The 57,356-nt window shown below is 71.9% G+C and carries 47 protein-coding genes and 2 pseudogenes (1 of these 49 running past the window's edge); 21 read left to right on the plus strand and 28 right to left on the minus strand.

Annotation, left to right across the window (positions count from 1 at the left end; translation table 11 throughout):
* On the minus strand, nt 1-696 hold a 696-nt coding region (locus FAF44_RS25960), incomplete at its 3' end, for a helix-turn-helix transcriptional regulator (protein WP_237105870.1).
* A 6-nt stretch (nt 697-702) separates the two neighbouring features.
* Here FAF44_RS25960 and FAF44_RS25965 point away from each other — a divergent pair.
* Nucleotides 703-1,434 (plus strand): annotated as a pseudogene (locus FAF44_RS25965) (dihydroxy-acid dehydratase); the annotation flags it as partial.
* A 45-nt stretch (nt 1,435-1,479) separates the two neighbouring features.
* On the opposite strand, the gene FAF44_RS25970 reads toward FAF44_RS25965, so the two are convergent.
* Both FAF44_RS25970 and FAF44_RS25975 read right to left on the minus strand, forming a co-directional pair.
* The gene (locus tag FAF44_RS25970) at nt 1,480-1,890 is read right to left on the minus strand and encodes an FCD domain-containing protein (RefSeq protein ID WP_237105871.1); all 411 of its coding nucleotides are present in this window, start codon (nt 1,888-1,890) and stop codon (nt 1,480-1,482) included.
* A gap of 35 nt (nt 1,891-1,925) precedes the next feature.
* The gene (locus FAF44_RS25975) at nt 1,926-3,134 is read right to left on the minus strand and encodes an FAD-dependent monooxygenase (RefSeq protein ID WP_237105872.1); all 1,209 of its coding nucleotides are present in this window, start codon (nt 3,132-3,134) and stop codon (nt 1,926-1,928) included.
* Between the two features lie 59 nt (nt 3,135-3,193).
* Here FAF44_RS25975 and FAF44_RS25980 point away from each other — a divergent pair, with 59 nt between their 5' ends.
* On the plus strand, nt 3,194-3,805 hold the full coding sequence (locus FAF44_RS25980; protein ID WP_237105873.1) for a TetR/AcrR family transcriptional regulator: 612 nt from the start codon (nt 3,194-3,196) through the stop codon (nt 3,803-3,805).
* 13 nt (nt 3,806-3,818) lie between these two features.
* Here the strand turns inward: FAF44_RS25980 and FAF44_RS25985 are convergent, their stop codons facing one another.
* Nucleotides 3,819-4,307, minus strand: coding sequence for a MarR family winged helix-turn-helix transcriptional regulator (locus FAF44_RS25985; RefSeq protein ID WP_237105874.1), 489 nt, complete (start codon nt 4,305-4,307; stop codon nt 3,819-3,821).
* A 143-nt stretch (nt 4,308-4,450) separates the two neighbouring features.
* Between FAF44_RS25985 and FAF44_RS25990 the strand changes: the two genes are divergently transcribed.
* Nucleotides 4,451-5,668 carry a cytochrome P450 gene (locus FAF44_RS25990; RefSeq protein ID WP_237105875.1) on the plus strand — a complete coding sequence of 406 codons (1,218 nt, stop codon included), beginning with the start codon at nt 4,451-4,453 and terminating at the stop codon, nt 5,666-5,668.
* Between the two features lie 125 nt (nt 5,669-5,793).
* Complete coding sequence (locus FAF44_RS25995; RefSeq protein WP_237105876.1) at nt 5,794-5,952, plus strand: EF-hand domain-containing protein; 159 nt, start codon at nt 5,794-5,796, stop codon at nt 5,950-5,952.
* 87 nt (nt 5,953-6,039) lie between these two features.
* On the opposite strand, the gene FAF44_RS26000 is transcribed toward FAF44_RS25995, so the two are convergent.
* Nucleotides 6,040-7,197, minus strand: a complete 1,158-nt coding sequence (locus FAF44_RS26000) for an alpha/beta hydrolase (protein WP_237105877.1) — start codon at nt 7,195-7,197, stop codon at nt 6,040-6,042.
* A gap of 110 nt (nt 7,198-7,307) precedes the next feature.
* Here FAF44_RS26000 and FAF44_RS26005 point away from each other — a divergent pair, with 110 nt between their 5' ends.
* The 3 genes from FAF44_RS26005 (at nt 7,308) to FAF44_RS26015 (ending at nt 9,520) form a co-directional block, all read left to right on the plus strand.
* Complete coding sequence (locus tag FAF44_RS26005; protein ID WP_237105878.1) at nt 7,308-8,450, plus strand: sensor histidine kinase; 1,143 nt, start codon at nt 7,308-7,310, stop codon at nt 8,448-8,450.
* Nucleotides 8,447-9,094: a response regulator transcription factor gene (locus tag FAF44_RS26010; protein WP_237105879.1), complete on the plus strand. Its 648-nt coding sequence runs from the start codon at nt 8,447-8,449 to the stop codon at nt 9,092-9,094. The genes FAF44_RS26005 and FAF44_RS26010 overlap by 4 nt, the downstream gene beginning before the upstream one ends.
* Nucleotides 9,095-9,325: 231 nt before the next feature.
* Entirely contained in the window at nt 9,326-9,520 is a 195-nt protein-coding gene (locus FAF44_RS26015; protein ID WP_237105880.1) for a hypothetical protein, read from the plus strand.
* Nucleotides 9,521-9,732: 212 nt separating this feature from the next.
* Here FAF44_RS26015 and FAF44_RS26020 read toward each other — a convergent pair whose 3' ends face one another.
* Entirely contained in the window at nt 9,733-10,626 is an 894-nt protein-coding gene (locus FAF44_RS26020) for an NmrA family NAD(P)-binding protein (RefSeq protein ID WP_237105881.1), read from the minus strand.
* A gap of 96 nt (nt 10,627-10,722) precedes the next feature.
* Here FAF44_RS26020 and FAF44_RS26025 point away from each other — a divergent pair, with 96 nt between their 5' ends.
* Nucleotides 10,723-11,154 carry a MerR family transcriptional regulator gene (locus FAF44_RS26025; RefSeq protein ID WP_237105882.1) on the plus strand — a complete coding sequence of 144 codons (432 nt, stop codon included), beginning with the start codon at nt 10,723-10,725 and terminating at the stop codon, nt 11,152-11,154.
* Between the two features lie 288 nt (nt 11,155-11,442).
* On the opposite strand, the gene FAF44_RS56430 is transcribed toward FAF44_RS26025, so the two are convergent.
* The 6 genes from FAF44_RS56430 to FAF44_RS26050 form a co-directional block, all read right to left on the minus strand.
* Nucleotides 11,443-11,856: a nucleotidyltransferase domain-containing protein gene (locus FAF44_RS56430; protein ID WP_368857774.1), complete on the minus strand. Its 414-nt coding sequence runs from the start codon at nt 11,854-11,856 to the stop codon at nt 11,443-11,445.
* Nucleotides 11,857-12,062: 206 nt separating this feature from the next.
* The gene (locus tag FAF44_RS26030) at nt 12,063-13,742 is read right to left on the minus strand and encodes an ABC transporter ATP-binding protein (RefSeq protein ID WP_237105883.1); all 1,680 of its coding nucleotides are present in this window, start codon (nt 13,740-13,742) and stop codon (nt 12,063-12,065) included.
* 192 nt (nt 13,743-13,934) lie between these two features.
* Nucleotides 13,935-16,877, minus strand: coding sequence for a WD40 repeat domain-containing protein (locus FAF44_RS26035; protein ID WP_237105884.1), 2,943 nt, complete (start codon nt 16,875-16,877; stop codon nt 13,935-13,937).
* A 136-nt stretch (nt 16,878-17,013) separates the two neighbouring features.
* Complete coding sequence (locus FAF44_RS26040) at nt 17,014-17,928, minus strand: hypothetical protein (RefSeq protein WP_237105885.1); 915 nt, start codon at nt 17,926-17,928, stop codon at nt 17,014-17,016.
* The gene (locus FAF44_RS26045; protein WP_237105886.1) at nt 17,925-18,287 is read right to left on the minus strand and encodes a hypothetical protein; all 363 of its coding nucleotides are present in this window, start codon (nt 18,285-18,287) and stop codon (nt 17,925-17,927) included. The genes FAF44_RS26040 and FAF44_RS26045 overlap by 4 nt, the downstream gene beginning before the upstream one ends.
* 103 nt (nt 18,288-18,390) lie before the next feature.
* The gene (locus tag FAF44_RS26050) at nt 18,391-18,849 is read right to left on the minus strand and encodes a helix-turn-helix domain-containing protein (protein WP_237105887.1); all 459 of its coding nucleotides are present in this window, start codon (nt 18,847-18,849) and stop codon (nt 18,391-18,393) included.
* A gap of 84 nt (nt 18,850-18,933) precedes the next feature.
* Here FAF44_RS26050 and FAF44_RS56435 point away from each other — a divergent pair.
* Nucleotides 18,934-20,091 (plus strand): annotated as a pseudogene (locus tag FAF44_RS56435) (MFS transporter); the annotation flags it as partial.
* On the opposite strand, the gene FAF44_RS56440 reads toward FAF44_RS56435, so the two are convergent.
* Nucleotides 20,089-21,144: a trans-acting enoyl reductase family protein gene (locus FAF44_RS56440; protein WP_368857775.1), complete on the minus strand. Its 1,056-nt coding sequence runs from the start codon at nt 21,142-21,144 to the stop codon at nt 20,089-20,091. The pseudogene FAF44_RS56435 and the gene FAF44_RS56440 overlap by 3 nt on opposite strands.
* A gap of 141 nt (nt 21,145-21,285) precedes the next feature.
* Between FAF44_RS56440 and FAF44_RS56445 the strand changes: the two genes are divergently transcribed.
* Nucleotides 21,286-22,191, plus strand: a complete 906-nt coding sequence (locus tag FAF44_RS56445) for an AraC family transcriptional regulator (protein ID WP_237105943.1) — start codon at nt 21,286-21,288, stop codon at nt 22,189-22,191.
* A gap of 13 nt (nt 22,192-22,204) precedes the next feature.
* Here FAF44_RS56445 and FAF44_RS26065 read toward each other — a convergent pair whose 3' ends face one another.
* Nucleotides 22,205-23,059: an alpha/beta fold hydrolase gene (locus FAF44_RS26065; protein WP_237105888.1), complete on the minus strand. Its 855-nt coding sequence runs from the start codon at nt 23,057-23,059 to the stop codon at nt 22,205-22,207.
* 317 nt (nt 23,060-23,376) lie between these two features.
* Nucleotides 23,377-24,375 (minus strand): DUF5937 family protein, encoded by a 999-nt coding sequence (locus FAF44_RS26070; RefSeq protein WP_237105889.1) that lies wholly within the window; start codon nt 24,373-24,375, stop codon nt 23,377-23,379.
* Nucleotides 24,376-24,444: 69 nt separating this feature from the next.
* On the opposite strand from FAF44_RS26070, the gene FAF44_RS26075 reads away from it, so the two are divergent.
* Nucleotides 24,445-25,707 carry an MFS transporter gene (locus tag FAF44_RS26075; RefSeq protein ID WP_237105890.1) on the plus strand — a complete coding sequence of 421 codons (1,263 nt, stop codon included), beginning with the start codon at nt 24,445-24,447 and terminating at the stop codon, nt 25,705-25,707.
* 45 nt (nt 25,708-25,752) lie between these two features.
* On the opposite strand, the gene FAF44_RS26080 is transcribed toward FAF44_RS26075, so the two are convergent.
* The gene (locus FAF44_RS26080; protein ID WP_237105891.1) at nt 25,753-26,649 is read right to left on the minus strand and encodes a LysR substrate-binding domain-containing protein; all 897 of its coding nucleotides are present in this window, start codon (nt 26,647-26,649) and stop codon (nt 25,753-25,755) included.
* 107 nt (nt 26,650-26,756) lie between these two features.
* On the opposite strand from FAF44_RS26080, the gene FAF44_RS26085 reads away from it, so the two are divergent.
* Nucleotides 26,757-28,163, plus strand: a complete 1,407-nt coding sequence (locus FAF44_RS26085; RefSeq protein WP_237105892.1) for an LVIVD repeat-containing protein — start codon at nt 26,757-26,759, stop codon at nt 28,161-28,163.
* A 236-nt stretch (nt 28,164-28,399) separates the two neighbouring features.
* Nucleotides 28,400-28,759, plus strand: a complete 360-nt coding sequence (locus FAF44_RS26090) for a nuclear transport factor 2 family protein (protein WP_237105893.1) — start codon at nt 28,400-28,402, stop codon at nt 28,757-28,759.
* A 38-nt stretch (nt 28,760-28,797) separates the two neighbouring features.
* Here the strand turns inward: FAF44_RS26090 and FAF44_RS26095 are convergent, their stop codons facing one another.
* Nucleotides 28,798-31,731 (minus strand): DUF11 domain-containing protein, encoded by a 2,934-nt coding sequence (locus FAF44_RS26095; protein WP_237105894.1) that lies wholly within the window; start codon nt 31,729-31,731, stop codon nt 28,798-28,800.
* 629 nt (nt 31,732-32,360) lie between these two features.
* Here FAF44_RS26095 and FAF44_RS26100 point away from each other — a divergent pair.
* Nucleotides 32,361-34,007, plus strand: a complete 1,647-nt coding sequence (locus FAF44_RS26100; protein WP_237105895.1) for a hypothetical protein — start codon at nt 32,361-32,363, stop codon at nt 34,005-34,007.
* Here FAF44_RS26100 and FAF44_RS26105 read toward each other — a convergent pair.
* The 5 genes from FAF44_RS26105 to FAF44_RS26125 are packed head-to-tail and all read right to left on the minus strand — an operon-like array spanning nt 33,977 to nt 40,304.
* On the minus strand, nt 33,977-35,812 hold the full coding sequence (locus FAF44_RS26105) for an ABC transporter ATP-binding protein (protein WP_237105896.1): 1,836 nt from the start codon (nt 35,810-35,812) through the stop codon (nt 33,977-33,979). The two genes, FAF44_RS26100 and FAF44_RS26105, sit on opposite strands and share 31 nt — an antisense overlap.
* Nucleotide 35,813: 1 nt before the next feature.
* Entirely contained in the window at nt 35,814-36,653 is an 840-nt protein-coding gene (locus FAF44_RS26110) for an ABC transporter permease (protein ID WP_237105897.1), read from the minus strand.
* Entirely contained in the window at nt 36,650-37,645 is a 996-nt protein-coding gene (locus FAF44_RS26115) for an ABC transporter permease (protein WP_237105898.1), read from the minus strand. Before FAF44_RS26115 ends, FAF44_RS26110 begins: the two co-directional genes overlap by 4 nt.
* Nucleotides 37,642-39,291, minus strand: a complete 1,650-nt coding sequence (locus FAF44_RS26120) for an ABC transporter substrate-binding protein (RefSeq protein ID WP_237105899.1) — start codon at nt 39,289-39,291, stop codon at nt 37,642-37,644. Before FAF44_RS26120 ends, FAF44_RS26115 begins: the two co-directional genes overlap by 4 nt.
* 14 nt (nt 39,292-39,305) lie before the next feature.
* Nucleotides 39,306-40,304, minus strand: a complete 999-nt coding sequence (locus FAF44_RS26125) for a LacI family DNA-binding transcriptional regulator (protein WP_237105900.1) — start codon at nt 40,302-40,304, stop codon at nt 39,306-39,308.
* Nucleotides 40,305-40,403: 99 nt separating this feature from the next.
* Between FAF44_RS26125 and FAF44_RS26130 the strand changes: the two genes are divergently transcribed.
* The gene (locus tag FAF44_RS26130; protein ID WP_237105901.1) at nt 40,404-42,668 is read left to right on the plus strand and encodes a beta-galactosidase; all 2,265 of its coding nucleotides are present in this window, start codon (nt 40,404-40,406) and stop codon (nt 42,666-42,668) included.
* A 136-nt stretch (nt 42,669-42,804) separates the two neighbouring features.
* Here the strand turns inward: FAF44_RS26130 and FAF44_RS26135 are convergent, their stop codons facing one another.
* On the minus strand, nt 42,805-45,924 hold the full coding sequence (locus FAF44_RS26135; protein ID WP_237105902.1) for a BTAD domain-containing putative transcriptional regulator: 3,120 nt from the start codon (nt 45,922-45,924) through the stop codon (nt 42,805-42,807).
* A gap of 262 nt (nt 45,925-46,186) precedes the next feature.
* On the opposite strand from FAF44_RS26135, the gene FAF44_RS26140 reads away from it, so the two are divergent.
* Entirely contained in the window at nt 46,187-46,726 is a 540-nt protein-coding gene (locus FAF44_RS26140; RefSeq protein ID WP_237105903.1) for a hypothetical protein, read from the plus strand.
* 375 nt (nt 46,727-47,101) lie between these two features.
* On the opposite strand, the gene FAF44_RS26145 is transcribed toward FAF44_RS26140, so the two are convergent.
* Nucleotides 47,102-47,872: an SDR family NAD(P)-dependent oxidoreductase gene (locus tag FAF44_RS26145; protein WP_237105904.1), complete on the minus strand. Its 771-nt coding sequence runs from the start codon at nt 47,870-47,872 to the stop codon at nt 47,102-47,104.
* A gap of 509 nt (nt 47,873-48,381) precedes the next feature.
* Nucleotides 48,382-48,819, minus strand: a complete 438-nt coding sequence (locus FAF44_RS26150; protein WP_237105905.1) for an LLM class flavin-dependent oxidoreductase — start codon at nt 48,817-48,819, stop codon at nt 48,382-48,384.
* Between the two features lie 336 nt (nt 48,820-49,155).
* Between FAF44_RS26150 and FAF44_RS26155 the strand changes: the two genes are divergently transcribed.
* The 4 genes from FAF44_RS26155 to FAF44_RS26170 all read left to right on the plus strand — a co-directional run bounded on the left by FAF44_RS26155 (nt 49,156) and on the right by FAF44_RS26170 (nt 53,282).
* Entirely contained in the window at nt 49,156-49,815 is a 660-nt protein-coding gene (locus FAF44_RS26155) for a TetR/AcrR family transcriptional regulator (RefSeq protein ID WP_237105906.1), read from the plus strand.
* A 71-nt stretch (nt 49,816-49,886) separates the two neighbouring features.
* Nucleotides 49,887-51,488, plus strand: a complete 1,602-nt coding sequence (locus tag FAF44_RS26160; protein ID WP_237105907.1) for a class I adenylate-forming enzyme family protein — start codon at nt 49,887-49,889, stop codon at nt 51,486-51,488.
* 14 nt (nt 51,489-51,502) lie between these two features.
* Nucleotides 51,503-52,273, plus strand: a complete 771-nt coding sequence (locus FAF44_RS26165; RefSeq protein ID WP_237105908.1) for an enoyl-CoA hydratase/isomerase family protein — start codon at nt 51,503-51,505, stop codon at nt 52,271-52,273.
* Nucleotides 52,274-52,340: 67 nt separating this feature from the next.
* Complete coding sequence (locus tag FAF44_RS26170) at nt 52,341-53,282, plus strand: NADP-dependent oxidoreductase (RefSeq protein ID WP_237105909.1); 942 nt, start codon at nt 52,341-52,343, stop codon at nt 53,280-53,282.
* A gap of 112 nt (nt 53,283-53,394) precedes the next feature.
* Here the strand turns inward: FAF44_RS26170 and FAF44_RS26175 are convergent, their stop codons facing one another.
* Genes FAF44_RS26175 through FAF44_RS26185 form a run of 3 tightly spaced genes read right to left on the minus strand, consistent with a single transcriptional unit; the run spans nt 53,395 to nt 56,614 of the window.
* Nucleotides 53,395-54,894 carry a hypothetical protein gene (locus FAF44_RS26175; protein ID WP_237105910.1) on the minus strand — a complete coding sequence of 500 codons (1,500 nt, stop codon included), beginning with the start codon at nt 54,892-54,894 and terminating at the stop codon, nt 53,395-53,397.
* Nucleotides 54,895-54,920: 26 nt separating this feature from the next.
* Nucleotides 54,921-55,736: a carbohydrate ABC transporter permease gene (locus tag FAF44_RS26180; RefSeq protein WP_237105911.1), complete on the minus strand. Its 816-nt coding sequence runs from the start codon at nt 55,734-55,736 to the stop codon at nt 54,921-54,923.
* Nucleotides 55,733-56,614 carry a carbohydrate ABC transporter permease gene (locus tag FAF44_RS26185; protein ID WP_237105912.1) on the minus strand — a complete coding sequence of 294 codons (882 nt, stop codon included), beginning with the start codon at nt 56,612-56,614 and terminating at the stop codon, nt 55,733-55,735. Before FAF44_RS26185 ends, FAF44_RS26180 begins: the two co-directional genes overlap by 4 nt.
* A gap of 233 nt (nt 56,615-56,847) precedes the next feature.
* Between FAF44_RS26185 and FAF44_RS26190 the strand changes: the two genes are divergently transcribed.
* A protein-coding gene (locus FAF44_RS26190) for a sugar ABC transporter substrate-binding protein (protein WP_237105913.1) crosses the window boundary here: on the plus strand, nt 56,848-57,356 show its start. It continues 712 nt past the right edge of the window; 509 of the gene's 1,221 nt are visible here — the first part of the coding sequence; the start codon lies at nt 56,848-56,850; its stop codon lies beyond the right edge, outside the window.

The following is a 57,356-nucleotide window of genomic DNA, read 5'->3' on the forward strand; positions in this document are numbered from 1 at the left end:
GTAGATCACCACGTGCAGGTCGGGGTGGTCGGCGGGGGCCAGGCGGTGGTGTTCGTAGCGCAGGACGCCCTGAACGGGGTGGTGGAAGACGCGCAGGCGGGAGGCGAAGCCTTCGATGCGGTGGTCCTGCCAGGCGTCGTGGAACGGCTCGCTCGTCCGGATGAGGCGCTGGATGACCGGGGAGCGGGCCAGGTCGCCGAGCCGGGGCCCGGCCTCGGCGCGGAACTCGGCGAGGAAGCGGCGGCTGGTGGTCTCCCAGTCGGGGAGCAGGTCGCGGACGTAGGGGTCGGTGAACACCACCCACAGCAGGTTGCGCTCGGCGGTGGTGGCGATGTTCGGGTAGAGCGCCGCGTAGGCGGTGTTCCAGCCGGTGATCGTCCAGTCGGGGGCGATGGCGTAGGCCGGGAAGCCGGTGAGCCCGTCCAGGAGCCGTCGCACGTGGCCGGGCGCCGCCCGGCCGATGGGTTCGGTGGCCGAGGGCAGCGGTGTGTACCCGGCCAGGGAGAGCAGGTAGGCGTGCTCGGTGGCGGTCAGGCGCAGGGTACGGGCGAGCGCGTCGAGGACCTGGCGGGACGGCTGGATGTCGCGGCCCTGCTCCAGCCACGTGTACCAGGTGGCGCTCACCCCGGAGAGGGTGGCGACCTCCTCGCGGCGCAGCCCGCCTCTGCGCCGGGGCCCGGCCGGGGGCAGGCCCACCGCACCCTGGCCGACATCGAGGCGCGTTCCCGCGAGGTGCCGTACCTGTGCAGGGTCGCCCCCAACGGCCCGTACCTGATGGAGGACGTGCACCGCGCCGGCGGCGTCCCCGCGATGCTGGGTGAGCTGCACCGCGCCGGGCTGCTCCATCGCGAGGTGCGCGCCGTGCACGCCGGCTCGCTGGACGAGTGGCTGGCCGCCTGGGACGTGCGTGGCGCGGCCCCCTCCCGCGAGGCGATCGAGCTGTTCCACGCGGCCCCCGGCGGCGTGCGCTCGTCGGCGGCGTTCTCCCAGTCGGCCCGCTGGGAGTCGCTCGACCTGGACGCCGCGACCGGCTGCGTCCGCGACACGGCCCACGCGCACTCGCCGGACGCGGGCCTTGCGGTCCTGCGCGGCAACCTCGCCCCCGATGGAGCCGTGGTGAAGTCCGCCGGGGTCCCGGACGGCCTGCGCGTCTTCACCGGCCCGGCGGTGGTGACCGAGTCGCAGGAGGAGGCGGCCAAGGCGATCCTGTCCGGACGGCTGTCGCCGGGCGACGTGCTCGTCATCCGCTACGAGGGTCCGCGCGGCGGTCCCGGCATGCAGGAGATGTTGTATCCGACGGCCTACCTCAAGGGACGGGGCCTGGCCGCCTCGTGCGCGGTGGTCACCGACGGCCGCTTCTCCGGCGGCAGTTCCGGCCTGTCGATCGGCCACGTCTCGCCGGAGGCTGCCGCCGGTGGCCCGTTGGCCCTCGTCCGGACCCGACAGGTCTCCGCGAAAGGCCCCTGGTGGGAGAGGCAGTCAACGATGCGCCGGGGCAACCACCGGTGCAGGAGGCCAGGAGCCGAGGTGCCGGAGGAAGGCGTCACGTGAGGGGAGCAGGTGGGCGCGGCAGGTCTCGGCGAGCAGGGCGGTGTCCTGCTCGCGCAGGGCGCGGATCATGGTCAGGTGCTCGGTCCTGGCCCGGTGCAGGTACTCGGGCGAGGTCACGGTGACCGAGCGGACGGCGTGGGTCACCTGGGCGTGCGAGCGGATGGCCGCGACCAGCGCCGCGTTGTCGGACAGCGCGAACAGCGCCTGGTGGAAGGCCTCGAAGCGGGCCATCAGGTCGTCCTCGACGAGCCGCTCCCGGGGGTAGCGCAGCCTGAGGACGATCTCCTCCTCGATCAGGTCAGCGACGTCCGGCCGGCCCATGATCACTTCGGTCCTCATCCTGAGCACCTTCGTCTCCTGACGGACGACCCCGGTCAGGCTTGCCCGGCCGTGCTGAGCTTGCGCCGCGCGCCCCAGGTCAGCACGGCCGAGCGGACGCGGGTGAGCAGGCGGGTGGAGGGGACGAAGAACTGGGCCTTGAAGCCCGCCCGCCGGCGGTGTTTCCTGATGAACGGCCGCAGCCCCTGTTCCCACGCGTGCAGCGCCCGCTCGACGTCGTCCTCGTGCCGGTCGAGTGCGTCGCCGAGCAGCGCGGCGCCGCTCATCGCGGCGGTGGCGCCCATGCCGGAGTAGAGGGTCAGGCACCAGGCGGCGTCGCCCACCAGCGCGACCCGGCCGCGGTGCCAGGACGGCATCTCGACGTAGTGCACGGAGTCGAACAGGTGCTGCGGGGCCCCGGCCAGCTCCTCCAGCGCGACCTCCACGGCACCGTCCGCCGACAGCCCGGCGAAGGCGTCTTGAAGCACCTCCACGGGCGGCCTGGAGAACTGGGCGTCCACGTCGCCGGGCCGGTAGGTGAACAGCGCGGTGGGCGGGCAGTCGTCCAGCGGGAAGACCCACAGCGAGCGGCGGGTGTCGGCGATCACGAGGGCGTCGTCGGAGCGGAACTCGGGGAGCTGACGGCTCATCTGGAAGGCGCAGATCACCGCGCCGAGCGGCTTCATGAACCGCTCGTGCACCCCGAAGACCAGCTCACGGACGGTGGAGCGCAGGCCGTCGGCGCCGATGACGAGGTCGAAGTCCTCCACGGTCTCCGCCACGGTCTCCGCCGCGGAGCCGCCCTGGCGCAGGGTGACGGACGCGCCGCCGGCGTGCGTCCGGATGGCGGCCGGGACGGTGTCGAAGCGCACCTCCACGTGCCCGTCGATGGCCGACCAGAGCGCCTGCTCGATGTCGCCGCGCAGCACGGCGTCCGGATCGCCCGGCTGTTCGAGGAAGCCGACCCCGCGGCTGCGTTCGCCGAACCGGCCGACCTCCCAGCTCCGCTTGCGCTCGGGGGTGCGGGTGTGCAGCACGTCGGTGAGGCCCAGCGCCCGCACGGCCTGCCTGCCCTCGGGGAACAGCCCGATGAAGTAGCCGCCGGTACGGCGCTCGGCCGCGCGTTCGACGATCACCGGCGTCCATCCCGACCGGTGCAGCCGCAGCGCGGCGGACATGCCGGCGATGCCCAGCCCCACGACGAGTACCCGCTTGCTCTCCCGCATCCCGCCCACCTCAGCAATCTTCTCGACGGTGCGTCGCAAAAGTTTACGATACAGTGTCGTAAAACCGGCCGAGCACACCCCCTGGAAGAACGAGTCAGATGCCGAAGATCCGCGCCAGCACCGTGGCCGAGCACCGCGCCCAGGCCAGGGCCGCCGTGCTCGACGCCTTCGACGCCCTGCTGGACGAGCGCGGCTACGAGGCGATCACGCTGTCGGACGTGGCAGGGCGCGCCGGCATGGCCAGGAACACCATCTACAACTACGCCCCCGACAAGGCGGCCCTGCTCGCCGCCGCGTTCGCCCGCTCCGGCACCTCACTCGGCCAGGAGATCGGGCACATCGCCGAAGACCGCGCCCGGCCCGCCGCCGAGCGCCTGGCCATGGTCGTCAGGCTGCTGCTGGTCCGCTTCACCCGCGGCACCCAGCGCCTGCTGCTGCTGCACAACGTGGCCCGCACCCTGTCGGACGACGCGCGGGCCGAACTGGCCGCCCCCTTCGACGTGGTGCGGGTCCACGTGCTGCGGATCGTCCGCGACGGCGTGGCGGCGGGCGAGTTCGCGCCGCCGGCCGACCTGGAGCTGACCTTCGAGCTGATGGTCGGCGTCATGCAGGCCGCCACGCTGCGGGTGGCGCACGACCCGGGCACCGCCGGCGTCACAGTGGAGAGCGTGACGACCTTCCTGCTCAACGCGATCCGCCCGGCGGGCTGACGCGAGCGCCGGGCTACTCCTCGCCCGGCCTCGCCGCCGCGGCCAGGCGCGGCCAGGGCCGGCCGATGCGGTGTTCGATGTCCTCGTTGAAGCGCTGGACGTCGGCGACGAAGCGCTCCAGGCGCTCGGCCGGCCAGTCGGCCAGCACCGAGGCCAGCCCGCCGACGATCCGGCCGCGGTCGGCGGCCAGGCGGCGGCGGCCGTGCGCGGTGATGCGGAACTTGCGGGCCACGCTGCCGTTCGGGTCGAGGGTGCGCTCGACCAGGCCGTCCTTCAGCAGGGCGGCGGTCTGCCGGTTGAAGGTGGAGGCGGCCAGGCCGAAGGCTTCGACGAAGTCGGCGATGGACATGGGGCCCTGCACCTCGAGCCGGCTCAGCAGGACGTAGGCGCTGCGCTCCAGGCGTTCGTCACCGGGCCCGCCCGGCGGCGTGGCCAGCTCGCGCAGCCGCATGAGGATCATCAGCTCCCGCTCAAGGTGAGCGCCTGCCTGCTCGGCGTCCATGAGGCGAACCTCCGATCGTTCACGTGTTCACCTGCACGATACGGCAAGGTGCATCATGCTCTAAAAGAGCATGATGCATTCTTTGTGCATAATGCATTGAATATGTATGGTGCATCTGGTGAGTTGATCGAGGGAGACACCGCATGAGCCAGCACGAGGAAGTCCTGTCCTATCCGCTGCCCTACGACACGGCACTGGCCGCCCCCAAGGAGTGGGAGCGGCTGCGCGCCCAGTGCCCGGTGGCCGCCGTCGAACTGCCCAGCGGCGACCACGCCACGCTGCTGACCCGCCACGAGCACGTCAAGGGCCTGCTGTCCGATCCCCGCTTCACCCGTCCCACCGCCGCGGACAACGCCGCCCGGATCGCGCCGGAAGGCTCCGGTGGCGCCGCCGCCAACGGCGACATGTCCAGCTCCGCCCTCTCCGGCGGGGAGGGACACCAGCACTGGCGGCGCCTGGTCGGCAAGTACTTCACCGCCAAGCGCATGACCGCCCTGCGGCCCGGCATGACCGAGATCGCCGAGCGGCTCGTCGACGCCATGGTGGCCGGCGGCGCGCCCGCCGACCTCAGGGCGCACGTCGGCTTCCCGCTGCCGGTGTTCGTGATCTGCGACATGCTCGGCGTGCCCGCCGACGACCGCGACCGGTTCTCCCGCTGGTCCGACATGTTCCTCAGCACCTCCCGGTACACCCGGGAGGAGACCGGCCAGGGCCTGCGCGAGTTCACGGCGTACATGTCGGGGCACGTCGCCGCCAAGCGCGCCACCCCGACCGACGACCTGATCGGCATGCTGATCAGGGAGAGCGAGGGCGAAGGGCACGGGCTGAGCGACGCCGACCTGGTCAGCACCGCGATGGGGCTGCTGGTCGCCGGGCACGAGACCACCGCGAACATGATCGGCAAGATGGTGGCCATGCTCCTGGCCGACCGGACCCGCTGGGAGCGGCTGCTCACCGACCCCTCCCTGATCCGCACCGCCGTGGACGAGTCGCTGCGCTACGACGCCAACTTCAGCTTCGGCGTCCGCCGCTACCTCACCGACGACGTCGAGATCGACGGCCGGAACCTGCCGGCCGGCACCACCGTGTTCTGCAACATGTCCGCCGCCAACCGCGACGAGACCGTCTTCGCCGACGCCGCCGACATGGACCTCGGCCGCAGCCCCAACCCGCACCTGACCTTCGGCGCCGGCCCGCACTCCTGCCTCGGCCAGTCTTTGGCCCGCACCGAGTTGCAGGTCGTGCTGGAGACGCTGCTGCGCCGGCTGCCCACGCTGGAACTGGCCGTACCGGAGGAGGAACTGCGCCGCCTCGAAGGACTGCTCGTCGGCGGTCTGCGCGAGGTGCCCGTCCGCTGGTGACCGGGACGGGAGGCCGTGTGCAACTTATTGTCACTCCATTATGACTTCGGGTGATGAAGTTGCTGTGCTGTGCGGCATGACAACGAGATCGGCAAGGAGGAGTTCCACACCTTCCTCAGCAAGGTGTGGAAGATCTCCCAGCCCGACGCGATCGAGACTTCCACCAGCTCGACCTCGACGGCGACGGTTCGGTCTCGCGGCAGGAGTTCATCCGGGCGGCACACGAGTACTTCTACTCCAACGACCCGAACGCGCCGGGCGGCCTCTTCTTCGGCCACGTCTGATCACCCGGCCCGCGAGAGCTCCCGGCCCCGGCCCGATTCCACCGGGGGCCGGGGGCTCTCCGGGCACCCGCACGGCCCGGGTGCGGTTCACCAGAACCGCACCTCGGGGTAGTCCGCCGACGGCCCGTCCAGCAGCGGCCGGCGCTCGCCCTTGAGGTGCCGGTCGAGGAAGGCGGTGACGTACGCGCGGGTGATCGTGATGGCGCGCTCGCCGCCGATCGCGGCCGCAGGCAGCCCGAGTTGCGGCTGCAGCACCGCGTAGTCGACGAAGCTCATGTGCTCGGCGCCGGTCACGGTCAGCCAGCGCTTCCCGTCGCCGGTGACGTGCGGCCAGAACGCGTCCCACGAGCCGTCCGCGCCGCCGGAGCCCGGCTGGTGGCGGGGATTGCCGATCATCATGAAGGGCTTGTCCAGCGGTTCGGCCGGCGTCCTGGGGTTGTAGGTGCCGTCGAGGTTGACCACGGCCTTGATACGTCCGGAGGCGGGCAGCAACTGGGCGGCGCTCTGACCGCCGACGGAGTGTCCTGCCATCGCGATCCGCCTCTCGTCGATCAGCCGGTTCCAGCGCCTGCTCCCCGCCAGCCGGTCCAGGACGAACTCGGTGTCGGCGGCCCTGACCCGGGCCACCTTCGCCCCCGTCTCGGGAGTTTGCCCGGCCTTCCCGGCCTCGAAGGTGACGGTCCGGCCGTCGGGGAACGTCGTGGCCACCGACTCGTAGGTGTGCTCGATCCCCGCCACCACGTAGCCGCTGCTCGCGAGCTGCTCGGCCAGGGAGGTCATCGTCGCGCGCGGCAGCGTCATGCCGGGTGACAGCACCACCAGGGGCCGGCCGCCCTTCCGCTTGAGCGCGGGAGCGCCGGTGCGGGCGTGCGTCCTGGTCCTGGCGAGGGTGTCCGCCGGTACGTCCGCGAGCTGCGGGACTCCCCTGATGATCAGCTCGGACTCCTGCGGCGTGACGTACGGCGCGGGCCGGCCTGTGCCCTTCCGCGCCGGGTACCAGATCGAGACCATCAGCTCGCGTGCGTCGCGGCCGGTGACCCACGGGTCGGGGCGGCTGGAATCGATCAGGTGCAGGTCGGTTCTGCCGACCGGATGGTCACCGGTCGGCGCGGGCAGGGCGGTCACGGGCACGGACGTCACGGGCACGGACGTCACGGGCACTTCGGCTGCTGCCGGTGCCGTCGTGCCCAGGCCGGTCAGTGAAGTGACGAGCGCGAGAGCGCTCGCGGCCACGGTCTTGTTCATGCGTCCAACCGTGCCGCGCGGCCCCGCCGGACCGTCCCCGGCGAAAGTCACCTGGCACCCGCGACTTTCGTAGGGGATGGCCAGGCCGGCGCGGCTTGTAACCTCTGGCCATGATTGACCGGGCATCGCGGATCGCCGAACGGGTCATGCCGTGGGCGCTCGGCACGACGGTGTTCCTGCTGTCGCTGGCCTCGACGGCCGGTTCGATGGGGGTGCGGTCGGCACTGCCCGTACCGGTGCTCGCGAGCGTGGCGGCCTGCTGCGGGGTGGCCGCGTTCTTCGCCAGGCGCCGGTTGTGGCCGCTCGTCGTGGTGGGCGCCGTAGCCCACACCTGGCTGGTGATGTGGCCGGCCGCCGTCGTGGCCTCGTACTACGCCGGTACGCGGCTTCGCCGCCGCCGGGACCTGTGGCTCTACGTCGGTGGCATGGTCGCGCTGCACGCGCTCGGCGGGCTGGTCTCGTACCGGAGCGAGGGGTACCGCGCGCTGGTCGCGGGCACCCTCGTCAACGTGCTGCTCATGGGCGGCGCGATGCTCGGGCTGCCGCTGGTCGCCGGGCTGTGGGTGCGCGCCAGGCGGCAGGTCCTCGACGCGATGCGCGAGCAGGCCGAACAACTCCTGCGCGAGCAGGTGCTCCGTGCCGACCAGGCGCGCGACCAGGAGCGGGCGCGCATCGCACGGGAGATGCACGACGTGGTCGCGCACCGGGTGTCCCTGATGGTCCTGCACGCCGGCGCGCTGGAGGTCAGCGCTCCCGATGCCCGTACGGCGCAGGCCGCCACGCTGATCGGCTCCGTGGGCCGGGAGGCGCTGACGAACCTCCGGGAGGTGCTCGGCGTGCTGCGCTCACCGGATCCGGCCCGCGGCCCGCAGCCCACGCTGGCCGACCTCGACCGGCTGCTCGAACAGTCGCGTGCCCTCGGCATCGTGGTCAACCGCCACGACGAGGGACCGGCCCGCCCGCTGCCGCCCACCGCCGAGCGCACCGCCTACCGGGTGGTCCAGGAGGCGCTGACCAACGTGCACAAGCACGCGGGCGACGCCGAGACCGACGTGTACGTCCGATACCGGCCCGCCGAACTGGAGGTCGTCATCCGCAACCAGTCCCCCACGGCGGCGGACGGCGACCTGCCCGGCTCCGGCTGGGGCCTGGTCGGGCTGCGCGAACGCGTCGAACTGGTCGGCGGCCGGCTGGAGGCCGGGCCGCGTGACGGGGGCGGCTTCCAGGTGCGGGCCGGGATTCCCGCCGCATGATCCGCGTCCTGATCGTCGATGACGAGGCACTGGTCAGGTCGGGCCTGCGGATGATCCTGGAGGCCGCCGGCGACGTCGTGATCGTGGGCGAGGCGTCCGACGGCGACGCGGCCGTGACCGCCGTGGCCCGGCTCAGGCCGCAGGTCGTCCTGATGGACGTACGCATGCCGGGCACCGACGGCCTGACCGCCGCCGCCCGCATCCTGGCCGCTCCCGGCGCGCCGAAGCTGATCATGCTGACCACGTTCGACCTGGACGAGTACATCCACGAGGCGCTCCGGCTGGGCGCCGTCGGCTTCCTGCTCAAGGACACCCCGCCGCGCGACCTGGCCGCCGCCGTCCGCACGGTCGCGGCCGGCCAGGCCATGCTCTCCCCCACCGTCACCAAACGACTGATCAGCTCATTCGTCGACAAGACGCCCTCCCGCGCCGAGTCCGCCCGCAAACGGCTCGCCGCGCTGACCGCCAGGGAGGAGGACGTGGTCAGGGCGGTGGCCCGCGGCCTGTCGAACGCCGAGATCGGCCGGGAACTCCGTCTGACCGAGGCGACGGTGAAAGCGCACGTCAGCCGGGTCCTGACCAAGCTCGGCCTGGCCAACCGCGTCCAGGCGGCCATCCTCGTCCACGACGCCGACCTCGGCTGACCACCGAAACACGGCCCGTGTCCTTTTCCGGCCACCGCCTCCAGTCGCACCCTCATCCTCTTCGCCGGGCCCACGGAAGCTGAGCGTGCGCGGCCGACCCCACCCGGGATGCCGGCGGTGTGATCTACAGTTTCCAGGTCGGCGGTCTCGGCTGCGTGGTGATCAGCCACGGTCAGCCGAAACCGCCCTGGGAGCCGCCGCTGGCCGAGTTCTTCAACCCCCGAGTCCGGCGTGCCGGGCGAGGAGTTGTGCGCCGCGACCTGCGGCAGGTCGTCGCTCACCCTCGGCTACAACTGCCTGTGCGTACGCACCCCCGACGGCCTGGCCCTGCTCGACACCGGCTCAGGCCGGCGGTTCCGCGGCTACGGGCCGCAGATCGAGCCCCTGGTCGGGCGCGCCAGGCGATCGGCCGCCGCCGGCTGCTGACCTGGGCGGCCGACGAGAACCTCCTCGTCCACGCCTACCACCTGCCGTTTCCCGGCCCGGGCACGGTCAGGCGCGACGGTGCGGCGTTCACCTGGATCCCTCTCCCGAGCTGAGCGGACACGCGTGATCGCGGGCGGGCGAGGATGGGGCGGCTGCGATCTGCGAGTGGTGAGCCCCCGACGGGCGGGCGGATCACCACGCGGGCACGCCCATCAGATCGTGAGCAGGCGGGCGAACTCGGCGACGCGGGTGGGGCGGACGGCCGGGTAGCGGTCGTTGTCGAGCGGGTCGAGTCTGGCCTTTCCGCTGACCATGCCCCAGGTGTACTGGAGGGCGACGTACTCGCCCGGGTGGGTGGCCCCGACCCGGCGGCGGTCGATCTCGGCGGCCAGGTCCTCGACGTCACCGCGCTGCTTCAGGTGGAGCCGGCGGCCGGTGCCGTGCTCCAGCGCGGCGTGGAACTCCTTCATCGTCAGCACGTCGCCGGCCACGCGGACCGGCCGGCCCGCGGAGTCCGGGTCCAGTGCCACGGCCACGGTGTAGGCGGCGGTGTCGGCCACGGTGGTGAAGTCGCAGGGCTGTTCGCCGTCGCCCCAATAGCTGAACGTGCCGGCGTCCCAGTCCACGATCTCCAGGAACGGTGCGGTCATGACGTCGGTGAAGGCGCCGTTGAGCACCGACGTCACGGCGACGCGGCTGCCGGAGAAGGCGTCGTGCGCGGCACGGCGGTGGTCGAGGAAGACGTTGTCGCCCGGGTCCAGCCGGAACAGGTCGATGGCGAAGTCCGAGGGGATCAGCCGCGGTACCCCGGCCTTCTCGGCCGCCCGCAGCAGGTTGGCCTGACCCTGGACGATCACGTTCTCAGCGCCTTGGACGGCCGAGATGACCACCGCCGCGCCTGCCATCGCCCGCGCCAGGCGCTCAGCCGGATCGTCCAGCGTGCCTTCGACGATCTCCACGCCCTGCTCGGCCAGCGCTCGTACCTTCTCGTCCCGGCCGTTGGCGGGGCGGACCAGTGCACGCACCCGCGCCCGTTCGCGTCGCAATCTCATCGCGATCTGGCTGCCCAGGTTGCCGGTCGCGCCCGCAAGGAAGACATCGGTCATGTGTCGTTCTCCGCATTCCATTTCGAATCGGGTTCCTCCACGGCGACCGTAAGGCTTGTAACCTGTTACAAGGTCAAGAGGCTGGAGGCGGCTGGCATGCGGATCGGGGAGTTGGCCGAGCGGACCGGAGTCGACCAGCAGTTGCTGCGCTATTACGAGAAGCAGGGGCTGCTGGAGCCGGAGCGGGCGGCCAACGGCTATCGCGAGTACGCCGACAGGGACATCGTCGTCGTGCGGCGCATCCGCGCGTTGCTGGCGGCGGGGCTGTCCACGGCCGCGATCGCCGAGTTGGGCACGTGCGTCCGCGATGAGCCCCCCACTCCCGCCTGTGCCAAGGCGCTCCAGCAGTTGCGTGACGAGCGTGGCCGGGTCGACCGGCTCATCGGCAGGCTGCTTGCCTCCCGGGCCGCGCTGGACGCGGTCATCGAGCGCGGCGACGACCATCCGCACCCCCGGTCCGCGGCCACCAGGGCAACCGGACGCCCTCCCACCGGGCACGCGCAGGATCAGCTCGGCGCACACCCCTGAACGCCGCCGGTGCGGAGCCGGGTACGAGCAGATGGCAGGGATCAAGGGAAGCTGATCACGACCTTGGCGAAGGGGCCGCGTTCGAGGTGGGCGAGGGCGGCGGGGAGGTCGGGCAGGGCATACTCGGCCGCGATCACCGGGCCCAGGGCGAGATGTGGCCGCCGACCGCTGCCGCCTCGATCGAGCGAGCGAGGTGGTGCGCGCCGATGGTCTCCAGGATGTGGTCGGCCCCTCGGTCGTGGGTGGCTTCGTAGCCGGCCTCGATCCGGTCCCGGGTCGTCCGGTTGATCAGATGGGCGGCGCCCAGGCCCTTGGCTCGGGGCGAGTTTGGCGTCGTCGCCGGAGACCACGATGACCTCGGCGCCGTGGGCTGCGGCGAGTTGCAGGCCGAAGAGGGAGACCCCGCCCGTGCCCAGCACGACCACCGTCTGGCCCCGTGTGCACCCGGCCCTGCTCGACCCTCCGCGGGGCTCGTGGGCGTCGGCTGTTCGTGCTCGCCTGCGCTGAGACGTCGAGGTGTGCGTCGTCCACGAGGACGAGCAGGTCGATGTCGCTCCAGTCGTCGGCTCGGCCCTCGCCGAGAGAGCCGATCAGGCCGGCGCCGACCACCTGCGGGTCGGCGTGGAGGGCGGCGGCCACGGCGCTGAGCCAGCGGGACCGGATGCCGGCCAGGCGCGGGGCGGGCGGTCCACTGGCGCTCATCGGAGCGATGATTGCCCGGCGGAGGCCGGGACGCAACCGGATTACCCGGCGGCGGCCACCTTGGTGACAGGCGTCCGCGGCCGGGCGCGCTGATGCCGCGCCGGTTCAGCACGACGACCCGGCCGGCTCGTCCTCGGGTTCGGCGGGGAAGCGGGGACGAGCCGGGTGCGGGGGTCAGGGTGGCCGGCGGTCCTGGGGCGTCGGTGTCATACGAGGCCGGCCTGGGTGAGGTGGAGTTGGGCGTAGCGGCCGTCGGCCGTCAGCAGGGCGTCGTGGGTGCCCTGCTCGACGATCCGGCCGCGGTCGAGGACGACGATCAGGTCGGCCTGGCGGACCGTGGACAGCCGGTGCGCGACGACGAGGGTCGTCCGGCCGCGCATGAGACGGGCGAGCGCCTCCTTGACGAGTTCCTCGGACTCCGAGTCCAGCGCCGACGTGGCCTCGTCCAGCAGCAGGATCCGCGGGTCGCGGACGAGCGCGCGGGCGATCGCGAGCCGTTGCCGCTGCCCGCCGGACAGGCGGGCGCCGCGCTCGCCCACGACGGTGTCCCAGCCGTGCGGCTGGTCCTGGACGAACGACCACGCGTTCGCGTCGCGCAGCGCCTCGGCGATCCGCTCGTCGGAGACCTCCGGCAGCCCGTACGCGATGTTCTCGCGGATCGTCCCCTCGAACAGCACCGACTCCTGCGGCACGACCGAGACGAAACGGCGGGCGGTGCGCAGGTCGAGTTCCTGGATGTCGGCGCCGTCGAGCAGGATGCGTCCGCCGGTCGGGCGCAGGAAGCCGAGCACCAGGTTGAGCAGGGTCGACTTGCCCGAGCCGGACGAGCCGACGAACGCGACGGTCGCGCCCGTGGGGATGTCGAGGTCGATGGCGTGCAGGGCGTCCTCGTCCGCCCCGGTGTAGCGGTACGACATGCGTTCGAGCCGGATCGCGCCGTCCACGGCGTGCACATCCCGCTTGCCCTCGTTCTGTTCGAGGTCCGGCTCCTGGGTGACCTCGGCGACCGAGCGGATCGACTCCAGGCCGCGCGCGGCGACCGGGATGAGCATGAGCAACTGGGTGAGCCCCTGGGTCAGGAGTGCGAAGTAGCTCGACAGCAGCACCACCTCGCCGGCGGTGATCGGCAGCATGCCGGTGAGGGAGAACACCGCGGCCAGCACCAGGCAGCCGACGCCCAGCAGTTGCATCGTCACCCATGACAGGGAGGCGACGTGCCCGTTGAGCATGTCCAGGTGCAGGCCGGCCCGGCGGACGCCGTCGGCCCCGTAGGCGACGCGGGTGACCGCAGTCTGCTCGAGGCCGTGCGCGCGGGTGACGGGGATCAGGGACGCCATCTCGCCGACGCGGGTGGCGAGCCCCTCCATCTCGCGGCGCAGTTCTTCGTTGCGGCGGCGCGAACGGCGGCCGAGCGCGGTGCGCAGCACGAGCGCGATCGGGACGGTGAGCGCGTACACGGGAAGGAACTGCGGCACGGCGATCGCGGTCATCGAGATCGCGCCGATGAGGACCATGGTGGCCGACAGCAGCGGGTGGGTCACCTGCTGGAGCATCTGCTCCACGTTCTCGACGTCGCGGACGAGCTTGGTCTGGACGATCGACGAGCTGACCCGCGTGTGGTAGCCGATCGACAGGGTCTGCAACCGCGTGGCGAGGGCGTTGCGCAGGTCGGCGCCGATGTCGCGGACGACCGTCATGAAGTTGCGCGTGTAGAGGAGGTGGTTCGGATAGTTCTGCAGCAGCAGGACGCCCGCGAGCGCGAACCACCACAGCACGGTGGTCACGGAGCCGTGATCGGCGACGACGTCGATGATCGCGGCGGTGATGACCGGCAGGAACCAGAGCGGGATCTCCTTCAGCGTGAAGGCCAGGATCGCCGCTGACATGCGGCCGGGCCGGCGCGCGACCAGCCGGAGGACGGATCGGGCCGGGCGGGCGCCGTCGATTAAGGCAGAGACGGGAGACGATGACTTCACCTGCGACGTGTCCTTTCTCGCCGCTGCGAACGGCTGCGGAGTACGACGTAGCGGCGGTGGAACATGCAACCACACGCTCCCCCGCTCACCCCGCGCGGGGGGTCAGCCGTCGCATGCCTGCCGGTACTCGGTGCCGGGGACGTAGTGACGCCATTCGTCGGCGGTCAGCGGCTGTCCGGCGGCGGAGCAGATCTGCTTGACCAGGTCCGCCGGGAAGCCGGCGGCCCGCAGGAACAGCGTGTGGCCGCTCGTCAGGGCGAGCGTGCCGCCGTCCGGGCTGAAGGCCAGGCCCGAGACGGCGTCGGGGGCGGTGTAGGTGGGGCCGAGTTGCCGTCTGGTGGGCAGGTCCCAGGTGGTGACGCGGCGGAGTTCGTCGGCGGTGACGAGCACGGTGCCGTCGGGGCTGAAGGCCGCCGCCGTGAGGGCGTCCGCTCCGGTGAGGGCGCCGCCGTCCTGCCGCCCGGCCGCCGTGTCCCAGATCTGGACGGCCTTCTGGGCGCCGGCCGGCACGCTGACGGCCAGGCGGCCGCCGTCGGCGCTGAGGGCGACGGCGGCGGCCCTGGCGCCGAAGGGGAACGGTTCGGTGCGGAACCCGCCGGTCCCGGTGTCCCACACCCAGGCGGATTCCGCGCCGCTCGCCGCGAGGGCGTCGCCGTCGGCGCTGAACGCCATCGCGAGCGGCCGGCCACCGGCCGGGCTCCGGAGGGACGGCTGGAGGCGCTCGCCCGAGGGCAGCCGCCACACGGTGACCTGCCCGCCGTCGTCCGCTCCCGCCGCCAGCGTGCCGTCCCGGCTCAGGACGACCTGCCGCGTGCCCTCGGAGCCGGGCAGTTCCCGCGAGGTCGCGGCGGCCGGCAGGTCCCAGCGCGACAGCTTCGTGCCGGCCGTCAGGAGGGTCTTCCCGTCCGGGCCGAGGGCCACGGCGGCGGCCGGGGCGGGCAGCGGGGTCAGCCCGCCGTCCGCGCGCCAGAGGTAGGCCGTGGCGTTCGCGGTGCCGATGGCCGCGCTCCCGCCGCCCGTGGCCATGGCGACCGAGGTGATCGGGGGGCCGTAGGCGGGGGGTCCGGCGGGCACGGTCGCCGTGGCGACGGGCAGCGCCGTGGCGACGTCCCACCGTCTGATGGTGGCGTCGGCCGCGCTGGTGAAGAGCGTGCGCCCGTCCGGGCCGAACTCGACCGCCCACGCGCCTTCCCGATGCGCCTGTACGGGCGGGAGCAGGCGCTCACCGGTCCGCGCGTTCCACAGGTGCAGCCGGCCCGCGTCGTCGGCCACGGCGAGCGGGCCGCCGCCGGGGCCGAACGCCAGGTCGTGCACGTGCCCGTCGTGCTCGAGGTCGCCGATCAGCTTGCCCGCCGGCAGGTCCCAGAGGCCGACCAGGGTCGTGACGTCCGCGGCGTCCGAGGCGGCCAGGCGACGGCCGTCGGGGCTGACGGCGAGCCGGCGGATCTCGCGGGTGTTGGGCAGCGGCCTGCCCGTGGGCCGCCAGGTGGACGCCGTGAACGCCTGGATGGCGCTGTCTCCGCCGACGAGGCTGAGGGCGGCGTACAGCGTGCCGTCGGGGCCGAAGGTCACGGCGTTGACCGTGGTGCCCGCCACGACGGGGAGTTCCGCCGCCGCCCAGGTGTCCAGGTCGACCAGGTGGACCTTGCGCGCCTGGTCGATCGTGGCGACCGTCCGCGAGTCGGGGCTGATGGCGAAGGGCAGGACGGGGGCGGCCAGGCCGTCCGCGCACGTGCGCGCGCCGGTGGCGAGCGTCCAGCGGCAGAGGGAGTCGCCGTGGGCGACCGCCACGAGGACGTCGCCGCGGGGCGCGAAGGCCGCCGACTCGGGAAGGCCGCCGTCGAGGGCGAGGAGTTCGCCGGGCCGGCCCGTCCGCAGGTCCCACAGGCGGATGCCGCCTTCGACGGAGAAGCCGAGCAGCCGCCCGTCCGGGTGGAGCGCGAGGCCGGCGCGGTAGCCCGCCGGTGCGATGACCTGCCTGAGGCCGGTGGCCAGCACGGCGCGCATGCCGTACCGGGCTTCCGGGGTCTGGGTGACCGTCCAGGCCGAGGCCGACAGCAGGCCCGCGACCGCCGGATCGAGCGGCCTGACGCGGTCGGCCTGCCTGGTCAGCGCGGCGGACAGCTCCGCCGCGGCCTCGCGGGTCCGCAGCACCTGGATGCCCGCGAAGGCCACGAGGGCGAGGATCGTCGCGACGGCGGCGACGACCCGCGCCAGCGCGCGGCTGTCGTAGCGCCTGGCCCGCCGGGCGGCCGTCCGCCAGGTGTCGGCGGTGACGACGTGCGCGTCGCCGGCCGCGCGCCTGGCCTCGCTCTCGTCGCACGAGGGGACGATGACCCGGCCCTGACCCGCGGCGTCGAGCTTGCTGGGGTAACCGCCGACCGTGGTCAGCTCTCCGTGGCCGCCCAGGCCGCCCGTGATGGCGGTGCCCGGCCGGAGCCTGCGCACGCGCAGCCGGCCCAGCGTCGTGGCGGCGCGGCGGGACTCGTCGAGCAGGACGGCGAAGGCCGCGCCGAGCGAGGCGCCCTGGACGTACGGGATCGGGCCGTCCGCGGCCTCCAGGGACCAGAGCACGGTGCCGCGGATCTCCCCGGCCCGGCTCTGGGCCCAAGCCTGCTCGACGGACTCGGCGAAGGCCGGGCCGGCGGTGAACAGGCTCATTCTCGCCGGGTCCGGAACCAGGCCGGGCGGGCCGCCCGGCAGCACCGCCGTCCGGAGGTCCGCGAGCGTGCCGTCCCCCCGGCGCTGGGCGAGCAGGACGCCGATCCGCTGCTGGAGGTCCGTCTTGCGGTCCGGGTCCGCGAGGCCGGCGAGGACGGTGGCCACGGCGAGCCGGGCCGCCGGGGAGCCGCCGGTCTCGTCGATGAGGTCGAGGCACCGCTGAAGCCGCTCATCCGGGCCGGGCGCGGGGGCGGTGGAACCGGCGGCGATCGGGGCGCTCCCGGCGCGGGCCGCCCGGTCGATGGCCGCCGCGACGGCGCCCGCGGCGTCCGGTTCCGAGACGAGGGCGAGGCCGAGCCCGGCCAGGACGCGCAGCGCCTCCACGGAACGGGTGCCCTGCGCGCGGCGCAGGTCGCCGAGTTCGCGGTGGATCGCGAGTTCGCCCGAGCGCAGCTCGCGTAGCTCGTCCGCCCGCTGCCCGGCGACCAGGTCGGCGACGGTCGTGAAGAGCTGCCGCCCGTCAGTGAGCTTCAGCGTCGATCACCTGCCTGACCGGGTGCCCGGACGGCAGCGACGCGGCGATCTCCTGCCACGGAAGCAGCCCGCTCACGGACCCGATGGCCGCGATCGAGTCGCGGACGAGGTCGAGGTCGAGGGAGCCCGCCTCGGCGACGCCGATCGGGGCGCCGTTCGGCGCCGCCGCCAGGAAGCGGCCGGGCGGGAGCGGCAGGTCGATCAGCGCGCGCAGCCCGTCGCCGCCCGGAGCCAGCGCCAGCAGGTACGGCGTGCTCCCCACATCCGACACGAGCGCCACCGGCAGGACCATGACGCCGTAGGCCCGCTCGACGAAGCCCGCCTCCCCCTGTTCGAGCCGGACCGACAGGCCGAGCCGCAGCCGCCGCTCCTCGACGGTCAGCCGCGCCACGAAGGGAGGCCAGTCGAGTTCCAGGACCAGCGGCTCCAGGTCGGCGTCCGACGCGTAGGCCAGGTCCGTCTCCAGCCGCCGGGAGTCGGGCGGGCCACTGCCCAGGACCCGATCGACGACGAAGGCGAGGAAGCGGTTGCCCGCGCGGATCTCCTCCAGGAGCGGACGCAGTTCCGGCCAGGAGCCGTCCGGTGGCGTGCTCAGCATCGCCGTGCACAGCGCGGCGTCGGCCACCCGGATCGTCTTCGGATCGCCGCCGTCCCGCGCGGCGCGGGCCCGCTGCGCCAGCAGGGCGATGGGCGGCCGGGCGGCCGTCAGCCGGGCGGCGGGAAGCTCCTGCGGCGCGGCCGGGGCCGCAGGCAGGAACAGCGGCGCTCCGATGAGCGCGGCCCAGAAGCGGCTGGGCAGCCCGCCGGACCGGTCCCTGACCAGGGGGACGGCCGGGACTGCGGCCGGACGCGCGCCGATGAGCCGCTGCCAGAACCGGCGGGCCGGCGCCTGCCCGGTCATGGCTGCCCGGTGGGGTCGAGCTTGTCCGCCTGTTGCTGGGCCTGGGCCAGCGAGCGGGCACTGCCGAACTGCCGCAGGAGCGCCGGGGCAGCGCTGCCGATGACGATCGCGGCGATGACGCCCTGGATCTGGGCGGCGAAGACCAGGCCCGCGATGGCCCCCAGCGCCATGCGGGCCAGCGCCACGGGGATGTCCGCCCGGAGGTCGAGATAGGTGCCGAACGGTGGCAGGGAGCGCTTGCGCCCCCGTTTCAGTGCCCGCCGTTCCTCCCTCCAGGCGGACAGCAGGCCGAAGAGGGACACCAGCTCGACCAGCAGCCCGCCGACGGCACCCAGCCCGGCCGCAAGATACAGGTCCATCGAACCTCGCAATCAGCGGCTTCGGTGGGTGATTATCGCCGGAAAACGGGGCGCCTGACAGGAGGTTCGGGATCTTCGCCGGACCGCGGCGGGTCCGGCCCGGTCAGGAGCGCCGTCGCACCGTGGTCGTGTCGCTGGTCAGCGGCGATCCGTCCGCCCCGGCGGGCCGCAGGTCGGGGACGCGAGTTCCGTCGCCGTCCACCAGGACCGAGTGTGTCTCCCCCGCCTCGAAGGCGTGGCGTTCGCCCCACTGCCGCAGCGTGACGATCACGGGGAAGAGGTCCTTGCCCGCCTCGGTGAGCGCGTACCGCCTGCGCCGGCCCGAGGGGGCGTCCACCTGGGTGAGCAGGCCGTGGGCGGTGAGCCGGCGGAGCCGTTCGGTGAGGATGTTGCGGGCGATGCCGGTGCGCTGCTGGAAGTCGGTGAACGAGCGGGCGCCGTCCATCGCGTCGCGGACGATGAGCAGGCTCCACCGGTCGCCGACCAGGTCGGCGGTGCGGGCGACGGGGCAGTCGGGGTCGGTCCACGCGGGGCTCTGCCGGTCGGTGTCGTCGGGTGCCATCGCCTCTCCAATGAGTTGCGTATTGAAACCATTCTGGCCTAGCCTCCGTTCAGTTGCAAAATGAAACCAAATGGGGGTGTTCCGATGACCGGAAGAACACGGCTGCTGCTGGCGGTGGTGTGCGGGGTCGCGGTGGCGAGCGTCTACGCCGGGCAGCCGGTGCTCGGCCCGATGGGGCGCGACCTGGGCGTCCCGGCCGGCTCGTTCGGCCTGCTGGTGGCCGCCGGTCAGCTCGGCTACCTGGCGGGACTGGTCCTGCTGGTGCCGTTGGGCGACCTGCTCGACCGCAGACGCCTGATCGCCGCCCACCTCGCCCTGGTCGCGGCGGGAACGGCGGTCACCGCCGCCGCCCCGGGCGCCTGGGCGGCGTTCGCCGGGCTGGCCGCCGCGGGCGTGTTCGCGGTGGTGGTGCAGATCGCCGTCGCGTACGCGGCGGCGATCTCCGCACCGGCCGAGCGCGGGCGCAACCTCGGCATCGTGACCTCGGGCGTGGTGATCGGCATCCTCGGCGCGCGGATCGTCGCGGGCATGCTCTCCGACCTGTGGGGATGGCGCAGCGTCTACCTGGCCCTGGCGCTCCTCGCCGCCGTGCTCGCCGTACTCGCCCTGACGCTGCTGCCCGCCGACGCCCGCCCGGACCCGGCCCGGTACGGGCAGGTCCTGCGCTCCTTCGCCGGACTGTTCACCCGGCCGGTGTTCCTCAGCCGGGGGCTGCTCGCGTTCTTCCTGTTCGCCTCGTTCGGCACCCTCTGGAGCGGCATGGCGCTGCCGCTGGCCGGTGCGCCGTGGCACCTCGGCGAGGCGCAGATCGGGCTCTTCGGCATCGCCGGGCTCGCCGGGGCCCTCGGCGCCGCCCGGTCCGGACGCTGGGGCGACGCCGGGCACGCGGGCCGGGTCACCGGCGTCGCGCTCGTGCTGCTGCTCGCCTCCTGGGCCGCGATCGGGCAGCTCCCGTGGTCGCTGCCGCTGCTGATCGCCGGCGTGATCCTGCTCGACTTCGCCGTGCAGGCCGTGCACGTCAGCAGCCAGCACACGCTCACCGCCGCCTTCCCCGGCCGCACCAGCACCACCATCGGCGCCTACATGGTCTGCTACTCCCTCGGCTCCGCCCTGGGGGCCGCCGCGACCACGGCCCTGTTCGACGTCGCCGGCTGGGCGGGCCCCACCGTCCTCGGCGCGGCGCTCGCGCTCTGCGCCCTGGCCGCCTGGGCGGCCGGCAACCGTGCCCCCCCCCCGCCCTCACGTCCTGACCGGGACGTCCTCGACGCTCCACCGGATCCCGTGCGGGGCGAGAGCGTCGAGGAAGGCGGCCGGGTCGTACGCCTGCGCGGGTGCGAGCACCCCCGGTCCGGCCGGGTCGGCGACCAGACGGCGGGCGCTCTCGACGGCGATCACCGCGGTCGTCCCGTAGGTGTCGGGGCCGTGGACGACGCCGCGGGCGCGACGGCCACCAGCGGCGACGGCGTCGAGCACGTAGGTGAAGCGCTGCGCGCGGCGGCTGTCCGCATCGGGTCCCTCGGGCAGGCCGTCGATGAGCTCCAGCGTGATCGGGCTGTTCAACTGGTCGCCCAGCGCCGCCTCGGTCAGTCCCTCGACATGCCGGACGCGGACGTGACGGGGAATGGTCACCACCTCCGCCACGGGGAAGGCCATCACCGGGATCGGCTCCGGCTGTCCGGGCAGCCTGATCTCGGTGCGGCGGGCGGGCTCGCCCAGCCGCCAGACGCCGTCGTCGTAGGCCAGCCCGCCCGCCTTGACGGCGTCGAACGTCTCGACCAGCGAGCGCAGCGAGCCGCGCGACATGCCGCCTCCTCCGACGATCACGTGCGTGCTGACGATCTCTTCCACCGGTCCGAGACGCTCGGCCAGGAGGTGGGCGATCAGGTCCCCCGGGACGCAGCCGTCGGTGGCCGCGGGCATGACGGTGACCCCGGCCTCGCGCGCAAGCGTGGCGAAGGTGTCGAAGATCCCCTTGACCTGGAGCTGCTCGCCCGAGGTGTCGGTGTAGTGACAACCGGCGGCGATCGCGGCGCGGACCACGGCCTCGCCCGACGAGGTGAACGGCCCGGCGCAGTTGACGACGGCGTCGCAGCCGCGCAACGCGTGCACCAGCGCCTCGTGGTCATCGGTACCGGCCACGCGTCGCTCGGCGCCGGGGATGCCCACAGCCGAGGCGGCCTGCTCCAGGCGGGCCGCGCTGCGCCCGGCCAGGACCATCTCGATGTCGCGCCGTGCCAGTTCGGCGAGCACAAGCTTGCCCTGATATCCACTCGCGCCATAAACGGCGATCTTCATGACGTCTCCTCATGTCGGAAGCTGCGCGGTCGCTCAGCCACCAGCACAGTAAGACGCGGGCAGGAGACGATTGAATGGACGATCCGCTCCCGAGTTTGCGCCATCGTCTTCGTCGAAGCCATCGGTGGTTATGCTGGCCGGGTGGATGTCCTGTCTGACGTGGTGAGCGCCGCACGCGCCGGCCGGCCCCATTCGGGCCGGGTATCCAAGTTCGCGCCCTTCGCCGAGCAGTTCCCCGCAGTGCCCGCAGCCGGTTTCCATGTCGTGCTGCAGGGCACGTGCTGGCTGCTTCCGTCCGAGGGTGCGCCGATCGCGCTCGGGCCGGGTGACGTGGCGTTCCTGCCGCGCGGGTCGGCGCACGGCCTGGCCGACGACCCGGCCACCCCGGTGGGCGAGCCGCCGGCGACGCCCGCCGACCGGCCGCCGACGGTGGTCATGCTCTGCGGCGCCTACCTGCTCGACGACTCCGGGCCGCACCCGCTCCTGCACGACCTGCCCGAGGTCATCCACCTGCCGACGCGGGTGGGGCGGCACCGGGAGCTGCGCGCCGCGGTCGAGCTGCTCGGCGCGGAACTGGACGACGACGCCCGCCCCGGCTCCGACACCGTCCTGCTCACCCTGCTCGATCTGCTCCTGCTCTACATCCTGCGCGCGTGGTTCGAGGAGCAGCACGTCTCCGGGCACGCCGCCACCGGCTGGGCGGCGGCCCTGCACGATCCCGCCGTCGCCGCCGCCCTGCGCGCCATCCACGGGGACCCCGCCCGGCCGTGGACCGTCGAGGACCTGGGCGCGCGGGCCCGCCTGTCACGGGCCGCCTTCGCCCGGCGCTTCACCCAGTTGCTCGGCCAGCCGCCGCTCACCTACCTGACCTGGTGGCGGATGACCACCGCCGCCCGACTCCTGCGCACCTCCGACGCGCCCGTCGACACGATCGCCCGGCAGGTCGGCTACAGCTCGCAGTACACCTTCACCCACGCCTTCAAGCGCCGGTACGGCTCGCCGCCCGGCCGCTACCGGCAGCACGGGGGCGGCGCTCCCCCGGCCTGAGCCGATCGGCCCGTCAGACGTCGCCTCGGGTCTGCCTCGCCACCGCGGCACGGAACGCCGCGGCGAACCGGTCCGGGGCTTCCAGCCAGGGAGAGTGCCCCGCGTCCTGGATGATGACCACCTCGCAGCCGAGGCTCGCCGCGAGCCGCCGCAGGGCGTCGGCGGGACGGCTGTCGCCCGACCCGCCGATGATCACCGCGCCGGGCGGCAGGCGCGCGCGCAGCTCGTCCACGTGCGATTCGAGCGGGTCGGCCTTTCCGGCCGCGTTGAGCTGGGCGTTCATCGAGTAGTTGACGGGCCGCAGGGTACGCGCCGAGGCCAGCGCCCACTCCCACGCCCGGTCACGGTCGGCGTGGTCGGTGCACCACGACAGCGTGAGGTACTCGATCTCCTCGGCCTCCGTGCGCGCCCCGGTCGCGTCGAGCTCGTCGAGCCTGGCCTGCTGCTCGCCGGTGCGCCGGGCCCGCTGGGCCGCCCGGTCGGCCGCCCGCCACGGCTCCAGGAAGGGCCCGGCGAGCTGGATCAGCCCGGCCACGCGCTCGGGGTGGGCCAGCAGGAAGTAGCTCGCCAGGTTGCACCCGAACGAGTGCCCCGCCAGCACCACCCGGTCGTGTCCCCACGCGTCGAGCAGCGCCGCCAGGTCGCGGACGTGGCGGGCGATGGTGTGCTCGCCCTGCCAGCGCGATCCGCCGGTGCCGCGCTGGTCGTAGCGGTGGACCAGGCACAGGTCGTCGATGACGGCCGCCACCGGGGCGAGGTAGTCGGGCAGCCCCGGCCCGCCGTGCACCATGACGACGGGGAACCTCCCCGGGTCCGCCGAACCCGTGGTCCAGGTACGCAGCCGTGCGCCGTCGTCCAGCTCGATCATGGAGGTGAGTGTAGAGCGATCACTATGTGGCCATCGCCTGCTCGCATGCTGCCGGGGGACGGCGCCGAGCTGCTTGGAGGCATCAGGCTCCGGGAGGGTCAGGCACACCACAGGTCGGGCCGTCGGGTGCATCATGACGCGGTACATGCGCCGGCGGGCGAAAGCCCCACAGTGACCCTCCGGCACACGGCTTCAGCCAACCGGACGGGGCTGATCGGGTAGGCGGTTGGCCCGACTCGCCGTCTCCGGGGGCGGACGAGGGCACGCCGCCGTCGTCCGGCCAGGACAGGCCGTCCGTGGACGGTGTGGCGGGCGGCTCAGGTGCCGCCCGCCAGTGCCTCGCCCAGCGGCGTACGCGTGTAGAGCACCTGGTGTCCCCGGCGGTGCGAGGTCAGCAGCCCGGAGTCGCGCAGGACCGACAGATGCGCCGAGACGGACGACGGCGCGAGGCCGTACCGGTGCGCGAGGGCCGTGGTGCTCGCCGGCTCGCGGAGTCCGCGCAGGATCGCCGCCCGGTTGGCGCCCAGCAGCCGCACCAGCGCGTCCGGTGCCGGGGTGGGCGCATCGTCGGGCCACAGGCCGGCCATGCCCCGCGCCGGATAGATCACCGTGGGCTGCCAGGGCGGGGCGAAGCCGCTCACCACGTCCGGCCAGACGAAGACGCTCGGCATCAGCAGGATGCCGCGCCCGCCGAGGTCACGCACGTTCAGGGCCGAGGGGGCGGTGCGCAGCGTCAGCGCGCCTTCAGCCCACCGCACGCTCGCGTGCAGGTCGGAGAAGAGGCTCTCCAGACCGCCCTCGACGAGCTTCCTGGTCCGGTAGGCGACGTCGGCCTCCATCAGCTCCCGCAGCCGGGGCCAGTCGTCGGCGATCAGGACCGTCCAGACCTTCTCGGTCAGGTCGGCGAGCCGCTGCACGGCCCGCGCGGGGTCGTCGAGCATCCTGCGGCCCAGCGGGGACCGCGCCGCTCCCGGCACGCAGGCCAGCGAGCGGGCCATCTCGTCGCGGGCCATGGCCGGGTCGGTGCCGCGCACCCGCGCGAGCTCCGCCTCGAACGAGGCCGGCGTGGCGAACGGAGCGTCCGGCGGCGGCCCGAGGAAGTCCGGGATGTAGCCGCCGTGCGGCATGAACAACCACAGTTCGGACAGGTCGAGCCCGGCCACGGCCGCCCGCATGCGCCGCAGCCAGGACCGGTGGTAGCCGTGCCGGCCCGTGCGCCGCAACGTCCGTACGGCCTCGTGGGTCTCGCACAGCGGCGAGATCGCGAACCGGCAGCGCAACAGGTCCTCGGGGCCGAACCTCAACTGCACCGGCACTGCCCCTCCTCGATTCGGCTGCAACCGAAAGATTAGAAGGCGGCGCGGCGTTGCCTGCAGGCTGCCGCCATGTCATCCCCACCGCGACGGGCGGCCGGGCACGGCGAGGGCAGCGCGGGATACCGGGCCGTGTTCGCGGTGCGCGAGTTCCGCGCCGTCTTCGCCGCACACGCGATGTCGACGCTGGGCGTCGTCGTCTGCGAGATCGCCCTGTCCGTCCTCGTCTACCGGCTCACCGGCTCGCCACTGCTGAGCGCGCTGACCTTCGCCTTCGGCCTGCTCCCCTACGTCCTCGGCGGCACTCTGCTGTCGTCGGTGGCCGACCGGTTCCCGGCCCGCCGGGTGCTGGTCGTGTGCGACCTGGTGTGCGCGGCCTGCGCGACGGCCATGGTGGTGCCGGGCCTGCCGGTCGCCGTGCTGCTCGTCCTGCGCTGCGTGACCGCCGCCGTCGCGCCCATCTTCCAGGGCACGCGCGCCTCGACGCTCAGCGACATCCTCGGCGAGGGGGACCTGTTCGTCCTGGGCAGGTCGGTCATCCGGATCGTCGGCCAGAGCGGGCAACTCGTGGGCTTCGGGGCGGGCGGCCTGCTGCTGACCGTCGCGTCGCCGCACGTCGTGCTCGGGGCGACGGTGGCGACGTTCCTCGGCTCGGCGCTGGTGCTCCGCTTCGGGACCCGCCGCCGTCCGGCACGGATCGGGACCGGCGGCGGCGCGCTGGTCGGCGCCTCGCTCGCGGGGATGCGACTGCTCCTCGGCGACCGGCGGATCCGGTCGCTGCTTCTGCTGGGCTGGGTTCCGCCGATGTTCGTGGTCGTGCCGGAGGCGCTGCTGACGCCGTACGCCGCCGCCGTCGCCCTCTCCCCGGCCGGGCTCGGGCTGCTCATGTGCGGGATGCCGATCGGCGCGATCCTGAGCGAAACCCTGGTGGGCACGCTGCTCGGCCCGCGCGGCCGGGCGCGCCTGACGATGCCGGTCGCCGTCCTGGCCATGCTGCCGGCGCTCGGGTACGCCTTCGAACCCTCGCTCGGCTGGGCGCTGGCCTGTCAGGTCCTCACCGGCTGCGGCATCAGCTACACCCTCGGCCTGGACCAGTGGTTCGTCGCCGCCGTCCCGGAGGAATTGCGCGGCCGGGCGATGACGCTGATGACGGCCGGGCTGATGACGGCCCAGGGGCTGGGCATGGCGGTCGCGGGCGCGGTGGCCGAGTTCGTCCCCGTCCACCAGGTGATCGCGGGAGGCGGCGTGCTGGGCGTGGTGTGCGTGTCGGCGGTGCTGCGGACGGTACGCGCGTCGCGCGGGTCATCCGCGGACGAGCGCGTGGCACCGACCTGACCCTCGGTCCGGCGCGGCTCCGGCTCCGGCATGAACGAGGGGGATTTACGCCCTGCGCGATGCTGACGGCTGAAGGAGGAGATCGAGGAAGAGCCGGGCGGAGGGTTCGAGGGCGTCGCGGGCCCAGACGATCGAGGTGGTGATGCCGAAACGCCCGCCCTCGATGGGCCGGTACACCACCCCGGGATAACCCGAGTGCCGTACGGCCTCGGGCAGCACCGACGCGCCGAGCCCCGCCGCCACCAAAGCGATGATCGTCTGCTTGGGCGACGCCTCGCGGACGATGTTCGGGTACGCCCCGTGCTGGTGGCAGATCGCCAGCAGGCTGTCGTGACCGACCGGGTTCTGCTCCCTGGGCGGCTGGATCAGCGGCTGCGCGCATGCCTGCGCCAGCGACACGTCGTGCGCCCCGGCCAGCGGATGCCCTTCGGGCAGGGCGAGCACGAATGGCTCGTGGTGCACCGCCTCCGCCGCCAGCCCCGGGCGGTCGACCGGAGGATGAACGAAGCCGACGTCCAGGGCTCCGCTCGCCACCAGGTCGAGTTGCTCGTGGATGCGCCGCTCGGTGACCGTGATCTCCACGTCGGGATAGCGTTCGGTGAACCGGCGCACCACCGGCGGCACCAGCCCGTACAGGGCCGAGTCGATCACTCCGATGGACAGCCGGCCGAGGTCGCCTCTGGCGGCCCTGCGGGCCAGGTCGGTGGCCCGGCGCGCCTGGCGCAGCGTGGCGCGCGCCTCCTCCAGGAACACCTCCCCCGCCGCCGTGAGCTGGACGCTCCGTTTCGTACGGCGGAGCAGTTCGGCCCCGACCTCCTCCTCCAGCCGCTGGATCTGCATGCTCAGCGGCGGCTGCGAGATGTGCAGCCGGGTGGCCGCCCGCCCGAAATGAAGCTCCTCGGCGACCGCCACGAAGTACTCCATACGCCGCAGGTCAGCCACACTAATATCCAATCCGTATTTTTCCGGGCGAAAACATATATTGGACAGGCATTCTGCTGATCGTCAAGCCTGGACACACCACTCACCAAGGTCACCGAGGAGAGCCTGTGTCCGAGCAGCACATTTCCCGCCGCGCCGCACTGCGCGGCACGGTGCGGGCAGCGGGCGCGGCCGGTCTGGCCGCCACACTGGGCAACGGCCCCGCGCACGCGGAAAGCGGTGACACGTCCGGGGACGTGCCGGTCAGCCCACCCAAGGGCGCGTACGCGCGCAATGTCGAGGTGATCGGCTACTGCGATCTCGATGAACGCCCCGGTTTCAAGATGGCGATCCGGCAGAAGAACGGCCGCTGGTACCTCTACATGGGCCACTTCTGGGACCCCGGCTGGAGCGTCCTCGACGTGACGGACCCGGCCAGGGCTCGCGTGCTGAAGTTCCTTCCCACGCCCGAGCCGCGTACCAACACGCTCGGCAACCAGGTCACGCTGGGCGGCGACATCCTGGTCACCGCGGTGGAGAAGGTCTTCCCGGTGGAGGCCGCACCCGACCCGGACGGGCCGTTCCACGACGGTGTGCTCATCTGGGACGTCTCCGACCCCGCCGACCCACGCAGGATCGCCCACTGGAGGACCGACGGCGGCACGGGCACCCACCGCAACCTGTACGACGGCGGCCGCTACGCCCATCTCGCCGCCAACATGAAAGGCTTCACCGGCAACATCTACGTGATCCTGGACATGGCCGACCCCGCCCGCCCGGTGGAGGCCAGCCGCTGGTGGGTGCCCGGCCAGGAGAAGGGCGGCCAGACGCCGGAGCCGGAGCCGTCGCACCTGCACGGGTTCTGCTGCGGGTCCGGCGCGCACGTCTCGCTGCACGGCCCGCCGTACCCGGCCGGGAACCACGTCTACCTGCCGTACGGCGCGGCGGGCCTGATCGTGCTGGACATCTCCGACGTTGCCCGCCCCAGGCAGATCGGCCACCTGCCGTTCAGCCCGCCGTTCCACGCGCAGTTCGGCGTGCACGGATTCCTGCCGATCCCCGAACGCGGCATCGGCTTCGCCAACTCCGAGGACATCTCCTACGGCAAAGGCCCGGCGCACCACGCCTCGATCGTGGACATCAAGGACCCGGCCCACCCGTTCCTGCTGTCGTTGCTGCCCGCGCCCGTACCGCCGAAACAGGCGCCGTACCAGGACTTCGCCGGCAGGGGAGGCTGGTGCGGACCGCACAACTTCAACCACCACCAGTACCACCCGGACGTGGAGAAGCAGGCGAACCTGTTCTACCTGGCCCACTTCAACGCGGGACTGCGGGTCTACGACGTGTCGAACGCGCGACTGCCGCGCGAGGTCGGCTACTTCATCCCGCCGGAGCCGCGCAAGCGCTACGGGCCGCTACCGGCCGGCGACCTGGTCGTGCAGACCGAGGACGTCGTCGTGGACCGGCGCGGCCACATCTACATCACCGACAAGAACCAAGGGCTCTGGATCCTGCGCTACGTGGGCCCGCGCTGATCGAATCGCCGCCCGGGTCCACCCGCGATCTGCCGGACCCCGTCCGTCACGGCGAGCACCTCCCGGTCTTGGGAAGCGGGTGCGGGCGGTGTCCTTCCGAAGGCGGCGGGTCCGCTCCGGGAAGGCCACCCACCACGCCGGCAGTGCTTTCCAGGATCTCTGGCCGTACCTGTCAGAAGACGACAGGTACGGCTGACAGCGTGGGGCGCACTCTCTCACGACAAGGAGTCGACTGGATGAGCGGCATCGAAAAGACCCTGATGGAGCTCGAGCAGCGGATGCTGGATGCTGACGCGGCCTATGACGAGAAGTTTTTCGAGGAGTACTGCGCCGACGACTTCGTCGCCATGGGACATTACGGAATCGTGCCCAGGCAGCAGGTGCTCGACATGTACGTCGCAGGAAGCGGGAACCCCGACCGGCGCAACCGAGCACACGATGTCGTGGTCAAGCCGCTCGGCGACGCGGGAGCCGTGGTCACCTACAAACTGACAAGCACCAGCGGTGACGAGACGTCCTCATGGCACGCCTCGACGGTCTACCGCCGGACCTCCGAGGGCTGGCGCGTCGTGCTCCTCCACCAGACACCCATGTAGGGTGCCGCACGCACTGATGTCCGGTGCCCTGCCCGTCATTACCCGTTGGTCATGGTGTTGTTGGTCTCATCCGCCTCGGCGACCGTGTTGGCGGGATCGACGCGGGCCTGGATGAGCGAGCTGAACTGATCGGCCGCCGACGGGCCCTTCGCCTTGATGGTGATCGTCGCGGTCTGGCCGCTGGACGGCGACTGGTTCTGGGCTCCATCCAGGGTGCCCGTACAGGCGACGGTCGGAACGGCGGGGACACAGACGTAGGTATCCACCCTGGAGGGGGCGAACACGTCGAAGACGATCGTCCGCTCGTCGTCGTCGGCCAGCGGGGTGTCGTTGTTGTACCCGTCCAGGACGCCACCCGTGCAGACGCCGTCAGGCTGACAGGTGAACGCGCCCTCCCCCGGTCTGGAGTCGTACGCCGCCCGGAAGACCGCGCCAGCCGGCAGCAGGTCGCGGACGCCCACGTTGAAGGCCACGGCCGCACCGGTGTTGCGCACCGTCACCGCGTACTGCAGTTGCCCCGCCGGTGCCACCGTCCCGGCGGGCCGGCTCTGCGTGACGTCGACCGTCAGGTCGATGTACGTCCCGTCGCCCCCGATGTCGACGATCAGCGACTCCTCGTCGCTGTTGTTGGTCTCGTCACCCTCGGGGATCTTGTTCTCGAAGTCCACGATCGCCTGGTTGGTGTACACGTCAGGACGGGTGGGAGCGAGCAACCCGATGCGGATGACGCGCGTGGCGTCGTCCGCCTGGGGTGTCTGCTCTTTCGACCCGTCCAGCACGCCGTTGACGCACACGACGGGCGAGGCCGTGTTGCACTCGAACGCCCCCGGCCCCGGGTCGAGGTCCTCGGCGAACCGCACGCTCGCCCCCGCCGGGATGATGTCCTGAAGGTTCACGTGGAAGGCGACGTCGGTCCCGGTGTTGGAGACGATCACGTCGTACTCCACCATCCCGCTCGGTGCCACGACGCTGTCGGGGTAGACCTGCCGCTTGTCGACCGTCAGATCGTGGTAGACGCAGCATCCGCCGAGCCGGATGTCGGTGGCGCGGATGTTGATGTTGTTGTCCTCCAGCATCTCGGCGATCTTGTTCTCGTGATCCATGCGGACCTGGGTCTTGATCAGTGCCGGTGGCGCCGGAGCGAACAACGTCACCTTGATGGTGGCGAAGTCGGGCGCCAGCGTGTGGTCGTGCGTGCCGCGCAGGATCCCGCCGATGCAGTTGACCGCGCCGTCGGCGCCCGTGCAGGTGAAGTTGTGGTTGCCGACGTCCACCGCCTCCCGGAACCGCACCCCGGCGGGCAGCAGGTTCTGCAGCGTCACCGCCTCGGTGTCCTGCGTGCCGATGTTGAACACGGTGATCGTGTAGACGAGCGTGCCGCTCGGCGCGACGGCCGGCTCGCTGTCGGCCATGACCGTCAGGTCGACGCCGGTGGCGATGTCCGTCGGCGTGGCGAAGGAGTTGTTGGTCTCGTCCGCCTCGCGGATGGCGTTGGCGGGGTCGACGGTCACCGTTGAGGTGATCTTGCCGGGTTTCGGCGCGGCGACCACGGTCACCGTGATCGTCTCCACCGTGCCGCCCGCCGAGCCACTGCTGGTGGCCCCGCGCACGGTCAGCCCGGTACAGGTGACGACGTTGTCCTGGGCGCCGCACTCGACCCCGTCCGGCCCCTTGAACGACTTGAACGTCGTGCCGTCCACCAGCGGCTCGCGCACGACGACGTTCCTGGCGTCGTCCAGGCCGCTGTTGCCGACGGCGATCACGTAGTCGAAGCTGTCGTGGGCGCGGAAGGCGTCCGGTGCCGGCGGGTCGCTGTGGTTGACGGCGGCCGTCTGGACCACGCTCAGGTCGACGCCGGGGCGCACGGTCGTGGTCGTGGTGGCCGAGTTGGACACGCCCGTGTTCTTGATGTTCCCGGTCACCGTGGCGGTGTTGACGATGCGGGAACCGGCGGTGGCCACCACCTTGCCGGTGATCGTGACGTCCAGGCTCTCGCCCGGGTCCAGCCGCAGGCTCGGGCTCCTCTGGGTGCAGGTGACCTTGGAGGCTTCCACCGTGCACGTGCCCTTGGTGGTGGTCGCCGTGACGCTCGCCGCGTCGAGTCCCTGCGTGCCGTCGACGACCACGACATCGTCCGCACGCGTCGCCGCCGTGTTGACCACATGAATCCTGAACGTCTCGACGTCGCCCGGACGTATCGGGTCCACCAGATCCGTCTTGGTGATCGTCAGATTGGTCTGCGCCGGCGGCGCCGGCCGGTTCGACACCAGCGACCCGGTGTTGTTCAGCTCGTTGGACTCCGGGACCGCGCCGTACGGGTCCACCACGGCGGTGTTGTCGAACGGGCCCGGGTCCACGCCGGACCGGGCGATGACGGTGATCGTCGCGTTGGTCCCGGCATTGACGCGCCCGCCCTTACAGGTCACGGTCAGCGAGGGAGCCGGAGTGTTCTCGCAGGTGAACAAGCTCGTGCCGGCGGCCGAGACGAACTCGAAGCCGTTGGGCAACGTGTCGATCACCACGACGTCGGTGGCGTGCGCGCCGCCGGCGTTGTTGACCGTCAGGTCGTAGCGGACCTCCTGGTCGTCACCGATCTGCGCGGGCCCCTGGATGCTCACCGACAGCTCGGCCTGCGGCGTGGTGGGCTGGTTGCTCACCAGCGTGGAGACCGTCGAGGACACCGCGAAGGTCTGGCTGGCGTGCGTGCCCGCCACGGTGGCGGTGTTGTGCAGCGTCTCGCCGTTGGCGGCGGTCACGATCCCGCGGATGGTCACCCGCCACGGCTGCCCGCCGTCCAGGCTGCCCGCCCGGCAGGTCACCAGCCCGGCCGACTCGGAACACGTGCCCACCGAACTGGTCAGCACCAGGCCGGTCATGCCCTGCACCTGGTCGGTCAGCACCACCTCGTCGAGCCCGGCGCCGGACGTGTTCGCCACGTCGATCGTGTAGGTGAGCTGCGACCCCGAGGCCACCGGGCTGGAAGGCGGTGGCAGACCAGGACCCGGCGGGGGAATCGCGGAGGCCGTCATGGTGATGGTCGCCGGCTGCGCTGCCGCCGCCGGGGCACTGGCCGCGACCGTCAGGCCGGAGGCGACCAGTATCAGAGCGGCGAGGGGGGCCGTCGCCCGCCATAAGCCACCTAAGGGCTCGGACATCAATCCTCCGTGTGAACCGAAGTGTTGATCAACGCAAGCATCTAACCAAGGGGGCTGCGGGAAGGCCACGGATGTAACTTGTTTCCGTCGGATCGATCCGGCGACCTGCTTGTTTCAGAGCTCGGCGACACCGAGTCGCCCGTCCCGGCACGATCGCCGATCACTCGGACCGTGCGAGCCGAGGACGGCTGTGCCCCGCGACGATGGTCCTCCCCCCGAAAGCGGCTTGACACCTTGAGTCCCGGCAGGCGAGTGTATGGGTTTCAGAAACCGGTTACAGCGGAGGACTACAGGTGACCACCCCCACCGATTGGGAGTCCCGGATCTCCCGTCGTTCTGACAGCACTCGACGCAGCGAACCCCCTGTTCTTCCTCCGCCGGCCGGCCTGGTGGCCGAGTCCGGCGCCGGCCATGTGACGTTGCGGTGGGAGCCGGCGGAGGGCGCCGTGGGCTATCTCGTCCACCGTGCCGAAAACCCGCAGGGGCCGTTCGCACCGGTGGACCATCTGGGTCAGGACGTGCTGTCGGTGCCCGACACCTGGTACGTGGACACGACGGGCATCCCCGGCGTGCGGTACTTCTACGCGGTGGCCTCCGTTCCCGAGGTGACGATCACGGGCGCGCTCTCCCCGGCCGTGCCGGCGGAGTCGTCGCCGCCGGACGGTGGCCGACCGCTGGTCACGGCCGAGGTGGGCACCCGGGAGGCGCCCCTGCACAAACCGTGGGTGCCGATGATCGGCAGCGAGCGACTCAGCCAGTTGCGCTGCGCCGACCTCAGCGGCGGGCGGCCGATCGGCGTGGAACTGCTGGCCGCGCTCAAGCGGGTGCGCGAGGAGATCGGCGTCGAGACCGTGCGCGCGCACGCGATCCTCCACGACGACCTGGGCGTCTACCGGGAGGTGCACGGCGAGCCCGTGCACGACTTCAGCGCCGTCGACGAGGTGTACGACGCCATCCTCGGCATCGGCCTGCGCCCGGTCGTCGAGATCGGCTTCATGCCGCGCGATCTGGCCGCCGACCCGTCCAGGACCGTCTTCGACTACGGCGCGATCATCTCGCCGCCCAAGGACTGGCAGCGCTGGGGCGATCTGGTGCGCGCGCTCGTGCAGCACCTGGTGGACCGGTATGGGCTGGAGGAGGTGCGCGGCTGGGACTTCGAAGTCTGGAACGAGGCCAACCTGGAGGTCTTCTGGTCGGCCGACCGCGAGGCGTGGATGCGCCTGTACGACGTCACCGCGTTCGCCGTGAAGGACGTCGACCCCGCGCTGCGGGTCGGCGGGCCCTCCTCGGCTGCCGCCGGCTGGGTGGACGAGCTGCTCCAGCACGTCGCCGAGTCGGGCGCCCCGCTCGACTTCGTCTCCACGCACACCTACGGCAGTCCGCCGCTCGACCTGCGCCCCACGCTGGAACGCTTCGACCGCTCCGACGCCCGCATCCTGTGGACGGAGTGGGGCGTCACCCCCACGCACTTCAACCCCGTCAACGACGGCGTCGCCTCGGCGATGTTCCTGCTGCAGGGCATGCGCTCGGCCGCCGGGCGGCTCGACGCCCTGTCCTACTGGGTGGCCTCCGACCACTTCGAGGAGCTCGGCCGCCCGCCTCGGCTGCTGCACGGCGGCTTCGGCCTCATCACCGTGGGCGGCATCGCCAAGGCCCGCTACCACGCCCTGTGGCTGCTGTCGCGGCTGGGCGACATCGAGCTGCCCGTCACCCTCGACGGCGACGGCTCCGGTGGCCTCGTCCAGACGTGGGCGAGCCGCCGCGCCGACGGCACGCACGCGATCCTGGTGTGGAACCACACACTCGACCACTCCAAGGCCGGCGGCGGCACCGGGCTCGATCGCCGTGTCCGCCTGTCGGTCCCGGGCCCCGGCCGGCCCGTCACCCTGACCCGTCTCGACGGCGAGCACGGCGACGTCGCCGTGCTCGCGGCAGAGCTGGGCGTGGGCGAGTGGCCGGACGAGGAGCAGTGGGCGCGGCTGCGCGCAGCGGACAGCCTGGTGTCGCAGGCCGTCACCGGTCAGGCCGGTGACGGCCACGTCACGGTGGAGTTCGACCTGCCTCAGCCGGGCGCGGTCCTCGTGGAGCTGTGAGGGCGATGGGGACCGCCCGCGCGGTCCCCATCGCGGTTCGCGGCCGGGGCGAGGTTCGGGATGGAGTCGAGCAGCAGCCTGGTGTAGTCGTGCTCGGCCTGGCCGATCACCCGCATCGTCGGCCCGCTCTCCACGACCTGCCCATTGCGCAGCACCAGCACCTCATCGGCCAGCAGGCGGGCGCTGAGCAGGTCGTGGGTGATGTAGAGCATGGCGATCCCGCGCTCGCGCACCAGCCGGTCGAGCAGTTCGAGGATCTCGGCGCGGATCGAGACGTCCAGCATCGAGAGGGGTTCGTCGGCCACCACGACCTGCGGCTCCGGCGCCAGGGCGCGGGCGATGACGACGCGCTGGCGCTGGCCGCCGGAGAGCTGGTGCGGGAGCTTGTCCAGGAACTGGGTGGGCAGGCCCACGGTCTCCAGCAGGCCGGCCGCGCGGTCCCTGGCCGCCGCCGCCGACAGGCCCAGATGGTTGCGGAGCGGGCGGGACAGCGCGTAGCCGAGAGTCCGCGTGGGGTTGAGCGCGGCGAAGGGGTCCTGGAAGACGAGCTGGACGTGGCGGCGGTAGGCGCGCAGCCGTCTGCCGCGCAGCCGGCCCACGTCCAGGCCGTCGTGGAACGTCACCGAGCCCGAGGTCGGCCGCTCCACCCCGGTGACCAGCCGGGCCAGGGTGGTCTTGCCGGAGCCGCTCTGTCCCACCAGGGCCGTGACGCGGCCTCGGTGCAGGTCGAAGGAGACGCCGGCCACAGCGCGGGTGACGCTGCGCCGTACCTGGTAGTCCTTGACCGCGTCGCGGACGGAGAGCACCGGATCGTCCGGGGGAGCCTCAGGGCGTGGGGTGAAGGCGCCGGCCGTGGCCGTCTCCGGGATCTGTCCGGCCAGCAGGCAGCGGGCCGAGCCGCCCGCCAGGGGCAGCAGGTCGGGGTGGGTGGTGTGGCACTCGCCGAGGACAGCGGGGCAGCGGGGGGCGAACCGGCAGCCCGCGTGCTCCACCGAGAGGTCGGGCGGCCGGCCGGGCACGTAGTCGACGGTGATCACGGGGGCGCGCGGGTCGGCGTAGGAGCCCAGGAGGCCGCGGGTGTAGGGGTGGAGGGGCCTGGCCGGCATGGCGGCGGCCGGTTGGTCCTCGACGAGTTCGCCGGCGTACATGACCATGACGCGGTCGGCCAGCTCCATGACCGTCCCGAGGTCGTGGCTGATGAACAGGACGGCGAAGCCCAGTTCCGCCCGCAGGTCGCGCAGGTGGTCCAGGATGCGGCGCTGGACGACCACGTCCAGGCCGGTGGTGGGCTCGTCGAGGAGGACGAAGCGCGGCCGCAGCGCCAGGGCCAGGGCCAGGGCGGCACGCTGCTTCATTCCGCCGGACAGCTCGTGCGGGTAGCGCGCGGCCACGGAGGGCTCCAGCGAGACCGTCTCCAGCAGGGCCGCGACGTCGCCGGTGGTGTCGTGGGCGCGGAAGGCGTCCTCGAACTGCGCGCCGATGGTGATCACCGGGTTGAGGGAGTTCATGCTGCTCTGGAAGACCGTGGAGAGCTTGGCCCAGCGCAGCGACCGCAGCTCCTCCTCCGGGCAGGAGGTGATGTCGGTGCCGTCGAAGACGACCGAGCCGCCGGTGATGGCGGCGGGCCGGTCCAGCAGGCGCAGGACGGCGTTGCCGAGCGTGGTCTTGCCGCACCCGGACTCCCCCAGCAGCCCGACGAACTCGCCGTCGGCCACGTCGAAGCTGACCTGGTCGACCGCTCGGACCGGCGGGGCCTCGCGTGGGCTGTAGGTCACTGACAGGTTCCGGACCTCGAGCAGTGCCATGTCAGTCCTCCTCCCTGAGATGGGGGTTGCTGAGCGCGTCCACCCCGAAGTTGATCAGGGTGAGCGCGATCATCAGCGCGGCGAAGGCCATCCCGGGCGCGACCAGCCAGGCCCACTGGCCGCTGAGCATCGCCCCGCCGGTGTTGGCGCGGTTGAGCATCGTGCCCCAACTGGTGCTCTGCGGGTCGCCCAGGCCGATGAAGGACAGCCCGGCCTCGCCACCGATCGCCCCCATGCACGCCCCCATGAAGCCGACCACGACCAGCGACGTCATGTTCGGCAGAATCTCGCGGGCGATGATGCGGGCGGTGGAGTCGCCGGCGAACTTGGCGGCGGTCACGTAGTCGCGGGTGCGCAGGCTGATGATCTGGGCTCGCTTGATCCGCGCGCCGTACGCCCAGCCCGTGACGCTGATGATGAGGACGACCAGCCAGATGCCCTTGACCGGCGCGTAGGCCGCCAGCGTGATCATCAACGGCAGCACCGGCACGACCAGGGCCAGGTTGGTGAAGAACGACAGGATCTCGTCGACGATGCCGCGCAGGTAGCCGGAGGTGAGCCCGACCGCCAGGCTGATGAGCGTGGACAGCGTCCCCGCCGCCAGGCCCACGATCAGCGAGATGCGCGCGCCGTGGATGAGCTGGGAGAGCACGTCCTCGCCGCGCGCGGTGGTGCCCAGCCAGTGCTCCGCCGAGGGCGTCTGCGACAGGCCGAAGGAGTCCGCCAGCGGATCGTAGGGCGCCAGCCACGGCGCGAACACGCCCATCAGCACGAACACCGCCAGCATGACGAGCCCGATCCGGCACTTGCGGTTGCGCCAGAGGATCGCGTACCAGGTCACGGGGCCGCCTCCTTGCGCACCCGCGGGTCCAGCACGCCGTAGAGCATGTCGGCCAGGAAGTTGGCCAGCAGGACGCCGATGGTGATGAACAGGAACAGGGCCTGCATGAGCGGGTAGTCGCGGTTGGAGACGGCGTCGAGCATCATGCGGCCGAGCCCCGGGTAGTTGAAGATCGACTCCACCAGCACGGTGCCGCCGAGGATGCCGCCCAGCGCCATGGCGAAGCCGGTGACGTTGGGCAGCACGGCGATCCGCGCGCCGTAGGTCAGCGCGATCCTGGTCTGCGGCAGGCCCTTGGCCCTGGCCAGGCGCGCGTAGTCCTCACCGAGCGTCTGCACCATGTTGTTGCGCATCCCGATGATCCAGCCGATCGGGCCGACGATCAGCAGCGCGAGCCCCGGCAGCACGCTGTGCTGGACGGCGTCGGAGATGAACAGCCAGTTCCAGCCGGGGGTGCTGCCCGGCCCCCAACCGCCGCGTTCGGGGAACCAGTTGAGCGTGAAGGCGAAGACGTAGATGAGCAGCAGGGCCAGCCAGAAGAACGGCAACGTCCCGACGAACGTCGAGCCCAGCGTGATGAAGGAGTCGGTCCGCGTGTTGCGCCGATAGGCCGCCCACGCGCCCATCAGGGTGCCGATCACGAAGGAGATCACGTGCGTGACGCCGACGAGGATGACCGTCCACCACAGCGCCTGCCCGATCATGTGGGTGACCGGGTAGGGGAAGTAGGTGTAGGAGACGCCGAACTCGCCCTTGACCACCGCTCCCATGTAGTCCACGTACTGCTGGAGCAGGTTTCCGTCCGGTGTGCCCAGCATCTTGCGCACAGCCGTCACCTGGGCCGGGTCGATCGCCTTGTTCTGGCCGCTGAGCTTCTGCACGATGGTCTCGGCCGGATCGCCCGGCTGGAGCCGCGGGATGAGGAAGTTGAGCGTGACCGCGGCCCACAGGGTGGCGGCGAAGAAGCCCGCCCGCCTGAGGAAGTACCTCATGCCGGGCGCAGCCTCGTGATGATCAGCAGATCGTCGCCGGGCGCGGCGTAGGGGTCCTGCTCGCTGGGCCAGCCGACCGCCTTGGCGGTGCGGTACTGGAACCACTTGGCGCCGTACCACAGCGGGATCACCGGCACCTGGTCCATCATGATCTTCGCCAGCCCGGCGACTGCCTGCTTCTGCACGCTCTCGTCGGGTGAGACGCGGAGCTGCTCGACCAGCCGGTCGGTCTCGGGGTCGTTCCAGCGGACGTGGTTGGCCGCGGCCTTCTTGCCGATGGGCGCGCTCTGGGCGGTGCTGAGCGGGTCGGCGAAGTTCTGGTACATGTTGCAGGAGCCGCCGAAGACGCCGTACAGCATGTCGAAGTCGCCCACGGCGCGCTCGCTGTCGAACGTCGGGAAGTCGGGCGTCTCCAGGTTCACGTCGAAGCCGAGCGCCGTGAGGTTCTTGACGGTGATCTGCGCGGCGGTCAGCCAGTCGGTCCACTCGCCCGGCACCTTGAAGGCGAACGCGATCGGCTTTCCGTCCTTGCCGAGCCTGCGGCCCTTGGCGTCCTTGGCGTAACCGGCCGTGGTGAGCGCGGCGTCGGCCTTGGCCGCGTCGTAGGGGATGCGGCCCTCGTCGGCGATGCCCTGGGGCAGCCAGGCGTTCTGGCCGGGCACGATCAGGCCGGTCTGGCTGGCCTGCCGCACGTAGCCGTACTGCGCCTTGTCGATGATCTGCTTGTGGTCGAAGGCGGTGGTCAGCGCCTTACGGAAGGCCAGGTCGTCGAAAGGGGCCTTGGTGAGATTCAGGTAGACGGCGATCACACCGCCCGGCGGGTACCAGTAGTGGTTGTGCTCGGGGTCGCGGTCGACGAATGCCTTCTTGACGTCGGGCACGAACATCGCGTTGTGGTCGTACTCGCCGCGGCTCAGCTTGAGCTGATCGATCGATCCGCCGCCGTCGGCCTTGTGGAAGCGGATCTCCTGCACCTTGATCTTGTCGGCCTGCCAGTACCGGGGGTTGCGCTCGATCGCCAGTTGCTGACGGTTGAAGGACTTGACCAGGTAGGGGCCGGTGCCGACGGGCTTGTCGGCGTTGACGAAGGTGACCGGGTCGGCCTGCGTGGACCAGATGTGCTCAGGGACGATGGGCACGTCCACCGCCTTGGTGAAGGCCGCGGCGCCCGGCTCCTTGAACGTCATGGTGATCGTGTCCGGCGCGGTGGTCGTGACGCTCTTGATGTAGCGCCAGACGCCGGCGGTGTCCAGGGCCTCGTGCTTCTTGATCAGGTTGTAGGAGTAGTCGACGTCCTTGGCGGTGAGAGGCCGGCCGTCGCTCCACTGCACGCTCTGGCGGATCTTGAAGGTCAGGGTTCGCGGGTCGGCCCAGGCGAAGGACTCGGCCAGCCAGGGAACCGGCTCGCAGGAGTACTTGTTGAAGATCACCAGCTTCTCGAACAAGTAGCCGACCGCGCCCAGGTGGGTGGCGGTGAGGTAGGGGTTGTAGTTGGCCTGCGGCTCCGCGCCCCCGCCGAAGTCGCCGTAGTCCAGGAAGTCGACCATTCCCCTGGCCGCAGTGGTGTTGGTGGCGGCGCCCTCGGTGCCGGTGCACCCGGCCGCCATCACTAACACCAGGGCTGCGATCGCTGTCGCACGTCTCACTGCTGTCTCCTTACTCATGTGCGGGGGCACCCGCAGCTCTCGCGCAGCACGGGCTCGGTGGTGAGCACCGCGTCCATGACGGCTCCGGGGTTGCCCAGGCCCGAGATGAGCAGGCGGGCGGTGGTGGCACCCAGTTCCCTGATGGGCTGGCGTACCGTGGTCAGCCGGGGCTGGACCAGCGAGGCCATCGGTACGTCGTCGAACCCCGTGATGGCCACCTCGCCGGGGACGGACAGGCCGCGTCCGAGAGCGCCGATGAGCATGCCGAGCGCGGTCTCATCGTTGGCGCAGACCACCGCCCGCGGCGGCTTCCTGCCATCGAGCAGTTCGCCGGCGGCCAGCACGCCGTCCGATTGCTGCAGGCCGAGCCTGATGGGGCTGCGTGGCACGGCCACGCGGGCCGCCTTGTGCGCCGCCTTGAAGGCCTCCCAGCGCTCGGTCACGTCGGGCGAGCCGTCGGGGTTGCCGACGAACGCCAGCCCACGATAGCCGTGGTCGACCAGCAGATGCCTGGTGAGCTCGCCGATCGCGGAGTTGTCCGCCCGGACCGCGGGCACGCCGTCCAGCGGCCGGCCGGCCAGCACGACGGTCGGCACCTCGGCGGCGATCCGCCGCATCGTCTCGGTGCTGACGGTGTCGCCGTGCACGGCGACACCGTCCACGCGCGAGGCCATGTCCAGCACGTTGCCGTCGGAGTCGGCGCGGTGATGGGTGACCAGGATGTGCACCCCGATGCCGGCCGCGACGGCCTCGGCTTCGAAGCCCTGGACGAGCTCGGAGAAGTACGGACCGGCCAGGCCGGGGAAGACGATGGCCACCGAGCCGTGCTTCTGCTGGGCCAGGGCGCGGCCCATCTGGCTGGGACGGTAGCCGTACTCGTCGATGACACGCAGCACACGCTCGCGCATCTCGGGACTGACCTGCCCGGTGCCGCGCGAGACGCGAGAAACCGTCGCCACTGACACCTCGGCGATCCTGGCGATCTCGCGGACCGTCAGCCGCTTGTTGCCCATTCGCCGCTGCCTCCGTAACGTTTGCAGTAACCGCTTTCAGGGACCATATGTGAGGACCCTCACGGCGGCAAGACCCTCCTTTCGGAAAGGACCCATCCGATGCGGCTCAGCAGGCGCAGGATCCTCCTGGACGGCAAGCCCTCGCTGGTCATGTCCGGAGAAGTGCACTATTTCCGTTTGTTACCGGAGATGTGGGCCTCCCGGCTCGACTGGCTGGTGGACGCGGGCTGCAACGCCGTGGCGACGTACATGCCGTGGCTGATCCACGAGCGCCCGGACGGCTCGTTCGACTTCTCCACCGGTCATCGTGATCTCCCGGCCTTCCTGGACCTGGCCGAGGAACGCGGCCTGGCGGTGATCGCCCGGCCCGGTCCCTTCGTCATGGCCGAGCTCAAGAACGAAGGGATTCCCTACCGGATCCACCGCGACCTCCCCCACCTGCACCCCGTCGGCTGGAACGGAACGCCCGCACCGACGCGCACCCTCGACTACCTCGCACCCGACTTCCTGCGGGAGGTGGATCGCTGGTACGCGGCGATCCTGCCGCTGCTGGCTGGACGGGTCGCGGCCCTGCAACTGGACAACGAGATCGGGATGCTCTCCTGGGTCAGCAACACGCCCGATCTGACCGACGGGGTGCTGGCCGACTTCGCGCAGTGGGCCGCCGAACGATACGACGTGGCGGCGCGCTACGGCGCGTGGACGTCCGATGCGAGCGCGTTGCGGTCACCGCCGGCACCGGCCCTGGCCCTGCATCACGACCTGAGCGACTACATGCGCGACCGGTACGCCCGCTACATCGCCTTCCTGCGCGAGCGCGCCGAGACCTACGGGGTCGGCGGACCGTACCTGATCAACATCCACGGCACCGGCGGCGGGCGGGGCCGCACGTACCCGATCGGCATCAGCCAGCTCTACCGAGGCTACGCGGGGCAGCCCCAGATGACCTCCGGATCCGACCATTACCTGGGCGACCTGACCGTGGGCAACGTGGCCGACCTGTACGTCGGCAACGCGTTCATGGCCGCCGTGCACGACGCCGACCAGCCACTGACCTCGCTGGAGTTCGAGGCGGGCGTCAGCGACTACGCCGAAGGGCTGGATCAGCTCGTACCGCCGGAGGCGCTGGCGCTCAAGGTCAGGCTCTGCCTGGCCCAGGGGAATCGGCTGATCAACTACTACCTCTTCGCCGGCGGGTACAACTGGCCGCTGGACGAACCCGCCGACGACGGAAACGATCGCATCGCCTTCACCGGCGAGCGGCACGGGTTCGGCGCCCCGATCGGCCCTGAGGGCGAACCGAACCTGTCGTACCCGGCACTGCGCGAGGTCACCCGGGCCGCCCGAGGCGTGGCCGGCCTGCTGGCCGACATGGACGAGGAACACGACGGCCTGGCGCTCGGCTTCGTCCCCGACCACTACCTGACCGAGTACCGCCACCCCGGCGATGCCGGGCGGGCCGAGGTCGTGGCCGACCTCGAGCGCTTCCGCGGCATGGGCGCCCGCGACATCCTGGCCCGCGCCCTGCTCCTGGCGGGCTTCTCCTTCCCCGCGGTCAACCTCCAGTCGCCGGCGGCGGCGCTGCCCGAGGTGATCGTGCTGGCCGGCGCCACCACACTCGGCACCGGAGTCCAGCAGCGCCTGGCCGACCACGTACGCGGCGGAGGCCGACTCCTGCTGGCGGGTGTACTCCCCCAGCGCGACGTGGACGGCTCCCCCTGCACGATCCTGGCCGACGCACTCGGGCTCAGGGCGGGCCCGGCGGTCCACGGCAGCGCCGAGAGCTTCCCCTCGGTCCGAGCCGCGGGGCTCAGCGAGGTCCGCGTGGAGGTGTTCCAGCCTCTCACCGGCGAGGGCGAGATCCTGGCCGCGGACGTCGCATCGGGCGCCCCGGTGGGCATGGCGGTGCGCGCGGGCCGGGGCAGAGCGGTCGTGCTCACCTGCGACTACCCCTGCCACCTGGACTTCTGGCGGAGCCTGCTGGCTCGGCTGGACGTCCGCCCGCGGCACACCCACGACGCGCCCGTACCCGGCCTGATCGTCACCTCCACGGCCGACGCCGCGGGCAGACGCCTGATCCACCTCATCAACGTCGCCCCCGTCGAGCAGACCTTCACCCTGCACCGCCACGGCGAGCCGTTGTTCGGCGGCAGCCCGATCCGGCTCGCGGCCCGCTCAGGGGCGATGCTCCCCGAGGACGTCGGCCCGGTGGCGTGGTCGACCTGCGAGCTGGCGGGCGCCTCAGGTGATGGCGTCCTGCTGCGCAGGCGCCACGCGGCCGAGGCCGCGCTGGTGAACGGGCGGGCGGTCCGGTGGGAGGAAGGCCCCGCGCACCCGGGCGAGGTCGTCCGCCTTCCCGTGTGACCGCCCTGAGGCCCGCCACCCCGCGCGGTCCCCCGTCCGGTGCCGCTGGCTCCCGGTCGCTCCTGGCGGTGGCTGTAACATTTTCGGTAATCGGTTTCAGGACTGGCCATGAGCTGATCACCTCCGGGTCTCGTGGTCAAGAGCCGGAATCATCGGCGGCGTGGGGCCCCCCGGCGCGCGGATCACCGATGCGGGCCCGCGCCTGCGCGGCGACGATGTCAGCCTGGGTCCGGCCGCGCGGAAGCCCCGTTTCGTCCTGGATGGACAGGGCCTGTCGCGCGCTGTCGAGAGCGGCTTCGTGATCGCCGCTGGCGAGCTGGATCGCGGCGATCGCGGTGCGGGCCCGGCCTTCGAGCAGCCGGTATCCGGCCTTCCTGGCCAGGGCGAGCGCGGCGCGTGCGGCGTCGTCCGCGGCCGGCAGGTCCCCGCACCGGTGGTGGACGTCGGCCAGGCCGATCAGCGTCTCGGTGTGGATGTAGCCGTGGCCGATGGAGCGAGCGATGTCCGCGGCCTGCCGGTAGTCGCCGATGGCGAGCCCCAGGTCGCCCAGCGCACTGCGGATACCCGCCCGGGTGAGCAGCGTGTCCGCCTGCACCTTGCGATCGCCGATCTCCCGCGCGGTGGTCAGCGCGGCCTGGGCGAGGCGGAGCGCGTCGTGGTGGCGTCCGGCGTCACGGTGCACCCCGGCGATCGCCCGGGTGGTGGCCGCCAGCCGGCCGCGCTCGCCGAGCGCGGCGAAGCGGTCACGTGCCTCGGTGAGGAAGCCCAGCGCCGTCTCCAGGTGACCGAGCCCCTGATGGGCCAGGCCGAGCTGGTCGAGGGTGAGCGCCTCGCCCGCCGCGGAGCCGGTCTGCCGATGCAACATGAGCGCTTCGGCGTAGTGGCCGATCGCGGCTTCCAGCCGGCCGCGCATCAGCTCGAGGTTGCCGAGGTTGCCGAGCCGAATGGCCTGGCCGGCGGCGCGCCGCGCGACGCGGTCGAGGGTCAGCGCCTGGGTGTAGCGTTCCGCGGCCCGATCGAGCTGCCCCTGCTCGGCGTACGCGGTGCCCAGGACGTTCAGGGCCGCGGACTCCCCGTCGGTCCAGTGCGCCTGTCCGGCGAGTCCCAGTGCGGACTCGCCCTCCTCGATCGCCTGGGCGTAGTCCCCGCGTGCCGCGTTGAGGGTCGCGAGGCCGAGCCGGGCGGCCGCCATCGCCTGCGGGCCGCCGCCGGCCTCCGCGGCTGCCAGAGTGGCCTGGGCGAGCGTGGCCCAGTCCACGAGTCGCATGCGGCGGTGCAGGTCACCGCGCAGCCCGTCCGCCAGGACGCAAGCCTGCCGGGCCAGGCCGTGGGCGACACCGTCGCGTACGAGGCTGATGACGTTGGCACGTTCGGCGTCCAGCCACGCCGAAGCCTGATCGGGATCGGTGAGCGTGGCCGACGCCTCGGTGTGGGCATCCAGCCGCGCCAGGTGCGGGAACAGCAGACTCGCGGCCGAGCCGACATGGTGCAGATAGTGATCGTACAGACGGCCGGCCGCCGCTCGCCGTCCGGCTTCGGGCTCTTCGGCGACCGCCGTCTCCGCGGCACAGGAACGGATCAGGTCGTGCATGCCGTAGCGGCCAGGGGTGTGCTCCTGGACGAGGTGAGCGGCGGCCAACCGCTCCAGCGCCCACTCCGCCGTCGCCGGTCCGGTGCCGGCGAGCGCGGCGGCCGTCGCCGGAGTGACGTCCGCGACCGACGTCAGGCCGAGTAGCCGGAACAGCCGCCGCGCGGCGCCGGGCAGCACGGCATAGGACAGGCCGAACGCGGCCCGCACCGCCACGTCGCCGGACCGCAACCGGCCCAGCCGGTCCTGGCGCAGGCGGGTCACGTACACGCCGATGCCGGTCTTCGGGCGTACCGCCAGATTCGCCGCGGCGATCCGCAAAGCCAGCGGAAGGTGGTTGCACAGGGTGGCGAGTTCGGCCGCCGCCTGCGGTTCCGCGCGCAGCCGGTCGTCGCCGAGGAACCGGCCCAGCAGCCCGTACGACTCCTCCGGCGTCAGCACGTCCAGGGCCAGCGGAACAGCACCGTCGAGGGCGAGCAACCCGTCGAGCCGGTCACGGCTGGTGACCAGCACGAGGCAGCCGGTGCCACCGGGCAGCAGCGGCCGCACCTGGTCGGGGTGGCGGGCGTTGTCCAGCAGCACCAGCGTATTCTGTCCGGCCAGCAAGCTGCGGTAGAGCGCGCCGGCCTCGTCCTGGTCGGAGGGCACCTGCGCGGGCGGCACCCCCAGCGCGCGCAGGAATCTCGCGAGTGCCTCGATCGGGGGCATCGGCGGGCCGTCCGCGTAGCCGCGCAGGTTCACGTAGAGCTGTCCGTCCGGGAAGCGATCGCGGACCGTGTGAGCCCAGTGGACCGCCAGCGCGGTCTTGCCGATCCCGGCGGTGCCCGCGATCGCGGAGATGGCCACTGCCCCGGCCCGAGGATCGGCGTCGGCGGGCAGCAGCGCGTCGAGCCGCCGGAGATCGCCGCCGCGGCCGGTGAAGGCGGCGACGTCGGGGGGTAACTGGGCCGGCACCACCCGGGGCGTCTCACGCTCGGACGCCCCTGCCTTCTCCTGCCCTTCCGTCAGGATCGCCTGCTGCAGCAGGCGTAGCCGTGGGCTCGGTTCCAGCCCGAGCTCGGTGTGCAGGACGCGGCGTACCCGCTGGTAGACGTCCAGCGCCTCGGCCCGGCGGCCGCAGCGTTGCAGGGCCGTCATCAGCAGGGTCCACAGCCGTTCCCGCATCGGCTGTTCCTGCACCAGCCGGTGCAGTTCGTCCACCACATCGGTGTGCCGGCCCAGCGCCAGCAGGGCGTCGATGTGGTCCTCGACGACGCTGAGCCGCAGTTGTTCCAGATGGGTCACCCGCGGCTGGATCAACGGGTTGCGGGGCACATCAGCGAGTACGGGCTCACGGTCCGGCCACAGGGCCAGCGCCTCGGCCAGCAGCGCCGCCCCGGTCTCCCGCCGCCCGCCGGCCAGCTCCCGGCGCCCGGACGTCAGCCGCCGTTCGAAGCGCATCGCGTCCACGGCGTCGTCATGAACGCGCAGCTCGTAGCCACGATCTCGGGTGATCAGGGCCTCGCCGACCAGCCGGCGCAACCGCCGCACGTAGACGGCGATCGTGTTCTTCGCCGTACGCGGCGGCCGGTCGCCCCACACCGCATCCGCGAGGGCGTCGGCGCTCACGCTCCGGCCCGCCTCGACCAACAGCACCGCCAGCACGACGCGCTGCTGTTCGGCGGCCACCGATACCCACCCTTGCCCGGTGTGCACGCGTAACGGACCCAGTATCTGAAACCGCATCTCCCACCCACGCCTTTGCCACGACGCTCCGCCATGACCCACTTCGTTCCACGACGGCGCCTGGATGACGGGCGGAGCCGGGAGACGTCATCGCCGGCTCATCGCCCGGTCAGCCCTCCGGACTACCGTCTCCGACGAGATCTCCCCACCAGTTCCGGGCGCCCGGAACAAGGATCGACGCACCGCCCGAAAGGAGCAGCCTGCCATGCGCACATCAACCGAACACCGCACATCCGACGCTCCCACGCGCCCGCGCCGGCGAACCGCGGCAATCGCCCGCCGTACCTGCCTCACCTTGGGGCTGGCCGCCGCTTTGACCGCCGGAGTCACCGCACCCGCCGCGGCCGACTGCCCTTCCCCGTCGTACGTCGGCATGTGGAAGAGCAATGACAGCGGCGGTCTCAAGCACGGCCCCGGGAATTCGCTCACGACCCTCGCGCCGGGGGGCGAGATCTTCATCGATCCGTTCGATCTCGTCACCGACTTCGCCAACATCGCCCTCGGCGGCGACGTGAAGCCGGGTACGGGTGCGGTGTACAAACTCACCGACGTCTCGACCACGACCTGGACGACCAAGGCAGCGCGCTCGAACGGCGTCATCCATCACGAGGACGAGATCAGGTTGTTCGGGACGAGCATCCTCGGTGGCGGGCTCGACGTGAGCGTCACCGTGGAATTCACCGACGAATGCAGCAACACTCCGCGGTCGGTCTATCTGGGCAGGCTGAAGGTCACGAACCAGTAGGCACTCCGGCCGGAGGCCGGCCGGGCCGTCCTGGCTCAGCCGGCCTCCCGCCTGTGCGGGACTTCGAGCCGGCCACGCCCCGAACCAGGGCACTCAGCACCGTGACGGCCAGTTGACCACGTCGAGCATGCGGGTCTCCTTCACCGGAGGTCGGGTGCGGGGTTGTTCCCGATGATTCCTCACGCACGAGCGCGCCATCATACGAACGTGCGGAAAACGCCGCAGAGCGGCCGGCCGAAGCGATGGACGCCCTGGCGGGCGGTTCTCCGGGCGTACCCGGTACGCCGGCTCCGCGTCGGCGTCCGGACCTGGCATGAGACCGGCCGCGCCGAGCCGGCGCCCGTCCTCGATGGTCGGCGTTGCCAGGGTCGGACCTCACAGACCCGCGAGCATGCCTCCGTCGATCAGCACCGACGTGCCGGTGAGGAAGCTCATGTCGGAGGAGGCCAGCGCGAGTGCCGCCGTGGCCATCTCCGTAGGCTGGGCCATCCGCTTGAGGCCGTCGATACCGGCCTGCGGGCCGGCCTTCAACGCCTCCCACTCCTCGTCGTTCGCATCCGGAGCCAGCACGGGACGCCAGGCGTCCACCATGGGCGTGTTGGTGGTGCCGGGGGAAAGGGCCACGACCCGGATGTTCCACGGCGCCGCGCCGTATTCAATGGCGGCCGCCCGGACCAGGCCGGTCACTCCGCCCTTGCTGGCGGCGTAGGCGCCGATCATCGGCCGGGTGGCGAACTCGTTGGCCGATCCGGTGACCAGGATGACGCCGCCGCCGGAGTCCCGGATATAGGGGGCCTCATGCTTGATGCAGAGGAATACGCCCCTGGTGTTGGTGGCCTGCGTGTCGTCCCAATCCTCGACGTCCATGTCGTGCAGCGGCTTCAGGTGCTGCACGCCCGCATTGTTCATGGCCACATGCAGACCGCCGTACTTCTGCGCGACCCGGTCCACGAACGTCTTGACCTGCCTGGCGTCGCGTACGTCCGCCTTGATGTAGGTCGCTTCGCCCCCGGCCTGCCTGATCTCACGCTCGACCTGGCGACCCAGTTGCTCCCGCCGCCCGCAGAAGCCCACCTTCGCGCCTTCGCGGGCGAACGCGACGGCTGAGGCTCTGCCGATGCCCGATGTCGCGCCCGTGATCAGCACGACCTTGCCTTCATAACGTCTCGCGACCGCCGCAGCGGACGGTGTCGCGTTCGCCGGCGCGGCGGTGACCGCGATCCCCGCCGCGCTCGCGAGTGCTCCTGCCAGTACCGACCGCCGCCCCAGGGGGGGAAGAACTATTCATGATCTCCCTAAATGCGAGTTATGGCTCGTATTGCGGTCCATAGATTACGAGCTTTTATTCGCGTTCGTCAACCGGCAGGAGCCGACCGGTTCTCAGGATGCAGGCGCCTCAGGATCTGCCGCTCCCTGGCCAGGATGCTGGTGCTGTTCGCACAGAGCGACGCCAAGGCCGGCCACCGTGTCCCTGGTCACCCGGTGCACCGGCATCGAGGCGATCGACAGGTAGCGCAGCAGTTCCTCGGTGGCACGCGCCGCAACGGTCCTGAGGCGCGTGGATGTCGTGCCTCGGGCAGGCCGTCCACGATCTCCCGCGCCGCGGACGGCGGGGTGATGGCGTCGCGGGTACCGGCCGCGACAAGGTCGCGAGGTCAGGAGCGGCCCAGGGCGAACCGCTCGGCGAAGGCGGACATCTGCTCCCTGCGCCCCTCCGGTTCCATCGTGGTCGGGTTGAGGACCAGGCGTGTCACACCCGCCGCGGCCAGTTCCTCGACCTGCTCGGCCGACATGGCCAGCGACCCCCACCGCGTGTACTCCAGCGTCGCGGCGTCGCGCCCGGCCTCGGCGGCGACGGACCGGACCAGCTCCCACTGGCTCTGGCGTTCCTCGTCGGTGAGCGCGCCGCCGGGGAAGTAGCCGTCGCCGCGCAGCCCCGCGCGGCGGGCGGCGGCCCGGCTCGACCCGCCGACGTGGATCGGCAGGTGCGTGACCCCGTACGGCTTCGGGTAGCTGGTCACGCTCTCGAAGCCGAAGAACTCGCCGTCGAAGCCGACTCCCTTCTCATCGCCCTCCCACAGCAGCCGCAGCACGTCGATGGCCTCGTCGGTACGGCGTCCGCCCCGTACCTGGCACCGGGATACAGCACGATGTGCTCGGGCAGGTAGAGCCCTTCGAAGCCGCACGCCTCGGCGTGCTGGGCGTGGGCCACGAGCCGGTCGGGGTCGAGGCCGTCGGCCGGGGAGAAGCAGAGCGCGAATTTCATGGTCGTCCTCGTCGCACGATGGTTTTCGATCAAGCTAGAACATTGCCACCGGCGTCAAGGCCAACCCGGCTTCGACTCTCGGGCCGCGCACGTCGGAGGGTCTTGACGGCGCCGGAGTGTCGATGTCACCCTGAAGCCAGTCGATCGATCGATTGGGAACGATGTGTCCAACCTCGACCGGGTCCAGCAGGCCGCCGTGCGGTTGTTCGCGGAGCGCGGGTACGCCGCGACGGGAATCCGCGAGATCGGCCGCGCCGTGGGGCTGAACTCCGGGACGCTCTACCACTACGCGTCGAACAAGGAGGAACTGCTGGTCGGCATCATGCAGGCCGGCATGGGCGAGCTGCTGCGGGCGGCCCGCGAGGCGGTCGGCCACAGCTCCGACCCGGTCGTCCAGTTGGGCCGCCTGGTGCTGGCCCACGTGACGATGGAAGCGGTCAATCCCCTCACCTCCCGGGTCAACGACCGCGAGGTCCACTCCCTGACCGAGCCGAACCACGCCATCGTGGTCGGGCTGCGGGACGACTACGAAGCCGTGTTCCAGCAGGTGCTGGAACACGGCGCGCGGCAGGGCGACTTCCGGATCACCGACGTCGCCATGACCCGCCTGGCCCTGATCGCGATGTGCAACGGGGTGGCCCACTGGTTCCGCCCCGACGGTCGGCTGCCGGTCGCCCGGGTGCAGGACTCCTACCTGGAACTGACCTGCAACCTGGTCGGCTCGCGTCCGGTGCGGCGCGCCGAGTGCGGGCCCGAGGTGTCCATCACCTCGCTGAGGTCCGAACCCCGGATCGACGCCGGCCGGGAGCAGACGTCCGCCTGAGCGCGGACGCACCCGCGACCGCGCCGGCGGCCGGCGGGCGAGCGCTGTCTACCTGCGGAGGTGGCACCACGATGGACACCAGGCCCACGCCGCGCGTCGTCGTCGGCAAGGACGCGGCGGACGCCGCCCCGGCGGATCGTTCGATCCCCGACCTGCTGCGCGACGCCGCGGCACGGTACGGCGCAGCGGAGTTCCTGCGCTTTCCCGGCACGTCGCTCAGCTTCCAGGAGGCCGACGCCCGCAGCGAGCGCCTCGCCCGGGTGCTGGCCGCCCGCGGCGTCGAACCCGGAGACCGGGTCGCCGTCATGATGGGCAACACGCCCGGGTGGCCGCTGAGCTGGTTCGCGATCCTGAAGGCCGGGGCCGTCGCCGTGCCGGTCAATCCGCGGTTACGCGCCCACGATCTCGGGTTCGTGCTGCGTGACTCCGGCGCCCGGTCGGTGCTCGCCGACGACGAGCACACCGGCATCGTCAGGGCGGTGGCGTCCGGGCTCGATCCGGCCCCGCTGGTCCGCACGCTCGCGGACCTCGACGCCGAGGCCCGCCGCTCGCCCGCGCCCCCGCTGGAGGTGCGCACGCGCTCCGACGACGTCGCCAACTTCCAGTACACCTCCGGGACGACCGGCTTCCCGAAGGCCTGCGTGCTCACCCACGACTACTGGGTGCGGACCGCGTGGCTGGTCGCCCGCGAGGCGGAGGTCCGCACCGACGACGTGGTCCTGATGGCCCAGCCGTTCTCGTACATGGACGACCAGTGGACGGCGGTGATGTGCCTGATCGCCGGGATCCCGCTCGTCGTGCTGCCCCGCTTCTCGGCGTCGGGGTTCTGGCCCGCGGTCCGCGAGCACCGCGCCACGCTCACGTACGTGCTGGGCACGATGCCGCTGCTCATGCACAAGCAGCCGCCCGACCTCTCCGACGCGGTCAACGACATGCGACTGGTGCTCTGCTCCGGCATCGCGCCGCACCTGCACCGGGCCTTCGAGGAGCGCTGGGGCGTGCCCTGGCGCGAGATCTACGGCTCCACGGAGAGCGGCCTCGACCTCGTCGCCGCCCCTGGCGCGGACGACACCGTCGGCACCGGCGCCATGGGGTATCCGCCGCCGGGGAAGGAGGTCCGCGTCGCCGGTCCCGACGGCGGCACCGTGCCCGACGGGGAGGTGGGCGAGATCGTCGTCCGGGGCCGCCCCATGATGACCGGCTACTGGAACCACCCCGAGGCCACGGCCGAGGCGCTCGCGGACGGCTGGTACCACACCGGCGACCTCGGCTACCGCGACCCGCGGGGAAGCATCCACCACGCCGGGCGGCTGAAGGACATCGTCCGCCGCGGCGGCGAGAACATCTCCTGCGCCGAGGTGGAGAGCGTGCTCGCCCGGCACCCGGCGGTGGTGGCGGCGGCGCTCGTCCCGATCCCCGACGAGCTGTTCGGCGAGTTGCCGAAGGCGTTCGTGCAGTTGCGCGCCGGCCACCCGGCGGACACGGCGACCGCGCGCGACCTGCTCGACCACGCGCGGGAGCGCCTCGCGCCGTTCAAGATCCCCGCCTTCGTCGAGTTCGTGGACGGCTTCGTGATGACGCCCTCGGAACGGATCCGGAAGCGGGCCCTGCTCGAACCCGCCCGCGACCAGCGGAGCGGCTGCTTCGACGCCGCCACCGACTCCTGGAAGTGAACGAGAGGACCCCCATGCCCCACTGGCACACCGAGTCCGGCCACCTGCGTGCCGGCATCGACCGGGACGTCGCCGTCCTCACCCTCGACCGGCCCGGCAAGCTGAACGCCCTCACCGGCCTCATGCGGCGCGACCTGGCGGCCGCCATCCGGCACTTCGGCACCGGCGGGCGCAGCCGCGGCGTCGTCGTCACCGGCGCGGGGCGGGCCTTCTCGGCCGGCATGGACCTGGAGGAGGCCGCCCGGCTGCCGGAAGGCGGGCTCGTCGCCGAGGCGGAGTCGTTCAACGACATCACCCGGGCGGTGCTGGAGACGTCGGTCCCCGTCGTCGCCGCGCTGAACGGCCTCGCCGTCGGCGGCGCCGGCGAGCTGACCCTCTGCTTCGACGCCCGTCTCGCGAGCCCCGCCGCCGGGTTCTACCTGCCCGAGAACGCCACCGGCCTGTCGATCTCCAACGCCGCCAGTGTGCTGCTGCCGAGGCTGGTCGGCCACCGCGCGCTGCGCCTGGTCATGGAGTCCGCGCGCATCGACGCGGAGACGGCGCTGGCCTTGGGCCTCGTGGACGCCGTCGTCCCGCAGCCGGGGCTGGTCGGCGCGTGCGTGGACCTCGTCCACCGGTGGCACCCGCCCGGCTCCGCCACCGCCGCCCACCTGCGGCTGCTGCGCCCGCCCGCCGACCTCGTCGCCGCCGCGATGGACCGCGAGAGCCAGGCCGCCGCCGAGGTCGAAGCCTCCGGCATCGCCCGCGCCGGGATCGCCCGCTTCCTCGACCGCCCCGGGGCGTGAACCTCCCGGCGACGGCGTCCTGCTCCGTCGGCCCCTGCCCGCATCGTCTTCTCCCGGAGTGCCTCGCGTGAAAGCCGTCGTCTACCGCCGATACGGCGGGCCCGAAGTCCTCGAGACCGCCGACGTCCCCGACCCCCGGCTCGGGCCCGAATCCGTGCTCATCGACGTCAAGGCCGTCTCGGTCAACCCCGTCGACTGGCAGACCGCCGCGGGAGACCTCGACAGCCGCTTCGACGTGCACTTCCCCGTGATCCCCGGCTGGGACGTGGCCGGCGTCGTGGCACGGACCGGCCCGACGGTCACCGGGTACGCCGCCGGCGACGAGGTCTTCGGCTACGTGCGGCGCGACAGCATCGGGCCCGGCACCTACGCCGAACGCGTCGCCGCGCCCGTGCGCACGATCGCCCGCAAGCCGGCCCGGCTGACCTGGGAGCAGGCGGCGGCCGTCCCCGTCGCCGGGCTGACCGCCTACCAGTCGCTCGTCGGCGTGCTCGCCGTGTCGGCCGAGGACACCGTCCTGGTGCAGGCGGCGGCCGGTGGCGTCGGCACGTTCGCGGTCCAGATCGCGCGGGCCCTCGGCGCCCGCGTCATCGGCACCGCCTCGCCGCGCAACCACGACTACCTGCGCGCGCTCGGCGCGGAACCCGTCGCCTACGGCCCCGGCCTGGCCGGACGCGTGCGGGCGCTGGCTCCCGGCGGCGTCACCGCCGTCCTGGACATGTACGGCGGCGAGCCGCTGCGGGCCTCGGTGCGGCTGCTCGCCGACGGTGCCGGGACGCGGGTCGTCTCGCTGGCCGACGACGGCGTCAGGGAACTCGGCGGCACCTTCGTCTTCGCCCGCCCGAGCGCCGGCGACCTCGCCCGGCTGGCCCGGCTCGCCGACGACGGGCGGCTCGTCCCCGAGATCGCCCGGGTGCTGCCGCTCGACGAGGCCGCCGAGGCGTTCCGGCTCAGCCGGTCTGGCCATGTCCGGGGCAAGATCGTCCTCACGCCCGCCGGCGGCGGGTGACCGCCGGCGAGCGTGAGGGGGCACGGTCGAAGGCACTCGTTCGCGGGCGGGCCTACGGCTCGGTGCGGCGGCCCCGGGGCGGGCGATGCCGTCCTCGGGGCCGCCGCCGGGTTCAGGAACCGCGCCTGGCCTGCCAGTTGAGGTAGGCGACGCAGGCCAGGTAGGAGCCCTGCTGCGGTTCGACCGCCCGTCCCTCGTAGATCGCCCGCGCGTGCGGCAGCACGGCGGCGTCCCAGTCGGCGACCGCCATCCAGCGGGGGGCCTGCAGATACTGCCCCGCGGTGGTGGAGCCGCCGGTGCCGTCCACGCGCACGTTGGCGGTGGCGATGCCGTCGGCGCCCGGCGTCGCCACCAGGTTCCTGCTGTAGGTCCTGGCGAAGCGGACCATGTCGCGGCCGGAGTAGAAGATCTTGTGACGGAAGGCGGCGACGGCGAACTCGACGTCGATGGCCCCGTGGCTCAGGTCCTCGATCTGCCGCGCGCCGGCGGTGAGGGACGGGGTGTACTCGGAGACGCCCGAGGCGGCGTCGAAGCCCTGGTAGACCTTGCCGAACGTGGGCCAGTACGACCAGACGTAGGCGTCGCCGGCGTCGACCGTGAGCTCACGCGAGAAGGTGACGGCCAGCCGGCGGGCCCGGTCCTTGGCCGCGCGGTCCCCGGTGGCCGCGGCCAGTTCGGCGTAGGTCTGGCCGAGTGCCAGGCTCTGGTTGGTGGGCTGTTCGGTGCCGTCGTAGGCGAGCGGCGTCCCCTTGTTCCAGACGAAGTAGCCGCGTCCGTCGTCGGTCTGCCGCCACTCCGCGTCGTGCACGGCGGCGGCGGCCTTGACGGCGCTCACGTACTCCAGCGCCTTGCTCTTGTAGCGCCGCCAGAGGGACGGGTCGGTCAGCACGATCCGGGCGAACGCGGCGATCGGGTAGGTGATCATGCCGGTGTGCACGCTGAAGATGACCGGCTCCGACACCAGCGGCACGGGGCCGAGGGCGGGGATCACGCCGCCGGCCGGTGTGTCACGCGGGTCGCGGGCCGTCACCATGGTCGGGGTGGGGTAGGCGGCCAGGATGCGCTTGACCGCGTAGTCGGCCGAGGCCGGGTCGAGCGACAGGTCGGGGAAGGTGGCGACCCTGGCCGTCCGGTTGTTGCGCACCTCCAGGGAGAAGCGGTCGGCGGAACTGCCCGCCGTGACCGTGGCGACCGCCTCGTCGGCGTAGCTCAGGGCGCTGCGCACCTCCAGCAGCGGTGTGCCGCCGGCGTCCCGCAGCAGGGTCTTGCCCACCGTGTAGGGGTGCATCGCCCGCCAGGCGGGCAGCGACCTGCCGCTGTGGTCGGTGACGCCGCGCGCGGAGTCGCGGTTGGCCAGCACCTGGTCGGCGTTCTCGACCAGGCGGTCGAGGTAGTGGGTGTCCCGGTAGGCCTCGTACATGCGCATGAAGCCCAGCAGGACGTAGGACTGCCCCCAGGCCAGCCCGCCGTGCTCGTTGGTGTCGCCGGGCTGGCCGACGCCGCCGCTGCTGTGGAAGACCCGGTCGAACAGGTCGAAGGTCTCCCGGGAGGTGTAGTCGTGGGTGGCGGAGGTGGTGGTGAAGCCGAGCGCGCCCAGGGCCAGGGCGCCCATTCCGAACTGCCTGCGGGTTAACATGATCAGCCTTTCACTGCGCCTCGCATGCCGTCGAGGATGTGGCGTTGCATGAGCATGAAGACGATGACGACCGGGATGATCGACATGATCGTGCCGGCGGCCAGCGTGCGGATGTCGGTGCCGGTGATGCCGGCCAGGTAGGAGATGCCGAGTGCGAGCGGGTACTTGCCGGAGTCCTTCAGGACCACCAGCGGCCAGATGAAGCTGTTCCAGACCGAGATGAAGCCGAAGATGCCGAGGATGGCCAGCGTCGGGCGCGCCGCGGGCAGCATGACGTGCCAGAAGATGCGCAGTTCGTGGCAGCCGTCGGTGCGGGCGGCGTCCACGACGTCGCGCGGGACGCTCGCGAACGTCTGACGGAGCAGGAAGACGCCGAAGGCCGACAGCAGGCCGGGCAGGATGACGCCGGCGAAGGAGTCGGCCATCCCGAGCTGCGTGACCACCAGGAACCTGGGGATCAGCATGAGTTCGCCCGGCAGGAACATCGTCGACAGGATCGCGAAGAAGACCAGGTTGCGCCCGCGGAAGCGCATCTGGGCCAGCGGGTAGGCGCACAGCGCCGAGACGATGACGTAGGCGGGCACCATCACGCCGACGTAGATGACGGAGTTGAGCAGGTAGGTGGGGTACGGGATCGAGGTCCACGCCTCGACGATCCAGTCGAGCACCGGCGGGCGGGGGATGACGTCCGGCGGGAAGGAGTAGACGGCCTGGTCGGCGGGTTTGAGCCCGGCCGACAGCAGGATCAGGAACGGCCCGACGAACACCAGGGCGATCGCCGTGAGCACGAGGTACATCCCCGCCCGCCTGAGGATCATGCCATGACCGTCCTTCCGCGGGTGATCCGGTAGTTGAGGATGGCCAGGCCGATCATCAGCACCCAGAGCACCAGCCCCATCGCGCTGGCGTAGCCCATGTCGTAGCGTTCGAAGGCCGCCGACCAGATGTAGTAGCCGAGCGTGAGCGTCGTGTCCTGGGGCCCGCCCCTGGTCATCACGTAGATGGAGGTGAAGGCCTGCATCGCGTCGAGCATCTCCACGGTGAACGCGACCGCGATGTACGGCACGAGCAGCGGCACCGTGATGCTGCGCAGCCGCCGCCAGGGTCCGGCGCCGTCCACGCGGGCGGCCTCGTAGATGCTCTCCGGGATCGTCTGGAGCCCGGCGAGGTAGATCATCATGTAGAAGCCCATGTTCTTCCAGCCCTCGACCAGGATGACCGCGGGCAGCGCCCAGTCGGGGTCCAGCAGGTACTGGATCGGCCGGTCGAGCAGGCCCGCCCCGGTGAGCATCCAGTTCAGGACGCCCTGCTGGTGGAAGACGTACTCCCAGGCGATGCCGACGGCGACCATCGAGGTGACGACCGGCAGGTAGTAGAGCATCCGGAACGTCCTGATCCCCGGCAGCTTCTGGTTGACCAGCACGGCCAGCAGCAGCGGCGCGACGACCAGCAGCGGGAACAGCCCGACCAGGAACAGGAACGAGTTGAGCAGCGCGGTCCAGAACCGGTCGTCGCCCAGCATGCGGACGAAGTTGTCGCCGCCCACGAAGACGGGCGGCGGGGAGATCATGTCGTACTTCAGGAACGAGAGCTGGATCGCCGTCACCGCCGGCCAGGCGAAGAAGACGCCGAACAGGACGAGGGCGGGGGCGGCGAAGAGGTAGGGCGTGTACCAGCGCTGGCCGGGGAGGCGCATGGCCTCACATCCTTCTTCGACGATTGTGACGGCCGTAGATCAGATATCGGATGGCCAGAAGTTATACAAACCACACACAGACGGTCAATACCTGGCCTTGACCGGAAAATCCTGACCTGCCATTCTGCCGAAAGAGACTTTAAGGACGGCCAGAATCGAGGACCACCGCGATGTCCCGTAGGTTTGCCTTAGCGGCAGGAGCGCTGGCACTGTCACTCCTGAGCACCGGATGCGTGGCCGGCACGTCCACCGGCGGCACCGAGACCGCCTCCGACCAGCCGTTCGAAGGCCAGGTCGAGTTCTGGACGATCAACCTCAAGAAGAACTACGGCGACTACGTCAACGGGCTCATCGCCGCCTACCAGAAGCAGCACCCCAAGGTCACGATCAAGTGGGTCGACGTCCCGGGCCAGGAGAGCGCCACCAAGCTGCTCGCCGCCGTGGCCAGCGGCGCCGTGCCGGACCTGGTCAACGTCAGCTCCATCGAACTGGGCCGCTTCGTCCCGTCGCTGACCCCGCTCGACGAGCTGCTCACCCCCGAGGACCTGGCCGACTTCCAGCCCAACCTGGTCGCACCGCTGCGCACCGGCGGCAAGCTCTACGCCCTGCCCTGGTACAACGGCGGCGCCCCGGTGGCGATGTACCGCAAGTCCGTGGTGACCAAGGCCGGGTTCGACCCGGCCGCCCCGCCCAGGACGTACGACGAGGCGCTCGCCCTCGGCGACAAGGTCCACGACAAGAC

The sequence above is a fragment of the Nonomuraea sp. MG754425 genome, from assembly GCF_021699195.1.
Taxonomy (GTDB): domain Bacteria; phylum Actinomycetota; class Actinomycetes; order Streptosporangiales; family Streptosporangiaceae; genus Nonomuraea.

Coding starts and splice junctions, on each gene's coding strand:
- FAF44_RS25970 (WP_237105871.1), bottom strand. CDS start 1,890: ATGAGGACCGAAGTGATCATGGGCCGGCCGGACGTCGCTGACCTGATC.
- FAF44_RS25980 (WP_237105873.1), top strand. CDS start 3,194: ATGCCGAAGATCCGCGCCAGCACCGTGGCCGAGCACCGCGCCCAGGCC.
- FAF44_RS25985 (WP_237105874.1), bottom strand. CDS start 4,307: ATGGACGCCGAGCAGGCAGGCGCTCACCTTGAGCGGGAGCTGATGATC.
- FAF44_RS25990 (WP_237105875.1), top strand. CDS start 4,451: ATGAGCCAGCACGAGGAAGTCCTGTCCTATCCGCTGCCCTACGACACG.
- FAF44_RS26000 (WP_237105877.1), bottom strand. CDS start 7,197: ATGAACAAGACCGTGGCCGCGAGCGCTCTCGCGCTCGTCACTTCACTG.
- FAF44_RS26005 (WP_237105878.1), top strand. CDS start 7,308: ATGATTGACCGGGCATCGCGGATCGCCGAACGGGTCATGCCGTGGGCG.
- FAF44_RS26010 (WP_237105879.1), top strand. CDS start 8,447: ATGATCCGCGTCCTGATCGTCGATGACGAGGCACTGGTCAGGTCGGGC.
- FAF44_RS26020 (WP_237105881.1), bottom strand. CDS start 10,626: ATGACCGATGTCTTCCTTGCGGGCGCGACCGGCAACCTGGGCAGCCAG.
- FAF44_RS26025 (WP_237105882.1), top strand. CDS start 10,723: ATGCGGATCGGGGAGTTGGCCGAGCGGACCGGAGTCGACCAGCAGTTG.
- FAF44_RS56430 (WP_368857774.1), bottom strand. CDS start 11,856: ATGAGCGCCAGTGGACCGCCCGCCCCGCGCCTGGCCGGCATCCGGTCC.
- FAF44_RS26030 (WP_237105883.1), bottom strand. CDS start 13,742: ATGTCAGCGGCGATCCTGGCCTTCACGCTGAAGGAGATCCCGCTCTGG.
- FAF44_RS26040 (WP_237105885.1), bottom strand. CDS start 17,928: ATGACCGGGCAGGCGCCGGCCCGCCGGTTCTGGCAGCGGCTCATCGGC.
- FAF44_RS26045 (WP_237105886.1), bottom strand. CDS start 18,287: ATGGACCTGTATCTTGCGGCCGGGCTGGGTGCCGTCGGCGGGCTGCTG.
- FAF44_RS26050 (WP_237105887.1), bottom strand. CDS start 18,849: ATGGCACCCGACGACACCGACCGGCAGAGCCCCGCGTGGACCGACCCC.
- FAF44_RS56440 (WP_368857775.1), bottom strand. CDS start 21,144: ATGAAGATCGCCGTTTATGGCGCGAGTGGATATCAGGGCAAGCTTGTG.
- FAF44_RS26065 (WP_237105888.1), bottom strand. CDS start 23,059: ATGATCGAGCTGGACGACGGCGCACGGCTGCGTACCTGGACCACGGGT.
- FAF44_RS26075 (WP_237105890.1), top strand. CDS start 24,445: ATGTCATCCCCACCGCGACGGGCGGCCGGGCACGGCGAGGGCAGCGCG.
- FAF44_RS26090 (WP_237105893.1), top strand. CDS start 28,400: ATGAGCGGCATCGAAAAGACCCTGATGGAGCTCGAGCAGCGGATGCTG.
- FAF44_RS26105 (WP_237105896.1), bottom strand. CDS start 35,812: ATGGCACTGCTCGAGGTCCGGAACCTGTCAGTGACCTACAGCCCACGC.
- FAF44_RS26115 (WP_237105898.1), bottom strand. CDS start 37,645: ATGAGGTACTTCCTCAGGCGGGCGGGCTTCTTCGCCGCCACCCTGTGG.
- FAF44_RS26125 (WP_237105900.1), bottom strand. CDS start 40,304: ATGGGCAACAAGCGGCTGACGGTCCGCGAGATCGCCAGGATCGCCGAG.
- FAF44_RS26130 (WP_237105901.1), top strand. CDS start 40,404: ATGCGGCTCAGCAGGCGCAGGATCCTCCTGGACGGCAAGCCCTCGCTG.
- FAF44_RS26140 (WP_237105903.1), top strand. CDS start 46,187: ATGCGCACATCAACCGAACACCGCACATCCGACGCTCCCACGCGCCCG.
- FAF44_RS26160 (WP_237105907.1), top strand. CDS start 49,887: ATGGACACCAGGCCCACGCCGCGCGTCGTCGTCGGCAAGGACGCGGCG.
- FAF44_RS26165 (WP_237105908.1), top strand. CDS start 51,503: ATGCCCCACTGGCACACCGAGTCCGGCCACCTGCGTGCCGGCATCGAC.
- FAF44_RS26175 (WP_237105910.1), bottom strand. CDS start 54,894: ATGGGCGCCCTGGCCCTGGGCGCGCTCGGCTTCACCACCACCTCCGCC.
- FAF44_RS26180 (WP_237105911.1), bottom strand. CDS start 55,736: ATGATCCTCAGGCGGGCGGGGATGTACCTCGTGCTCACGGCGATCGCC.
- FAF44_RS26185 (WP_237105912.1), bottom strand. CDS start 56,614: ATGCGCCTCCCCGGCCAGCGCTGGTACACGCCCTACCTCTTCGCCGCC.